The organism is Rhizobium altiplani (assembly GCF_001542405.1).
Classification (GTDB): domain Bacteria; phylum Pseudomonadota; class Alphaproteobacteria; order Rhizobiales; family Rhizobiaceae; genus Rhizobium; species Rhizobium altiplani.
The window spans coordinates 112,554-170,224 of the sequence record NZ_LNCD01000083.1; the positions used below are offsets into that span (position 1 = coordinate 112,554).

The 57,671-nt window shown below is 60.2% G+C and carries 52 protein-coding genes, 1 pseudogene and 1 riboswitch (2 of these 54 cut by a window edge); of the genes and pseudogenes, 18 read left to right on the plus strand and 35 right to left on the minus strand.

Annotated features, from left to right (window positions below):
* Nucleotides 1-260, minus strand: partial view of a cobalamin biosynthesis protein gene (locus AS026_RS19420; protein WP_018854717.1) — the 5' portion only. The gene continues 160 nt to the left of window position 1, outside the view; the window shows 260 of its 420 coding nt (coding positions 1-260); its start codon is at nucleotides 258-260; its stop codon lies off the left edge, out of view.
* A gap of 99 nt (nucleotides 261-359) precedes the next feature.
* Here AS026_RS19420 and AS026_RS19425 point away from each other — a divergent pair, with 99 nt between their 5' ends.
* The 3 genes from AS026_RS19425 to AS026_RS19435 all read left to right on the plus strand — a co-directional run bounded on the left by AS026_RS19425 (nucleotide 360) and on the right by AS026_RS19435 (nucleotide 2,415).
* A complete protein-coding gene (locus AS026_RS19425; protein WP_025660706.1) occupies nucleotides 360-1,145 on the plus strand; it encodes a TSUP family transporter in 786 nt (261 codons plus the stop codon).
* Between the two features lie 98 nt (nucleotides 1,146-1,243).
* On the plus strand, nucleotides 1,244-1,609 hold the full coding sequence (locus AS026_RS19430) for a nuclear transport factor 2 family protein (protein WP_062371159.1): 366 nt from the start codon (nucleotides 1,244-1,246) through the stop codon (nucleotides 1,607-1,609).
* A 2-nt stretch (nucleotides 1,610-1,611) separates the two neighbouring features.
* On the plus strand, nucleotides 1,612-2,415 hold the full coding sequence (locus AS026_RS19435; RefSeq protein WP_205634480.1) for a helix-turn-helix domain-containing protein: 804 nt from the start codon (nucleotides 1,612-1,614) through the stop codon (nucleotides 2,413-2,415).
* Here the strand turns inward: AS026_RS19435 and AS026_RS19440 are convergent.
* The 5 genes from AS026_RS19440 to cobU are packed head-to-tail and all read right to left on the minus strand — an operon-like array spanning nucleotide 2,412 to nucleotide 8,828.
* Complete coding sequence (locus tag AS026_RS19440; protein WP_025660709.1) at nucleotides 2,412-2,837, minus strand: EamA family transporter; 426 nt, start codon at nucleotides 2,835-2,837, stop codon at nucleotides 2,412-2,414. The two genes, AS026_RS19435 and AS026_RS19440, sit on opposite strands and share 4 nt — an antisense overlap.
* Nucleotides 2,837-3,469, minus strand: a complete 633-nt coding sequence (cobO, locus tag AS026_RS19445; RefSeq protein WP_062371161.1) for a cob(I)yrinic acid a,c-diamide adenosyltransferase — start codon at nucleotides 3,467-3,469, stop codon at nucleotides 2,837-2,839. The genes AS026_RS19440 and cobO overlap by 1 nt, the downstream gene beginning before the upstream one ends.
* 1 nt (nucleotide 3,470) lies before the next feature.
* Nucleotides 3,471-7,238 carry a cobaltochelatase subunit CobN gene (cobN, locus tag AS026_RS19450; protein WP_062371163.1) on the minus strand — a complete coding sequence of 1,256 codons (3,768 nt, stop codon included), beginning with the start codon at nucleotides 7,236-7,238 and terminating at the stop codon, nucleotides 3,471-3,473.
* Between the two features lie 10 nt (nucleotides 7,239-7,248).
* On the minus strand, nucleotides 7,249-8,298 hold the full coding sequence (gene cobW / locus AS026_RS19455) for a cobalamin biosynthesis protein CobW (protein ID WP_062371218.1): 1,050 nt from the start codon (nucleotides 8,296-8,298) through the stop codon (nucleotides 7,249-7,251).
* Between the two features lie 5 nt (nucleotides 8,299-8,303).
* Nucleotides 8,304-8,828, minus strand: coding sequence for a bifunctional adenosylcobinamide kinase/adenosylcobinamide-phosphate guanylyltransferase (cobU, locus tag AS026_RS19460; protein ID WP_025660713.1), 525 nt, complete (start codon nucleotides 8,826-8,828; stop codon nucleotides 8,304-8,306).
* Nucleotides 8,829-8,957: 129 nt separating this feature from the next.
* A riboswitch (cobalamin riboswitch) is annotated at nucleotides 8,958-9,354 on the minus strand.
* A 247-nt stretch (nucleotides 9,355-9,601) separates the two neighbouring features.
* Here cobU and AS026_RS19465 point away from each other — a divergent pair.
* A complete protein-coding gene (locus tag AS026_RS19465) occupies nucleotides 9,602-11,392 on the plus strand; it encodes a chloride channel protein (RefSeq protein ID WP_062371165.1) in 1,791 nt (596 codons plus the stop codon).
* Here AS026_RS19465 and AS026_RS19470 read toward each other — a convergent pair.
* Nucleotides 11,389-12,843 (minus strand): cobyric acid synthase, encoded by a 1,455-nt coding sequence (locus AS026_RS19470; protein WP_062371167.1) that lies wholly within the window; start codon nucleotides 12,841-12,843, stop codon nucleotides 11,389-11,391. The genes AS026_RS19465 and AS026_RS19470 overlap by 4 nt on opposite strands.
* Before the next feature lie 520 nt (nucleotides 12,844-13,363).
* Here AS026_RS19470 and AS026_RS19475 point away from each other — a divergent pair.
* Together AS026_RS19475 and AS026_RS19480 are read left to right on the plus strand one after the other, a co-directional pair.
* The gene (locus tag AS026_RS19475) at nucleotides 13,364-14,362 is read left to right on the plus strand and encodes a glycine betaine ABC transporter substrate-binding protein (protein WP_062371170.1); all 999 of its coding nucleotides are present in this window, start codon (nucleotides 13,364-13,366) and stop codon (nucleotides 14,360-14,362) included.
* A gap of 172 nt (nucleotides 14,363-14,534) precedes the next feature.
* Nucleotides 14,535-14,882: a hypothetical protein gene (locus AS026_RS19480; protein ID WP_025660717.1), complete on the plus strand. Its 348-nt coding sequence runs from the start codon at nucleotides 14,535-14,537 to the stop codon at nucleotides 14,880-14,882.
* A gap of 7 nt (nucleotides 14,883-14,889) precedes the next feature.
* Here the strand turns inward: AS026_RS19480 and AS026_RS43470 are convergent, their stop codons facing one another.
* Together AS026_RS43470 and AS026_RS19490 are read right to left on the minus strand one after the other, a co-directional pair.
* A complete protein-coding gene (locus tag AS026_RS43470) occupies nucleotides 14,890-15,045 on the minus strand; it encodes an entericidin domain-containing protein (protein WP_007788385.1) in 156 nt (51 codons plus the stop codon).
* Between the two features lie 88 nt (nucleotides 15,046-15,133).
* Entirely contained in the window at nucleotides 15,134-16,075 is a 942-nt protein-coding gene (locus tag AS026_RS19490; protein WP_025660718.1) for a LysR family transcriptional regulator, read from the minus strand.
* Nucleotides 16,076-16,399: 324 nt separating this feature from the next.
* Between AS026_RS19490 and AS026_RS19495 the strand changes: the two genes are divergently transcribed.
* The 5 genes from AS026_RS19495 to AS026_RS19515 all read left to right on the plus strand — a co-directional run bounded on the left by AS026_RS19495 (nucleotide 16,400) and on the right by AS026_RS19515 (nucleotide 20,956).
* The gene (locus tag AS026_RS19495) at nucleotides 16,400-17,200 is read left to right on the plus strand and encodes a class I SAM-dependent methyltransferase (protein ID WP_062371172.1); all 801 of its coding nucleotides are present in this window, start codon (nucleotides 16,400-16,402) and stop codon (nucleotides 17,198-17,200) included.
* 325 nt (nucleotides 17,201-17,525) lie between these two features.
* Nucleotides 17,526-17,753: a hypothetical protein gene (locus AS026_RS19500; protein ID WP_025660720.1), complete on the plus strand. Its 228-nt coding sequence runs from the start codon at nucleotides 17,526-17,528 to the stop codon at nucleotides 17,751-17,753.
* Between the two features lie 194 nt (nucleotides 17,754-17,947).
* On the plus strand, nucleotides 17,948-19,102 hold the full coding sequence (locus tag AS026_RS19505) for a glycosyltransferase (RefSeq protein WP_062371175.1): 1,155 nt from the start codon (nucleotides 17,948-17,950) through the stop codon (nucleotides 19,100-19,102).
* A 340-nt stretch (nucleotides 19,103-19,442) separates the two neighbouring features.
* Nucleotides 19,443-19,640 (plus strand): hypothetical protein, encoded by a 198-nt coding sequence (locus AS026_RS19510; RefSeq protein WP_025660722.1) that lies wholly within the window; start codon nucleotides 19,443-19,445, stop codon nucleotides 19,638-19,640.
* Between the two features lie 296 nt (nucleotides 19,641-19,936).
* Nucleotides 19,937-20,956 (plus strand): GlxA family transcriptional regulator, encoded by a 1,020-nt coding sequence (locus AS026_RS19515; protein WP_018854697.1) that lies wholly within the window; start codon nucleotides 19,937-19,939, stop codon nucleotides 20,954-20,956.
* A gap of 15 nt (nucleotides 20,957-20,971) precedes the next feature.
* Here the strand turns inward: AS026_RS19515 and AS026_RS19520 are convergent, their stop codons facing one another.
* From AS026_RS19520 to AS026_RS19555, 8 genes are all read right to left on the minus strand, one after another.
* Nucleotides 20,972-22,303: a GGDEF domain-containing response regulator gene (locus tag AS026_RS19520; RefSeq protein ID WP_025660723.1), complete on the minus strand. Its 1,332-nt coding sequence runs from the start codon at nucleotides 22,301-22,303 to the stop codon at nucleotides 20,972-20,974.
* A gap of 184 nt (nucleotides 22,304-22,487) precedes the next feature.
* Nucleotides 22,488-23,318, minus strand: coding sequence for a response regulator (locus AS026_RS19525; RefSeq protein WP_062371177.1), 831 nt, complete (start codon nucleotides 23,316-23,318; stop codon nucleotides 22,488-22,490).
* Between the two features lie 145 nt (nucleotides 23,319-23,463).
* Entirely contained in the window at nucleotides 23,464-25,977 is a 2,514-nt protein-coding gene (locus tag AS026_RS19530; RefSeq protein ID WP_062371180.1) for a GcvT family protein, read from the minus strand.
* 207 nt (nucleotides 25,978-26,184) lie between these two features.
* Nucleotides 26,185-26,448, minus strand: coding sequence for a hypothetical protein (locus AS026_RS19535; protein WP_025660726.1), 264 nt, complete (start codon nucleotides 26,446-26,448; stop codon nucleotides 26,185-26,187).
* 121 nt (nucleotides 26,449-26,569) lie between these two features.
* A complete protein-coding gene (locus tag AS026_RS19540; protein ID WP_425349821.1) occupies nucleotides 26,570-29,167 on the minus strand; it encodes a mechanosensitive ion channel family protein in 2,598 nt (865 codons plus the stop codon).
* Nucleotides 29,168-29,198: 31 nt separating this feature from the next.
* On the minus strand, nucleotides 29,199-29,756 hold the full coding sequence (locus AS026_RS19545) for a DUF924 family protein (protein WP_062371182.1): 558 nt from the start codon (nucleotides 29,754-29,756) through the stop codon (nucleotides 29,199-29,201).
* A 40-nt stretch (nucleotides 29,757-29,796) separates the two neighbouring features.
* Nucleotides 29,797-31,236, minus strand: a complete 1,440-nt coding sequence (locus AS026_RS19550; protein WP_025660729.1) for an MFS transporter — start codon at nucleotides 31,234-31,236, stop codon at nucleotides 29,797-29,799.
* Nucleotides 31,237-31,415: 179 nt separating this feature from the next.
* Nucleotides 31,416-32,360, minus strand: a complete 945-nt coding sequence (locus AS026_RS19555; protein ID WP_245307555.1) for a cysteine hydrolase family protein — start codon at nucleotides 32,358-32,360, stop codon at nucleotides 31,416-31,418.
* 105 nt (nucleotides 32,361-32,465) lie between these two features.
* Between AS026_RS19555 and AS026_RS19560 the strand changes: the two genes are divergently transcribed.
* Nucleotides 32,466-33,578, plus strand: a complete 1,113-nt coding sequence (locus AS026_RS19560) for an acetate/propionate family kinase (RefSeq protein WP_062371185.1) — start codon at nucleotides 32,466-32,468, stop codon at nucleotides 33,576-33,578.
* Nucleotides 33,579-33,588: 10 nt separating this feature from the next.
* Here the strand turns inward: AS026_RS19560 and AS026_RS19565 are convergent, their stop codons facing one another.
* Together AS026_RS19565 and AS026_RS19570 are read right to left on the minus strand one after the other, a co-directional pair.
* On the minus strand, nucleotides 33,589-34,245 hold the full coding sequence (locus AS026_RS19565) for a CBS domain-containing protein (RefSeq protein ID WP_062371187.1): 657 nt from the start codon (nucleotides 34,243-34,245) through the stop codon (nucleotides 33,589-33,591).
* A gap of 241 nt (nucleotides 34,246-34,486) precedes the next feature.
* On the minus strand, nucleotides 34,487-35,641 hold the full coding sequence (locus AS026_RS19570; protein ID WP_025660733.1) for an amidohydrolase: 1,155 nt from the start codon (nucleotides 35,639-35,641) through the stop codon (nucleotides 34,487-34,489).
* Nucleotides 35,642-35,898: 257 nt separating this feature from the next.
* On the opposite strand from AS026_RS19570, the gene AS026_RS19575 reads away from it, so the two are divergent.
* Nucleotides 35,899-36,684 carry an IclR family transcriptional regulator gene (locus AS026_RS19575; RefSeq protein ID WP_062371189.1) on the plus strand — a complete coding sequence of 262 codons (786 nt, stop codon included), beginning with the start codon at nucleotides 35,899-35,901 and terminating at the stop codon, nucleotides 36,682-36,684.
* A gap of 201 nt (nucleotides 36,685-36,885) precedes the next feature.
* Complete coding sequence (locus tag AS026_RS19580; protein WP_062371195.1) at nucleotides 36,886-37,245, plus strand: response regulator; 360 nt, start codon at nucleotides 36,886-36,888, stop codon at nucleotides 37,243-37,245.
* Nucleotides 37,246-37,324: 79 nt separating this feature from the next.
* On the opposite strand, the gene AS026_RS19585 is transcribed toward AS026_RS19580, so the two are convergent.
* The 11 genes from AS026_RS19585 to AS026_RS19635 form a co-directional block, all read right to left on the minus strand.
* Entirely contained in the window at nucleotides 37,325-38,989 is a 1,665-nt protein-coding gene (locus AS026_RS19585; RefSeq protein WP_062371197.1) for a phosphoethanolamine transferase, read from the minus strand.
* 147 nt (nucleotides 38,990-39,136) lie between these two features.
* Entirely contained in the window at nucleotides 39,137-39,715 is a 579-nt protein-coding gene (locus tag AS026_RS19590; RefSeq protein WP_025660736.1) for a dual specificity protein phosphatase family protein, read from the minus strand.
* Between the two features lie 94 nt (nucleotides 39,716-39,809).
* A complete protein-coding gene (glpK, locus tag AS026_RS19595) occupies nucleotides 39,810-41,324 on the minus strand; it encodes a glycerol kinase GlpK (protein WP_062371200.1) in 1,515 nt (504 codons plus the stop codon).
* 138 nt (nucleotides 41,325-41,462) lie between these two features.
* Entirely contained in the window at nucleotides 41,463-43,187 is a 1,725-nt protein-coding gene (locus AS026_RS19600) for an ABC transporter substrate-binding protein (RefSeq protein WP_041912341.1), read from the minus strand.
* A gap of 77 nt (nucleotides 43,188-43,264) precedes the next feature.
* Nucleotides 43,265-43,546, minus strand: a complete 282-nt coding sequence (locus AS026_RS19605) for a DUF2160 domain-containing protein (protein WP_018117058.1) — start codon at nucleotides 43,544-43,546, stop codon at nucleotides 43,265-43,267.
* 16 nt (nucleotides 43,547-43,562) lie between these two features.
* Nucleotides 43,563-44,390: a carbohydrate ABC transporter permease gene (locus AS026_RS19610; protein ID WP_018117059.1), complete on the minus strand. Its 828-nt coding sequence runs from the start codon at nucleotides 44,388-44,390 to the stop codon at nucleotides 43,563-43,565.
* Between the two features lie 14 nt (nucleotides 44,391-44,404).
* Nucleotides 44,405-45,271 carry a carbohydrate ABC transporter permease gene (locus AS026_RS19615; RefSeq protein ID WP_018117060.1) on the minus strand — a complete coding sequence of 289 codons (867 nt, stop codon included), beginning with the start codon at nucleotides 45,269-45,271 and terminating at the stop codon, nucleotides 44,405-44,407.
* Between the two features lie 2 nt (nucleotides 45,272-45,273).
* Complete coding sequence (locus tag AS026_RS19620; RefSeq protein WP_025660740.1) at nucleotides 45,274-46,344, minus strand: ABC transporter ATP-binding protein; 1,071 nt, start codon at nucleotides 46,342-46,344, stop codon at nucleotides 45,274-45,276.
* Nucleotides 46,345-46,355: 11 nt separating this feature from the next.
* A complete protein-coding gene (locus AS026_RS19625; protein ID WP_062371202.1) occupies nucleotides 46,356-47,432 on the minus strand; it encodes an ABC transporter ATP-binding protein in 1,077 nt (358 codons plus the stop codon).
* 41 nt (nucleotides 47,433-47,473) lie between these two features.
* Nucleotides 47,474-48,991, minus strand: coding sequence for a glycerol-3-phosphate dehydrogenase (gene glpD, locus AS026_RS19630; protein WP_062371205.1), 1,518 nt, complete (start codon nucleotides 48,989-48,991; stop codon nucleotides 47,474-47,476).
* Between the two features lie 213 nt (nucleotides 48,992-49,204).
* The gene (locus tag AS026_RS19635; RefSeq protein WP_062371206.1) at nucleotides 49,205-50,023 is read right to left on the minus strand and encodes an AraC family transcriptional regulator; all 819 of its coding nucleotides are present in this window, start codon (nucleotides 50,021-50,023) and stop codon (nucleotides 49,205-49,207) included.
* Between the two features lie 108 nt (nucleotides 50,024-50,131).
* Between AS026_RS19635 and AS026_RS19640 the strand changes: the two genes are divergently transcribed.
* From AS026_RS19640 to AS026_RS19655, 4 genes are all read left to right on the plus strand, one after another.
* Complete coding sequence (locus AS026_RS19640; protein ID WP_018117065.1) at nucleotides 50,132-51,343, plus strand: MFS transporter; 1,212 nt, start codon at nucleotides 50,132-50,134, stop codon at nucleotides 51,341-51,343.
* 422 nt (nucleotides 51,344-51,765) lie between these two features.
* Nucleotides 51,766-52,239: a nuclear transport factor 2 family protein gene (locus tag AS026_RS19645; RefSeq protein WP_062371209.1), complete on the plus strand. Its 474-nt coding sequence runs from the start codon at nucleotides 51,766-51,768 to the stop codon at nucleotides 52,237-52,239.
* A gap of 3 nt (nucleotides 52,240-52,242) precedes the next feature.
* A complete protein-coding gene (locus tag AS026_RS19650) occupies nucleotides 52,243-52,824 on the plus strand; it encodes a TetR/AcrR family transcriptional regulator (protein WP_025660745.1) in 582 nt (193 codons plus the stop codon).
* On the plus strand, nucleotides 52,821-53,174 hold the full coding sequence (locus tag AS026_RS19655) for a helix-turn-helix domain-containing protein (RefSeq protein ID WP_025660746.1): 354 nt from the start codon (nucleotides 52,821-52,823) through the stop codon (nucleotides 53,172-53,174). The genes AS026_RS19650 and AS026_RS19655 overlap by 4 nt, the downstream gene beginning before the upstream one ends.
* Nucleotide 53,175: 1 nt before the next feature.
* Here AS026_RS19655 and AS026_RS19660 read toward each other — a convergent pair whose 3' ends face one another.
* The 5 genes and pseudogenes from AS026_RS19660 to AS026_RS19675 form a co-directional block, all read right to left on the minus strand.
* Nucleotides 53,176-53,943 (minus strand): SDR family NAD(P)-dependent oxidoreductase, encoded by a 768-nt coding sequence (locus AS026_RS19660; protein WP_025660747.1) that lies wholly within the window; start codon nucleotides 53,941-53,943, stop codon nucleotides 53,176-53,178.
* A gap of 403 nt (nucleotides 53,944-54,346) precedes the next feature.
* On the minus strand, nucleotides 54,347-55,606 hold the full coding sequence (locus AS026_RS19665) for a glycerate kinase type-2 family protein (protein ID WP_018117073.1): 1,260 nt from the start codon (nucleotides 55,604-55,606) through the stop codon (nucleotides 54,347-54,349).
* Nucleotides 55,607-55,658: 52 nt separating this feature from the next.
* A pseudogene (locus tag AS026_RS43475) lies at nucleotides 55,659-55,925 on the minus strand (GMC oxidoreductase); the annotation flags it as partial.
* Between the two features lie 38 nt (nucleotides 55,926-55,963).
* Entirely contained in the window at nucleotides 55,964-57,079 is a 1,116-nt protein-coding gene (locus tag AS026_RS19670; protein ID WP_025660749.1) for an ABC transporter ATP-binding protein, read from the minus strand.
* Nucleotides 57,080-57,083: 4 nt separating this feature from the next.
* Nucleotides 57,084-57,671, minus strand: partial view of a carbohydrate ABC transporter permease gene (locus AS026_RS19675; RefSeq protein ID WP_018117075.1) — the 3' portion only. Its footprint extends 357 nt past the window's final position; the window shows 588 of its 945 coding nt (coding positions 358-945); its start codon lies beyond the right edge, outside the window — the gene reads right to left on this strand; the stop codon is at nucleotides 57,084-57,086.

Consider the following 57,671-nt stretch of genomic DNA (forward strand, 5'->3'; position numbering starts at 1 on the left):
TTCAGCCGCGGCGTTTCTTCCTCGAGCCGTGCCGGAGCGAAGAGCAAGAACGGCACGCCAAGGCGGCGCGCTGCTGCAAGGATCGCGGGCTCATTGCATCGCGTATCGATCGACGCAACGGCCGCCAGCTCACCGGGGTCGATACCCGCCGCCGTCAACGCCGCGCTGGCAAGCTCGCTCACCTCGTTTTCAGGCGTTCCGCGCTCGCAGCCGAGACCGAGCACGTACCGGCGCGTCCCATCGAATACAATTTCGGTCACATGCGACAATGAAACCCGCCCCTGTGTTCCTCAAGCCATTGCAGCACGGGGCTGGAAATGCAACATGCGCCGCGTACCACATTCCAGAGTTCTCCCTCCTTGTCTGACCTTGCCCCTCATCTGCTATTCATGCTGGCTGCAGCTGGCTTTTTCGCCGGCTTCGTCGATTCCATCGCGGGCGGCGGTGGCCTGATCACGGTCCCGGCGATGCTGATTGCCGGTATTCCTCCGCTGCAAACGCTGGGCTCCAACAAGGTGCAATCCGTATTCGGGGCAGCTTCCGCCACGATCGCCTATGCCCGAAAGGGACACGTGCATCTGCGCACGCAATTGCCGATGGCCTTGATGGCAGTCCTCGGCGGCTCTCTCGGCGCCGCCTTGGCAACGGTCGTTCCGGGCGAAGTGCTGCGCGCGGTCATGCCGATCCTGCTTGTGGCAATCGCTCTCTATTTTGCCTTGAAGCCGAACCTGAATGATGTCGACAAGCATCGCCGCATGACGCCCTTCGTCTTCGGCCTGACGCTGGTTCCGGCAATCGGATTCTACGATGGCGTCTTTGGTCCTGGTGCCGGCTCCTTCTTCATGCTGTCCTTCGTATCCCTTGCCGGCTTCGGCATGTTGAAGGCAACGGCGCACACCAAGCTTCTGAACCTCGGCTCGAATATCGGCGCGCTCATCGTCTTCATTTCCTTCGGTGCGATCCTTTGGAAGATCGGCTTGATGATGGGCGTCTGCCAATTTCTGGGGGCGCAGCTCGGCTCCCGGCTTGCTATGCGCACCGGCGCCCGCCTGATCAAGCCGCTGCTCGTCATCGTCTGCGTCGCCTTCACGATCAAGCTTCTGGCCGACCCGGCCAATCCCATCCGTATCTGGCTTGAAATCTGACGCCGCGTCCGATTACCTCCGGCGTAATTGATGAGGCGCCGGCGCTTCTCCATGATCGCGATGTCTGGACGAACCAGGCGCCAACAGGAGATGATCTGATGACCGATGCGAACACCGAAGCCCAGCGCTACATCGCGATCTGGAACGAGACGGATGCGACCCGCCGCACCGCCTTGATCGCGGAAAGCTGGCATGAAGCGGCAACCTATATCGATCCCTTGATGCGCGGCGAAGGCCATGAGCAGATCAACGCACTTGTTGAAGCCGTGCATGCGCGCTTCCCGGGTTTCCGGTTCGAACTCGTCGGCACCGCCGATGGCTACGGCGACAACCTGCGCTTCTCGTGGGATCTCGGACCGACGGGCGGGGAACACCTCATCAAGGGCACCGATTTCGCGGTGCTCGAAGGTGGACGACTGAAATCCGTGCACGGCTTCATCGACCAACTCCCGGAAGCCGCATGATGATGACGCCCGCCCGCTCCCTTGGGGACTATCTGCGCGACTGGCGGCAGAAGCGCCGAATGAGCCAGCTCGCCCTCGCCTTGGAGGCCGAAATCTCGCAGAGACATCTGAGTTTCATCGAGAGCGGGCGGTCGATCCCAAGCCGCGACATGCTGCTGCATCTGGTCGAACGGCTCGGCGTGCCGCTCAGGGATCGCAATCCGCTGCTGCTGGCCGCAGGTTTTGCGCCGCTGTTTTCCGAGCGTTCGCTCGACGATCCGACCCTTCGACCGGCGCGGCAGGCAGTCGACATGATCCTCAAGGGACACGAGCCCTACCCCGCCCTTGCGATCGACCGGCACTGGACATTGATTGCCGCCAATGACGCGATCGCCCCGCTTCTTGAGGGCGTCAGGGATCGCGCTTTGCGGAAAGGGCCAATCAACGTTCTCCGCCTCAGCCTGCATCCCGATGGGCTGGCGCCGAAGATTGTCAATCTGCCGGAATGGCGCGCACATCTCCTCGAGCGGCTGCACCAACAGATTTCGGCCACGGGAGATCCGATTCTCGGCGAACTGCTGAAGGAATTGTCCGCCTACCCGCTAAGCGGTGGCCGGCCGGAGACGAGCAGGAAAGCCGACTATGCCGGCATCGCCGTGCCGCTCGAACTGGAAACGGAAGCAGGCCTGCTCTCTTTCCTTTCGACAACCACTGTTTTCGGCACGCCCGTGGACGTCACCCTTTCCGAACTTGCGATCGAATCCTTTTTCCCCGCGAACGAGCAAACGGCAAGACTTCTCGCAACAACGGCACAGGCGAGCGGCTAGAACAAGGCGAGCAAGAGCGCCCCGCCGGCAATCAGGCTTACGCCGAGCCAGTTCATGAGATTGAGCTTTTCACCGAGAAAGACGACGCCGAAAACCGCGACAAGAACGATGGAAAGCTTGTCGATCGGCGCGACGCGTGCGGCATCGCCGATCTTCAGTGCGCGGAAATAGGCAAGCCACGAGGCGCCCGTCGCGGCCCCTGAAAGGCAAAGGAAAAGCCAGGTCTTGCCTGAAATGCTGGAGAAGGGCTGCCATTGCCCGGTTGCCACAACAATGGCGCTGATGATGAAGACGATAACGACAGTGCGGATCAGCGTGGCGAGATCGGAATTGATGCCGACGACGCCGATCTTTGCAAAGATCGCCGTCAACGCAGCAAACGCCGCCGAAAGCACCGCCCAGAAAATCCAACTCTGTGTCATCAGAACTCCACGCCGGGCTGTCCCTTGATGCCGGAACGGAACGGATGCTTGACCAGCTCCATCTCGGTGACGAGATCGGCGATCTCGATCAGCTCATCCTTGGCGTTGCGCCCGGTCAGGACGACGTGGGTCATATACGGCTTCTCGTTCTTCAGGAACTCGACCACTTCGTTGATATCGAGGTAGTCGTAGCGTAACGCTATATTGATCTCGTCGAGGAGCACCATCGAATTCCGTTCGTCGCGGATCAGTTCTTTCGCCTTCTCCCAGGCTGCACCAGCCGCAGCCACATCGCGAGCGCGATCCTGCGTCTCCCAGGTGAAGCCCTCGCCCATGGTGTGGAACTGGCAGATGTCGGAGAAGTGCTTTTCGATCAGGTCGCGCTCGCCGGTCCACATCGCGCCCTTGATGAACTGAACGACGGCAGACGGCTTTCTGTGCGCGATATGCCGGAAAATCATCCCGAACGCGGAGGACGACTTGCCCTTGCCCTTGCCGGTATGGACGATGATGAGGCCCTTTTCGTCCGTCTTCGTCGCCATGATCTTGTCGCGGGCGGCCTTCTTCTTCGCCATCTTCTCGGCGTGGCGCGCGTCGTCGTGGCCAGCGGTTTCGGTATTTTCGGCGGTCATCTCAATTCTCCCCGGATGCAAGCTTGAATGTGTCTGAAAGGTCGAAGCGCGCGGAATTGCTGCGCGGCGTCCAGAGATGGCGATCGATGGCCTCGAGCAGCCGCTCCTTGATATCCTCGAAGGCGGCTGGGTTCTTCTCGATCATGAACTCGCGCACCTTCGGATCAACCACGAAGGCCTGGTAGACGGCTTCGAAATGATGATTGCCCACAGCGCCCGTCGTTGCCGCAAAGGCAAAGAGGTAGTCGACGGTCGCGGCGATCTCGAAAGCGCCCTTGTAGCCATGGCGCATGACGCCGACGATCCACTTCGGATTGACGACACGGCCGCGCACGACACGCCCGATCTCCTCTTCCAAAGACCGGATCACCGGCTTCTCGGGCCTGGAGTGATCGTTATGGTAGATCGCTGGCCGATCACCCGCGAGCATTTCGGCCGCAGCCGCCATACCGCCCTCGAACTGGTAATAATCGTCGCTATCAAGAAGGTCGTGCTCGCGATTGTCCTGGTTCTGCACGACCGCCTGGATCGAGCGCAGGCGCTCTTCGAAGACGCCACGCTCTGCCCGGCCCTCTTCGCCGGCGCCATAAGCGTAGCTTCCCCACACGAGATAGGCTTCAGCGAGATCGGCCCGGCTTTCCCATCCCTTCTCGTCGATCAATGCCTGCAAGCCGGCACCGTAGGCGCCTGGCTTCGAGCCGAAAACGCGATAGCCGGCCCGACGGCTTGCTTGGGCCGGGTCCAGTCCGGCCGCTTCAAGCCGTGCAGCCTCGCCGCGCATGCGCTGCGCAATCGGGTTGTCGGTAGCATCTTCTTCCAGCGCCCCGACGGCACGGATTGCCTTGTCGAACAGTGCAATCTGTTCCGGAAAGGCATCCCGGAAGAAGCCTGAGATACGCAGCGTCACATCGACACGCGGATGCCGTAGCAATGCGGGCGGGATGATTTCATAGCCGGTGACGCGCCGCGAGGTCATGTCCCACACCGGCTTCACGCCGATTAAGGCCAGAGCCTGGGCGATGTCATCGCCGCCCGTGCGCATGTTCGAGGTGCCCCAGGCGGTCAGGCCGAAGGAGACCGGCCATTCGCCGTGATCCTGCACGTAACGGCGGATCACGAGTTCAGCGGACTTCTTCCCGAGCTCGTAGGCCGCCGGCGTCGGCACGGCACGGCTGTCGACCGAGTAGAAATTCCGCCCTGTCGGCAGCACATCGGGACGTCCTCGCGTGGGCGCACCTGACGGACCGGGCGGCACGAAGCGCCCATCGAGCCCGCGGAGTAGACCTTCGATCTCCGCCGTCCCACAGGCGAGAATGGCTGGCCTGAGCCGCATCTCGATCTCCGCGAGAACGGCGCGCGTCGCTGCCCAGTCCTCCGGGCAGGTGAACTCAGCTGCCACCAGCTTTGCGGCAAGAAGTTCGATCCGCTCGACTGTATCGCCGTTCGTTCGCCAGACAGCGTCCGTGATGCCCACGAGAAAATCCGGATGCGGTCCAGCCCAGGCCTCGGCCATATCGCAATCGAGCGGGTCGAACGCCAAGTCGAGATCCGCGGCAATCGCACGCTGAAGGCTACGGTCACCTCCCTGTCCGAGCCCGCGCGGAACCCGGGCCAGCGCGACCGTCAGATCCGTCAGCAACCGTCCCTGCGGCGAGACGCCGAAAACATGCAGGCCGTCGCGGATCTGCATCTCCTTGAGATCGCAGAGATAGGCGTCGAGCTTCTTCAAAGCCTCCGTCTCGCTCTCACCCTTGTCAATGCCGGCATCGCGATCGAGGCCGATGTCGGCCACGAGATCGAGGATCTGCTTGCTGAGAAGCCGGATGCGGCGCGGATCACCGCCCGACGCCTCGTAGTATTCGTCGACCAGCGCTTCCAGATCCTTGAGCGGCCCGTAGCTCTCGGCACGCGTCAGCGGCGGCGTCAGATGATCGATGATCACGGCGCCGGCGCGACGCTTGGCTTGCGTCCCCTCGCCGGGATCGTTGACGATGAAGGGATAAAGATGCGGCATGGGGCCGAGGACAGCTTCGGGGTAGCATTCCACTGACAAAGCCAGCGCCTTGCCCGGCAGCCATTCCAGATTGCCGTGCTTGCCCATGTGAATAACGGCGTGGGCACCGAATTCGTGGCGAAGGAAAGCGTAAAAGGCAAGATAGCCATGCGGTGGCACGAGATCCGGGGAATGGTAGCTTTCCTTTGGATCGACGTTGTAGCCGCGCGCCGGCTGGATGCCGACCAGCAGCTCACCAAGACGCATGAACGGCAGCGCAAAAGCGCCCTCCACGACATAGGGATCGGCCTCGGGTGCGCCCCAACGCCCACAGATTTCATCCTGAATCTTTTTGGGAAGACTTCCGAAGAAAGCCTTGTATCGACTCACTGAAAGCGATTCGCGAACAAGCTTCCCATCCTGTCCTGAACTTGTCGGCCCTTCCATCAGGCGTCGTATCAGCGCATCGCCATCATCGGGAATATCCGCGACTGGATAGCCGGCGCCACCCATTGCCTTCAGCACCTCGACGGTGCCGGCGGGCGTGTCCAACCCGACGCCGTTACCGAGTCTGCCATCGCGGTTCGGATAGTTCGCCATGACAAGAGCGATGTGTCTCTTGCCGACGGGTGTCGTCCGCAGATTGGCCCAGTTGGCTGCAAGCCGCGCTGTATAGCGCATCCGCTCGATATCCGGCTCGCTGCTGACAATATTGGCCTCGACGCGCGCGTCGTAGCGCGATGCCGACTTGAACGAAACCGCTCGGGCAAGCACCCGTCCGTCAACCTCCGGCAGCGCAACATTCATTCCAAGGTCGCGTGCGGAGAGCCCCTGCGAGGACGCGGCCCAAGCTTGGCGCGACGACGCCGAAAAGATCGCCTGAAGCACCACCGCGTCGTTCGCCTCGAGCACGGTCTGCTCGCGATCCGCACCAGGCGCAGACACGGCAAAGCCTGTCGTATTGATCACCACCTCGGGCTTGATGGCGTTAAAAACACTTTCGAGAATGCCCTTCGAGACAGGATCCTTGAGGCTGTAAGCAAACACCGGCAGCGGCCGGATGCCTTCAGCCAGCAGCGTATCGATCAAGGCTTCGACAGGCTTGGTCTCTCCGCTTTGCACGAGCGCGCGATAGAAGCTGACCGCGACCACAGGCGTTTGTGACACTCCCTGTACGAAGCGCACCCGTTCGTCGCACGCCGACCTCCACTCTTCGACGCCGACGACGCCCTTGCCCGGCCACCAGATCCCAGCCTTCATCAGCGGCGATGCCGCCTCCGGCTTTTCAGTTCCCGAGAGCATCGCACCGGCATAGTCCAGAAACGCCCGCGAATTGGCATCGCCGCCTTCGATGAGATAGGCCCAAAGGGCGTTCAGGTCTTCAAGCGGTACATTCGAAAATGGTGTCAACCCCGCATCGGACTTCGAATCTCCGGGCAGCACGGCGATGAACGCGCCAGATCGAGCTGCCGCCGTATGGAGGGCCTCCAGCGCATAGTGGAAGTAGCTGGCGCCACCCAGCGCCCTCACGACGATCAGCTTGGAGTGGCGGGCCGTCCGCTCGATATAGGCATCGACCGACATTGGATGCTTCAGGCTCATCAGGCTTGCCAGCCGCAGCGAGAAGCCGGCCGACGGTTCGTCATAAGCGGCGGCTATCGCGGCAAGCTCGGTATCGGCAGCCGACAGGAACAGGACATCGCCGGGCGATTGACCGAGATCGATCGCCTCCTCGGCGTCACTGATTGTTCCCTGCTGTGCCAGAAGCAGATGCATCGGTCTTGCCTTATGCCAGCGCTTCGATCGCCTTGCGCACCGCCGCTTCGTCCATCTCGTGCAAGCCGATGACGACAAGACGGGTGCCGCGTGCTTCGCCCGGCGCCCAGGCGCGATCGAAATAGTGGTCGATCCGGCTGCCGACCGCCTGCAACTGCAGGCGCATCGGCTTGCCGGGAACATCGACGAAGCCCTTGAGCCGCAGCACGTCATGTTCGCCGATGATGCCCCTCAGCGCATCCACGAAGGCTGCCGGATCGGCAACAGGACCAAGCTCGACCACGAAGCTGTCGAACTCGTCATGATCGTGCGGCACGCCGTCCTCGTGTTCGAGTTCATGGTGGGACTTGCGATTGACCACATCGTCTTCCGTACCGACGCCGAGCCCGAGCAGCACGCTTGCCGGAACCTCGCCATTGCGCGCCTCGATCATGACAGGCTTGCGAGCGATACGGGAAGCAACCTCATCGCGCACGCGACCAAGGCCGGCGGTGTCGAGAAGGTCGGTCTTGTTGAGTACGATCAGATCGGCGCAGGTCAGCTGGTCCTCGAAAAGCTCCTCGATCGGGCTCTCATGGTCGAGCGACTCGTCTTCGACCCGACGAGCCTCGACGGCATCGTGATCGTCCGCGAAGCGGCCTGCGGCAACGGCGGCGCTGTCGACAACGGTAACGACGCCATCGACGGTGACCTGCGTGCGGATATCAGGCCAGTTGAACGCCGCAACGAGCGGCTGCGGCAGCGCGAGACCGGATGTTTCAATAACGATATGGTCGGGGCGCTGTTCGCGCTCCAGAAGCTTGGTCATCGTCGGAATGAAGTCGTCGGCAACCGTGCAGCAGATGCAGCCATTGGTGAGCTCGATGATGTCATCCTCGGTGCAGTTCTCTGCGCCGCAGCCCTTGAGCACGTCGCCGTCGACGCCGAGATCGCCGAATTCGTTGATGATAAGCGCGATCTTCTTACCGTTGGCATTGGAGAGCAGATTGCGGATCATCGTCGTCTTGCCGGCGCCGAGGAAACCCGTGATCACGGTCGCCGGAATTTTCTGCTGGTTCATGAAATTCAACCCTTCATCTTCAACGGCAGTCCAGCCGCGATAAAATACACATCCACGGCCTCGGCCGCGATCATTTGATGCAGACGGCCGGCATGGTCCCGAAACTCCCGCGCCATGCGGTTTTCCGGCACGATACCGAGACCGACCTCATTGGAAACGATGACGAGACGGGCTTGTGCCGTCGGCAGATACGCCACAAGCGAGGCAAATTCCGCCCCTATGTCGCGGTCTTCCATCATCAGATTGGTGATCCAAAGCGTCAGGCAATCCACCAAAACTGCCCGCTTCTCGCCATCGATCGCCCGCAGGCAGCCGACAAGATCCAGCGGCTCTTCATGGGTATGCCAGAGATCGCCGCGATCGGCTTTGTGCTTGTCGATCCGGGCGCGCATCTCGTCGTCCCAAGCCCGACCCGTCGCCACGTAATGGTGCTCCAGGCCGCTCGAGACGACCAGTTGCTCGGCAAAACGCGATTTGCCCGAGCGCGCGCCGCCCAGGATGAAAGTCGCGCCTGATGATATCGGGCTCATGGAAAACGCTGACCGATCTTCGGAAGCCTTCCGCGAGAGACCGGAACGACTGCGGAGCGCAGCCGGCAAATCTGTCTTTCAGCCATGACAACCTCCGTGCTGGCAGCGGGCATCACCCAGGAATGGGCTTTTCGCCCGGCACAGTTGGCAGGTCTCCTGGCTCGCGGGTCTTGGCCGCGATCGGGGCAAACCGGAAACCGGTCGCCCCAGATCGTGCCAGCGGATCTTCCTCGCCTTCCCGGCTGCATTTCATGAAAAGGCGGACGATTCGTAGACGTAAGAGGCGTCCTGCCCCGGTTGATCATGATGCACTGCCAGTGACTTTTCCGTCGCCACTTTCGCACAGCCCGCCTGCACCCTTGCAGGCTGTCAGCCACGCGAAACCAACGCCGGACGGAAAACCCTGACCGCTCTACAGTCGCGGGGTCGACTATGATGACGGTGCCCGAATTGGGTCCACCGCTTCACATTCCCTTTTCATCCGCACCGATTCAACCGGTCCGGAACCATCCGTTATGGCGTCATCGTTAGGCAAGGCCACTCCTGAAGTCAATCAAAAGCCGTCGCTCCTAAGATTGCCGTCATCGCCGCGAAACGCTGTCAAGTCGACCTACTCTACAAGATTTATCGTCTTTTATCAGTGGCTTACGTCATAAATAATTATTGTCCGCGCCGGTCTTTTGCCGCAATTGCATCGCAAGCGGGTCGCGCCACTGATTTGCCCCTCCCTTCCTCGCACTTGAACGCGCCTGCGCCCGCCTAGTTTTCCTGCCATGCTCCTCAAAATCGATATTCGCCGCTTCGGTCCGTTTCATACCCTTCTCGATATCGGGCGGATGCGCGCCCTGCTGCGCCGCAGCGAGATGGGGATGGTCATCGCCGGCGCGATCGTCGGTGTCATATCGGGTTTGGCGGTGACCGGTATGGGTCTCATTTCCCGCGAAATGCACAGCCTGATCTTCGGAATCAGCGACGTCGAGAGACTGAGTTCGTCGCAGATCGACAACAAGCTGCTGTTGCTGACGGCGCCGGTCTGCGGCGGCATTCTCCTGGGTCTGTTGCTGTTCGTGCTTGCCAAGACCCGCAAGAAGCCGATGGTGGACCCGATCGAGGCGAACGCACTGCATGGCGGTCGGCTATCTCTCACCGATAGCATTCTGGTCGCAGTCCAAAATCTTATTTCTAATGGTTTCGGGGCCTCCGTCGGCCTGGAAGCCGGCTACACGCAACTGGCGGCCGGACTGGCCTCGAAGCTCGGGCTGAAGCTGCAGCTTCGCCGCTCGGACCTGCGCGTTCTCGTTGGGTGCGGCGCAGCGGGTGCGATTGCCGCTGCCTTCAATGCCCCGCTGACCGGCGCATTCTACGCCTTCGAGCTCATCATCGGCTCGTACACCATCGTCTCGCTAACGCCGGTTGTGGTTTCTGCGCTGGTTTCGACGCTGGTGGCTCGGCTGCTCGGTGGCAGCGATTTCCTGATCGACGTTGGCGAATTCGGTACGGTCATGCCGGCTGATTACGTCCCGGCTCTCCTGCTCGGCGCATTCTGTGCGGGTGTCGGTATCATGATCATGCAGGGCGTTGCCTGGATCGAGGAATTGGCTCGCCGGAGTTCGATCGCGACGCCGCTGCGCCCTGCCCTTGGCGGCATCGTCGTTGGCCTCCTCGCGCTGATCACACCGCAGGTGCTGTCGGCAGGACATGGCGCGCTCCACCTCAACCTCGGGCGCGACGTCGCGATTCCGGTGCTCGTGGGCCTGTTCCTCCTGAAAGCCTTCGCCTCCGCGATCTCGATCGGTTCGGGCTTCAGAGGCGGTCTGTTCTTCGCGTCGCTGTTCATGGGCGCGCTGGTAGGCAAGTTCTTCGCCTATTCCGCCCCCTACTTCGCTCACGCTACGCTGACACCGGTCATCTACGCGGTCGTCGGCATGAGTTCGCTTGCGGTCGCCGTCATCGGCGGGCCGCTGACGATGACGTTCCTTGCTCTCGAAATTACCGGCGACTTTCCGATCACGGCGCTTGTGCTGGCGTCGGTCATCACCTCCTCGCTCGTCGTCCGCAGCACCTTCGGCTACTCCTTCGCAACATGGCGCTTCCACCTGCGCGGCGAGAGCATTCGCAGCGCGCACGATGTCGGCTGGATCCGCAACCTAACGGTTGACCGGCTGATGCGCGCCGATGTGAAGACCGCCAATGCCGCTCTCTCGATCGATGAGTTCAAGGAACGCTTCCCCATCGGCTCGGCGCAGCGGGTCGTCCTGGTCGATGGTACCGGCAAGTACAGCGGCCTCGTGCTCGTTCCGGAGATTTACGCGAACCTGACCGATACCGACGAAACCGGCAAGGATCTCAGCGAATTCATCCGCTACAAGAACGATTTCCTGCAGCCGCAGATGAACGCCAAGCAGGCAGCCGCCATCTTCGACAAGACCGAAAGCGAAGCGCTCGCCGTCGTCAACAATCTGATTGAGCGCAAGGTTGTCGGCCAGTTGAGCGAGGCGCATACGCTGCGCCGTTACAGCGAAGAACTCGATCGCCGCCGCCGCGAAATATCCGGCGAGATCTAGCCGAGAAGTTCGTCCAGCCAGCGCCGGTCAAGACAGGCTTCCAGCTCGGCCGCAACGTCGTCCAGGGCTTTCTCGACGCCGGCACGATAGTCATTCGTGTCGCCCGAAAGGCCAAAGCTGCGCAGCAAGCGAGAACGGTAGATGTCGCTGGCGAACAGCCCATGCAGATAGGTTCCCGCAATTCGGCCGTCTGCCGATACCGCGCCATCCGGCCTGCCATCGACGATCGCGAACGGCCGGCCACAGTCTTCGCCGGAGGTGATACCGAGATGGATCTGGTAGCCGGAAAGCGGGGACCCGTCCTCCACTGCTGTCGCAACACTGTTGCGGACGGTCTTTTCAGGCGCCATCTCCGTCTCGACGTCAAGCAGCCCGAGGCCCGCCATATCCACCGCATGTCCCTCGATGCCCAGGGGATCATGGACCTTGCGCCCGAGCATCTGATAGCCGCCGCAAATCCCGATCACCCGACCACCCCGCTTCACATGGGCCAGTATGTCGGCATCCCAACCCTGCGCACGCATATCAGCCAGGTCTGATATCGTTGATTTCGAACCGGGCAAGATCACCAGCCGCGCGTCCGCAGGCAGCCGCTCGCCCGCGCGGACGAAAACCAAATCGACATCCGGCTCCGCCTTCAAGGGGTCGAGATCGTCGAAATTTGCGATGCGGGTAAAGACCGGCACGGCGACCTTGAGTGCCCCCGTGCCGCCGCGTGCGAGGCGTTCCAACGCCACCGAGTCCTCGGCCGGCAGACGCGAAGCGTGCTTGAGCCACGGCACGACACCGAAGCATGGCCATCCGGTGAAGCGGCGCACCGCATCGATACCCGTATCAAAGAGCGAGACGTCGCCACGGAACTTGTTGATGAGGTAGCCGGATATCATTGCCCGGTCGCCCTCGGAGAGGATCGTATGCGTCCCAACCAGCGAGGCGATCACGCCCCCGCGGTCAATATCGCCGACAAGCACGACAGGCACACCGGCACGGGTGGCAAATCCCATATTGGCGATATCGCCGGCCCTGAGATTTATTTCGGCGGGCGAACCTGCGCCTTCCACGATCACAAGATCCGCTCCGGCCGAAACGGCCGAAAAGCTCTGCATCACGTAGTCGAGGAGCGCTGGCTTGAGTTTCTGATAGTCCCGTCCCTTGGCCTGCCCCCAGACCTTGCCCTGAACGATGATCTGGCTGCCGTATTCGGATTGCGGTTTGAGCAATACAGGATTCATGTGCACCGAGGACGGCACACGCGCGGCAAGCGACTGCAGCCATTGCGCCCGGCCGATCTCGCCGCCGTCGTCGGCGACCGCGGCATTGTTCGACATGTTCTGCGGTTTGAAGGGACGGACCGAAAGGCCACGATTGGCAGCAAGACGGCAAAGCCCCGCGACAAGAACGGTCTTGCCGACATCGGAGCCGGTCCCTTGCAGCATGATGGCCTTGGTCATTGTCACGGAACTCCGGAGAACCCGACCCCGGCCTACAACGGCCTCTCTGCCGTGGTCAATCGCAAGCGCCGAAAATGCGAAGGCCACGTCACCCGCTTAGGGTAGCGCGGCCTGCCGAAATACGCTGGCGCATTCGCCCATACACGGCGAAGCTCACGTTCTCCGGGACGCATTACCTGATCCGGAGAAGCGGCGGTGTCCCCCGCCACGGAAGAACAGATAGCGCCACATTGTTACCGGACGGTTAGCAACTCCCTAAGCAAAGATGAATTTCGGCATTTTCCGGCTTTGGGACGCTCGTGGTAACCTTTTGGTGGGGCTGGCAATACGTTTTCAAATCAGACGCTTAGACTTCACGCCTCATGCACAGAAGAACGATTGATTTCCACAGCCGAACGCGTAGGCTGCCATTCCAAGGCATCAAGACGAGCGCCACAGCAATAGCCGGACAAACAGGATAAAGATCTCCGCAAGACGCGGAACGCCTAGTTGTGGCGGGGCAGCAAGAATGGGAAGGCAAATGAGATCTCTCTGCACGTCGATCCTGCTCGCCGCAGGAATCTGTGCGGCCGCTACGACTGCGCAGGCTGCCGAATGCGGCAACGTCACCATCGCTGAAATGAAGTGGGCTTCGGCGGGTATTGCGGCCAACTTCGACAGGTTCATTCTTGAGAAGGGTTATGGCTGCTCTGTCAAAATCGTCCCGGGCGACACGATGCCGACCTTCCTGTCGATGAACGAGAACGGTGAGCCGGATATCGCTTCGGAGTTCTGGATCAATTCCGTCCGCACAGAACTCGACGGTGCGGTCAAGGAGGGCAGGCTGATCCTGGCGGCGGAAATCCTTTCGGAGGGAGCTGTCGAAGGCTGGTGGATACCCAAATTCGTCGCCGACGCTAACCCCAATATCCGCAGCGTACAGGATGCGCTCAAGCATCCGGAACTCTTCCCCGCGCCGGGAAATGCATCGCAGGGCGCCGTCTTTAGTTGCCCCGTCGGCTGGAGCTGTCAGATTTCGACATCCAACCTGTTCCGCGCGCTGGACGCCGAGAAGAGCGGGTTTCAGTTGATCGAAACCGGCAGCCCACAGGACCTTGATGATTCTATCGCAAACGCCTTCCAGAAAAAGGAGGGCTGGCTTGGCTATTACTGGGCACCCACGGCCGTCCTCGGCAAATACGACATGACGCGCCTGAGCTTCGGCGTGGGTCATGACAAGGCAGAATGGGATAAGTGCACATCTGTCCCCGGCTGCGCGCGGCCGCAGGTGAATTCCTATCCCGTCTCACGGGCCTTTACGATTGTCACCAAAGCCTTCGCCGACCGTGCCGGACCGGCCATGGATTACCTGAAGCTCCGCTCGTGGGACAATACGACAATCAACGAAGTGCTCGCCTGGCAGGATGACAACCACAAGAGCAACGAGGAAGCCACCGTCTACTTCCTCCAGAACTACGCCGCGCTATGGACCAAATGGGTTCCTGCCGATGTCGCGCAAAAGGTCAAGGCCGGGCTCTAGGAAGAGCAAAGCAATCGCTCACCAGACGGTGCAATATTCTTCGATTGGTCAGCGCAGGATTCGCGCAAGAGTGAGCGGGCAAAAGGAGCAGCCGTCTTCTGACGGTATCGGTTTCCTGTAAGCGGCGGCACACAATCGTGCCAAGCTGCTTGCCCAGACGAAGAGAAAAAAGATGACATCCGCCCCGTTTCCCGACCGCGACACAATCGCCTCGAAGCTTGCCAGCCTGGAGGAGCAGGAAAAATCCTACGTCTCCCTGCTGATGGAAAATGCGGCACAGGACGAGAACGTCATCAATGGTCTTCACCGTCACCTGAACAATGCCGCGAGCGCGCCATTCCTGAATACGCTGAAACTCGAGAGCCTTGGGAAATGGATTGGCGGCGCAGCGCCGGCCCGCCTGCAGATACGCCTCATGGAGGCTGCGAAATCAAGCCAGCACCCGGCCTATGCGGCGTTCCGGAGTGGGCTTTCGCGTTCCGGCGGGCTGGAAAGGGCCTACCCGCCGGCGGTGATCTGACGCCGTCTTACCTGGTGGCCGCGCGACCGACCGAACGACCTGCATCCTGAGTCGCGTTTACGGCATTTGCCGTGTCGCGACCGATGCCGCGGATTGTGTTTCCACACGAAGAAAGCACGAGCAGAATTGCGAGGGCGGAGCCGATCTTGGCCATTGTCGTCATTGCGAAATCCTTCTTTTCAATCGTCCACGCGCGGGTGACTCCGCGCGCATTAAACCCCAGAGGAAGAAAAGAGGTCCGTACTAAGTTGTCAAGCCGCTACGGCCTTGGCTTTTTCCGCAAAGGCAAAGCGGATGCTATCGGCTACCGCCCGCATCGGGTTGTTCATCTGTGACGCAGTGAGCAGCCTGATGTCGAAGGAACCGAGTTCGGGTAGCCCCTCCTGCACGCCGAGAATTGTCATCTCATCAGTGACATAGGAGCGCGGCAGGGGCGCGATCGCGAGGTCGGAAACGACGGCCGCTCGCTGGGCCATGGTGTGACCGCTAAGAAAAGCGACACGATAGCCGCGCTTCATTCGCTCAAGCTGAGACAGTGCCTCAGAGCGCCAAATGCAGCCATCCTCCCAGATCGAGATCGGCAGCGGATCGCGGCGGTGCGCCGTACCACATTTGGCACCGGCCCATACAAGCCTCTCGCGGAAGACGATCTCCCCATCCGTCGGCAGCGGACGCGTCGCGCAATTGATCAGTGCCAGGTCCAGGCGCTGCTCTTCCATGCGCTTCTTGAGGCCGATGCTCATGTCAATGGTGACATCGACCATGATGCTCGGGAAACTCTCTGCGAAGCTTTTCAGGATATTCGGCAGCAGCCGTTCGCCGATATCTTCAGGCGCGCCGAGCCGCACCACGCCGCTCAGCTCGGGCATGATGAACCGCGAGACGGCCTCGTTCGACAGAGCGAGGATGTTGCGCGCGTAGGAGAGCAGCACTTCGCCATGCTGGGTCAGACTGACCGATCGCGCATCACGCAGAAACAGCGTGGCGCCGAGTTGCTCTTCCAGCTTCTTGATCTGCATGGATACCGCCGACGGCGTCCGATAGACGGCTTCCGCGGCCGTGGAAAAATTGCCGGTCTCTGCAATGGCAACGAAGGTGCGCAGCACGTCGTTGTCAAGCAAAGGAATGGGACGGCGAAAGGGAATGCTCATCGTCACATCTTTCAATTTTTCTGAATTTGACTTCCATATCATTTTGTTTGATTGAAAGTCAACCCGACAATACCCTTGGTGCATAGCGGCTAGTACTGATGAAAGGAGGCCGCGATGAACACGCTCATTGTAATCTTCGACATCTTCTACGCATTCAGATCTCGTCAGATCTCACGTCAGACACGCAATCGCACACGAGATCAGTTGGCTCGGCTGCCGAGGCATCTCGCTGATGACCTCGACCTACAGGCACTAGGTATGACCGTCCCTCGCTGAAGATGCGAGCGCCGCCACCGGCTTCAAAGACGCATCGAAAGGTTCTAATATACGCTCCGGGCGCGGCGACGGAGCGTAAGGACGATCGCGATGAACGATGCGTGTTTCCAAGGCGATATCCCTGCAGCATACGATCGGTATCTGGTGCCGATCCTGTTTGACCCTTATGCCGCCGATCTGGCGCAGCGCCTGGCATCGGTTCATCCGCACCGCGTTCTCGAAGTCGCAGCAGGGTCCGGGGCCCTCACGCGCGCGATATCGTCGGCGCTTCCGGACGCCCAAATCATCGCCACCGATTTGAACCAGGCGATGCTGGATGTCGCCGCATTGAGACATTCTGGCGGGCATATCGCATGGCGACAGGCTGACGCGTTGAGCCTGCCCTTTCCCGATCAGATCTTTGACACCGTCACATGCCAGTTCGGTGTCATGTTCTTTCCCGATAAGCAACGCGCCTACCGCGAAATCCTCCGCGTGCTCAAGCCGCAAGGGACCTTTCTCTTCAGCACCTGGGACTCCCTCGAGAGCAACGCCTTCGCAAAGGTCATGATGACTGAGACGGATGCATTGTTTCCAGAAGATCCGCTGGACTTCTTCCGGCGAACGCCGCACAGCTATTTTGATGCCGAGGCGATCCTCTCGGAACTCAAACGGGCCGGATTCGAGTCGGCCGCTTTCACCAAGGTCGAAAAAACTGCCCATGCGTCCTCGGCAAGGGACGCCGCAACCGCCTTCTGCAAGGGCAGTCCGCTCCGCATGGAAATCGAAGCCCGCAACCCGAAATTCGACGTCGTGGCACGAGTCACGGCGGCTCTCGAGCAGGCTTTCGGCAATGGTCCGATCGAAGGGCCGATGTCAGCGCTGGTGTTCACCGCCGAGGCGCCACGGTAGATATCACGCGCACGGCAGCCGCTCGTTGTGCCGACGCGCGAAGGCGCGCACCAAAACACGGCTCGTCCGACAATGCCTCGAATTGTCGGAACATCCGATGCAAGGAGGCGTTCCTTCTGGGCAACGCACGCTTTGCTTTGTCGTTGCGCTGACTGCGTTTCCCTCAACTGCAGTCGCAGAGGCCCGGCGCTGTCCGAAGCAGCACCGGGCTTTGTCCGCTCATCTCGACGATCTCCCCTCCATCTATTTCAGTAATGACTAAAATAAAACTTGAAATCGCCGCGTCGGAAACGATGATGCTTGCTGTCAGCTAGGAGGGGCGTTGATGTCACAGTATCAGGAGACGCGGCGGTTCAAATGCACGGGCGGCGCAGGAAATCCCTGCATTGTCATCGAACAGATCAGGGTTGCCGATGAAGCCATCCCTAGGCCCAGAACCGATTACATGACAATGGATGGCGACGTCGCCAATCGCCTCGACAAGAAGCACTTCCTGATCTTGATGAAGGGTGAGGTTGTGAAGATCCAGAGGGCGTTGAGGAAGAAACACTGAGCCGGGGCCTGTCGGCATCGGCGTCGCGGCGGGCAAGCCGGCCCTCGTCGGCAGACAGATCCTGTGGATCTTCGCATGACTGAGGCGTCACCGTTGGGTAGATGTCATCATCGCGTCATCTGACGGTGATGTTTTGACTCACCGAGCGCTGAGACTCGTTTTCATTCCGGCGCTGTTCACCGCTGGAATGACTGATGCTGTATATCATTGCCGTCGCCGGTGCCCTGCTGGCAGCCAATACCCTCAGCCTTATGATCGCGGGATGGCGAATTCGGTCCCGCCAAGACAAGACGCCAAGTGTCGCTGTGCGTCCGCCTGTCTCGATCGTGATACCCCTTTGCGGCATAGAACAGTTCTCGCGGGAAACACTCGAAAGCGCGCTGATCCTGGATTGGCCCGACTACGAAGTCATTTTTTGCGTTGCAGACAAGGCCGATCCGATCATTGGTCTGGCGGAGAACACCCTCCGAGCAAGGCCGCTGGCAAATGCAAGGATTTTGATCGGGGATGACCGCATCAGCGCAAATCCGAAACTCAACAACTGCGTCAAGGGCTGGAGCGCGGCGGCGCATGAATGGGTCGTCCTTGCCGATTCCAATGTCCTGATGCCGGCGAGCTATCTCGCACGCCTTATGGCCGCATGGCGACCCGACAGCGGCCTCGTTTGCTCGACGCCACTTGGCTCCCGTCCGAGCGGATTTTGGGCGGAGGTCGAATGTGCTTTTCTCAACACCCACCAAGCCCGTTGGCAATATGCCGGGGAAGCGCTTGGATTCGGCTTCGCGCAAGGCAAGAGCATGCTCTGGCAAAAGACGATCCTCGACGCCCACGGTGGCATCCAAGCCCTTGCGGCCGAGATCGCAGAAGACGCCGCCGCCACAAAGCTGGTCAACAGCATGGGCCTCAAGGTGCATCTCGTCGCCGGACCATTCGAGCAGCCCCTAGGCAGAAGGACCTTCCGCGAGCTCTGGGCCAGGCAGTCTCGTTGGGCGCGGCTGAGACGCGTCACTTTCCCGCACTTCTTCGCGCCGGAGATCCTGCTTGGCGTAGTTCCTCCCCTATTGCTGGGCCTGAGCGCTGCCGTCGTTTCCGGCACCAGTCTCGTTACTACAACCCTGGCAGTCTTATGCACCGCCTACGCGCCGGAACTTATTCTTGCAGCCCGCAAGCATTGGCACCTATCCCTGCTGTCACTCCTCGCAATGGTTACCCGCGATGTCTTGCAGCCAGCGATCTGGACACGGAGTTGGTTGAGAGGCAGTTTCGATTGGCGCGGAAACATTATGGTGATCAGATCGCAGGAATCGCGCCTGGAGGGTGGAGTAGCCGAACCGATTGCAGGCCCCTAAACTAGGGCAATCGACATACCGCGGCGGCCGCCAGCCGCCCAAGTTGCCCTCGGGACATATGAATCCGCCCCGCCAGATCGGCCACTGTTCCGCCGGCAGCGCTGTGCCCGCATCTCCCTTTAGATCAACACCATGCCTGGCGGCTCCTCCCGCGCCGCCGGTAGGCACGACGCCCCTCGAATTGAATTGGCCGTGTCGGCGGATATCCAATCCGCCGCGCGTCGCCATCGTTCAAAATCACTGATGATATCCATAAATGCTATTCGTTTGATTGATGGGACGAAAACACCCATATTTTACTCATCAAACAAGGCGTCATCCGACGAAGAAAGGAACGGCTATGACGACGATTACCTTCAGGCACACCAAGGCGTCCTCAAGCGAAGTTCATGCGCATATTGTCGACTATGCCCGCAAGCTGGTTCATGCTTGGCACCAGTGGCAGGCCGCCCGCGAAATCGAATCCATGCCCTTCGACATGCGTAAGGACATTGGCTGGCCGTCGGCGGATGGCGCGGATGAACGCAAGGTTATGTAATGAATCCGACATTCCTCCCCGCGTGAGAGCGGCGCCCGCCTTCGTGCAGCGCCGCTTTCTCCGTCTTTAGGGGCTCCTAATTAAATCTTGAATTTCAGACACATATATTTTCTTCGAGCACCTTTTTCGAACTTTTGAAGAACGCAAACGTCATTTGACCATCGTCAATTTCAGCAATGTCGCAAATTTGCTCTTTGCGGCCGCATTTATCCATGAGAATGTCGCTTTCAGGATATCGAAACGACGTATTCCAAGCAACGAATAGTGCATTCGCACCTCCAGCACGGATTTGTCTCATGAACAAGATGTCGCACAAGCAACGCTCTCTCGTCTTCTTCATGGTTCCGCAGTTTACGATGCTGCCCTTTTCAGCGGCGATCGATACCCTGCGCATAGCCAACCGCATGCTCGGCTACCAGGCCTACACGTGGCGGCTGACCTCGGTTGACGGGCAGAAGGTCTATTCTTCCTGCGGCATCGGCGTCGAGGCAAATACGTCGCTGGCCGATGAGCGCCGCAATCTCGGCGGCGAATATCGCCCGAGCATGGTGCTGGTCTGTTCCGGCATCGATGTCGAAGACTTCAACAACAAGTCCGTCAGTGCTTGGTTGCGCGAATCCTACAACCGCGGCGTCGCCGTCGGCAGCCTTTGTACCGGCGCGCACATCCTCGCACAGGCGGGGCTTCTGAACGGCAAGCGCTGTGCTATCCACTGGGAAAACCTGCCGGGCTTTTCGGAAGCCTTTCCGCAGGCCGAGGTCTATGCCGATCTCTATGAAGTGGACAGTAATCTCTACACCTGCGCCGGCGGCACGGCGTCGCTGGACATGATGCTGAATCTGATCGGCCAGGATTTCGGCGAAACGCTGGTGAACCGGGTCTGCGAGCAGCATCTGACGGATCGCGTCCGCAGCCCGAACGATCGCCAGCGCCTGCCGCTGCGCGCGCGCCTCGGCGTCCAGAATGCCAAGGTTCTCTCCATCATCGAACTGATGGAAGGCAACCTCTCCGAACCGCTGTCGCTGCTTGAGATCGCGGACGGCGTCGACCTGTCACGCCGCCAGATCGAGCGGTTGTTCCGTCAGGAAATGGGGCGCTCGCCGGCGCGGTATTATCTGGAAATACGGCTGGATCGCGCCCGCCACCTGCTGGTGCAGTCCTCCATGCCGGTCGTCGAAGTCGCCGTCGCCTGTGGCTTCGTTTCGGCCTCACACTTCTCCAAGTGTTATCGCGAACTCTATCATCGCTCGCCGCAACAGGAGCGCGCAGAACGCAAGATGACGATGGCAACCGCACGCCAGGCCATCGCCGCGTGATCTCAGCCCGGGCGGCTATTGAGCCGCCTCCGCCGTCATCCGCGCGTCGGAATAGACCTGATTGCGCCCTTTGTGCTTGGCCATATAGAGAAACTGGTCGGCGGCATTGAGATAGTTGTCGAAGGTTTCATAGTCGGAAATCTCGGCAACGCCGATCGACACGGTGACGGAAAGCTCCTCGTCATCGGCCATCACCTTCATGCGTGAGATATCCGACCGTATCTCATCACACAGCTTGCTCGCGGCCATTGAATCCATCATCGGGAACAAGATCGCAAACTCCTCACCACCGAGGCGCGAAAGAAGGTTGTCGCTTCCCTCGAAGATCGTTGCAAGCCGGTCTGCGACCGCCTTCAGCACCTCGTCTCCGATCTCGTGCCCGTATGTATCGTTCAACCGCTTGAAATGATCGATGTCGAGGATCGCGACAGCGGCCGCGGTCTTCTGGCGCAGGCAGTCATTCACCAGCTTCGGCCCGAGATCGTAGAAGTAGCGGCGATTGTAGAGGCCAGTGAGGTAGTCGCAGGCCGCAGCCGCCCGAAGCTGCTTCAGCTGCGCCAAAGTCTCGACGTTGTTGGCGACCCGGCACTGCAGTTCCTCAGCCACGAACGGCCTATAGAGAAAATCCGAAGCGCCGGCCTTCAGGAAGCTCGCAGAGAGCAGGCGATCGCTCGAAGATGAAACCCCGATGATCCGCAGCCGGTCAGAGCAGAAGTGCCGCCGTATCCGCCGCGTCAGCTCGCAACCGCTCATGTCGGGCATATGATGATCAGTGATGACGACCTCGATATCGTCGTAGGTCTCAAGCGCGGCGAAGGCCTCGAGGCCGGAAGCGGCTTCCACAACCATATACTGTTGCGCTTCGAGCAACCCGACCAGGAGTTCGCGCGCGGAAGGGACATCGTCGACCACGAGCACCCGTATCTTCCTGTTCGATAATGCCCGCCTGACGCTGGCAACAACGCTATCGAGCGCGAACTCGTTGTCTTTCAGCACATAGTCGATGACATTGCGCTCCATGATGCGATTGCGCGTATCGAGGTCGAAAGTGGCGGTGAAGACAATGGTCGGGATACTGGCCTGTATGGTGCAGTCGAGCGCCTCGCCATAGGGTGCGTCCGGCAAATTGAGGTCGACAATCGACATTGTGTAATCGTTTGGCGACTGGGCGATCGTCTCTTCGAGGATTTTCAGGGAGGCGCACGGTTTGACGTTCAGGCCGAGTTCTGCATGAAGCCGGTGGCACAGAACCGCTGAAAACATCCGGGAATCTTCAACCAGGAGTACCCGCTGGCCACCAAAACGTGGCCCGAATCCATCCCGATGGAGATCCTCCTGGAACGCCATTCACTCCTATCCCCCAGAAAGCCGCCGCAGTCCGAATCGACCGTCTTCTCGACTTTTATGAAGATAACTCACAGAAACACGCCTGAGAAGATATCGAGACTTGGCAACACCGGAAATTGCATAAATCTCCGTTTCCGGGGGCGTGAATGCGTCCCACCTACAATCCTCGAGCGCAGGAAGTGCGTCAGGCAACGGCCCGCTCCCTGCGCATCGACTGGATCTGCAGCAGCGTGTCGAGGTTCTGGTTGACGCGGCAGTAGAACTCTTCGTCGATGAATGGGCGCAGCATGAAGTCGTTACCGCCGGCTTTGAGGAACCGCGCCGACAGAAGCCGGTTGGACGATGACGACACGCCGATGATGCGCAACTCGTGCGAGCCGATGTTGGCGCGTATGCGTCGCGTCAGCTCGAAGCCATCGATATCGGGCATGTTGTAGTCGGTGATCATCAAGCCGATGTCGCGATTCGCCTTGAGGATTTCGAGCGCCTTGGCGCCGCTCTCCGCGGTGTTGACCCGGAAATTGTAGCGCTTGAGGCGGCTCGAGAGCAGCGCGCGGGCCGTAGCGCTGTCATCGACAATCAGAACATGATGACGATGATTGGTAAGGAAGCGGCAGATCGATTCGGCAAGAAGATCAACCGCGAAGACATTGTCCTTGAGGATGTAATCGACGATGTCCTTGGCGATCAGCTTGTCGCGCATACCTTCTTGGAACGTGCCGGTGAAGACGATGGTCGGGATGCTGAGATCGACCAGATATTCCAATGCTTCGCCATTTTCGGCACCGGGCAGATTGATGTTGGAAATGGCAAGCGTGATCGGGTCGGTGGACTTGTCATATGACAGCTGCAGCTCTTCAAAACTCCGGCAGATCTCCACGTCGATATCGAAAAGCTCCTTCAGCCGCCTGCCGATCATCGATGTGAAGACATTGGAATCCTCGGCGAGAATAATGCGCGCACCGGCAAACATGCCTCCGGAATATTGCATTCCTGAAATACCCAAAAACGCCATTTCGAAACCTTTTGATAAAATAGTATCCCCGCTTCAAAGCGGTACAGTAGCCGGTTTGAATAAGTATTAATCGGCTGCGGTCACTGACCAACAAAAAGGCGGCCACGAGGGCCGCCCTGACTTTCTTCGAAACATGCTTAAAGGACTATGCCCTCAGCGCGGCGTTGTCCGGATCGAAGGGGCTCTCGCCGACGACGGTGGCGTTGTACGTCGTGCCGAGGATCTTGATCTTCAGCTTCGTGCCTTCCTTGGCGTAGTCGGGACGCAGCATCGCCAGCGCCAGCGACCGATTGATGCGGAAGCCGAAGGTGCCGTTTGTCGCACGTCCGACGAGCTCGCCGGCCTCGTTGTAGATGGCTTCGGAACCGCGGGCATCGACATCGTTGCCGGTCTCGACGACGAGGGTCGCGAAGTTCCACTTCAGCCCCTTGTCCTTGTAGGCCAACAGCCCCTCACGACCGAGGAACTCCTTCTCCGGCTTGATGAAGCGATCAAGCGCCGATTCATAGGCGTTGTACTCGATCGACATCTCGCGGGGGATGAGACGGTAGGACTTCTCGATCGACATCGACAGCATCGCGCGAATACCGAACGGCTTGATGCCGAATTCGGCCCCGGCTTCCATCAGCTTGTCGAAGATGTAGTTCTGCATCTCGATCGGATGATGCAATTCCCAGCCAAGCTCGCCGACGAAATTGACGCGCAGCGCATGTGCGCTCGCAACGCCGATCGAGATCTCCTTGCCCGACAACCACGGGAAGTCCTTGTTCTCAAGGCTCGTCCGCGTGAGCTTCTTGAGCAGGTCACGCGACTTGGGACCGGCAAGCACCAGCACACCGAGTCGCGGCGTGATCTGCTGCAGCCGAACGGAACCATCGGTCGGCGCGAGCCGGCGCAAATAGTCATGGTCGTGCGCCTCGTAGGCGCCGGCTGACACAAGGTAGAAGCGGTTCGGAGCCCATTCGTAGACCGTGAACTCGGCGCGAACGCCACCGTGAACCGTCAGCATGTGGCAGAGCGCGATGCGACCGCGCTTCTTCGGGATGGCGTTGGCAAAGATCGATTCCAACCAGGCGCGTGCGCCGGGGCCGGAGACTTCCATCTTGGCGAAGGCGGACATGTCGAGCACACCGACATTCTTGTGCACATTCATGACTTCGTTGCCGACATGCTCGAAGTAGTTCGAGCGCCGGAACGACCAGCGTTCAAGGATGCGACCATCCTCTTCAGGATCGGAGTGATTATGGTTGGTGAGGACATCCTCGCCAACGCCAATCTGATCCTTCGGCAGGTCGTAGCCTTCAGGTGCAAACCAGTTGGCGCGCTCCCAGCCATAGACGGAGCCGAAAACAGCACCCAGCTTCTTCAGGCGATCGTAGACCGGCGTCGTCTTCAGCGGACGAGCGGCACCGCGCTCTTCATCAGGATAATGCATGGTGAAGACGTTGGCGTAGGCCTCTTCGTTCTTGGCGATGAGGTAGCCTTCGGTCGCATAGGGACCGAAACGACGCGGATCGACGCCCATCATGTCAACGGTCGGCTCGCCATCCACGATCCATTCCGCCAACTGCCAACCGGCGCCACCGGCTGCGGTGATCCCGAAGGAGTGCCCCTCGTTGAGCCAGAAATTGCGGAGGCCCGGTGCGGGACCAACAATCGGGTTGCCATCGGGCGTATAGGCGATCGCGCCGTTATAGACCTTCTTGATGCCGACTTCACCAAAAGCGGGGACGCGGGCAATCGCGGTCTCGATATGCGGCATCAGGCGATCGAGCTCTTCCTGGAAGAGTTCGTACTCGCTCTCATCCGACGGACCGTTGACATAACAGACTGGCGCGCCGTGCTCGTACGGCCCGAGAATGAGGCCGCCATTCTCTTCGCGCATGTACCAGGCGCTGTCGGATTCGCGGAGCACGCCCATCTCCGGCAGGCCCTTGGCCTTGCGCTCGAGGATCGCCGGATGCGGCTCGGTGACGATGTACTGGTGCTCTACCGGGATAACCGGAATGTTGATCCCGACCATCTCTCCGGTCTTGCGGGCAAAGTTGCCGGTACAGGAGATGATGTGCTCTGCCGTGATCTCGCCCTTGTCCGTCGTCACCTTCCAGAGACCATCATGCTGCTGCTCGATCGCGGTGACTGTGGTGTTGCGATAGATCGTGGCACCGCGGTCGCGCGCACCCTTGGCGAGCGCCTGGGTCAGATCTGCAGGCTGGATGTAGCCGTCATCGGGATGCTGGATCGCGCCGAGAAGACCATCCGTCTCGCAGAGCGGCCAAATCTCCTTGACCTGCTCCGGCGTCAGTACGTTGACCTTGACGCCAATCGTCTCCGCGATGCCGGCATAGTACATGTACTCGTCCCAGCGATCCTTGGTGCGCGCCAGACGAATGTTGGAAACCTGGCTGAAACCGACATTCATGCCGGTTTCCTTTTGAAGCTCCTGATAGAACCGAACCGAGTACTTGTGGATCTGACCGACCGAGTAGCTCATGTTGAACAAAGGCAGCAGACCCGCGGCATGCCATGTCGAACCGGAGGTCAGTTCCTTGCGTTCGATCAGGACGACATCGTCCCAGCCCTTCTTGGCGAGGTGATAAAGCGTCGAAACGCCAACGACGCCGCCGCCGATGACCACTGCGCGCGCATGTGTCTTCATGGAGAATTACCCTCTGTTCTACTAACCTGTCCGACGAATGCCGCCGACGCAAATCGCCTTAGCGAACTATGCAGCGAGGCCGGGCTTGCCAAATGCCTGTTTACGACATGCGAAAAGCTTGCCGCGACTGCATGCAAATAGGCAAGCCGCAAAAGGCCTTTGGTCGAAAATCCGTGGACAAAAATTGTGATCAGAGCGCGCCGTCGTTCACTTTACGACGGCCGATCCCTTGATGATGTCGATCGTTTCGCCGCCATCGAGCCCGATGCGATCACCGTCAGGCGCTGTGATGAAGCAGCCCGACTGGCAGAACGTCTCGGATGCACCAGCATCGAGCACGAGCTGCATCTTGTGACCGCCCTCGGAAAGGACGATCACAACAGCGGCGCTATCGGTATTGGTGATGGAAGCTGCGTGAGTTTGGCCTACGGCCATGAGCGAAAAAAGCAGTACGACGGCAAATCTTGCCATGCAGTGCGGCGCGGATGTTGCGCCCTCCCTCGGAGCGTCTCGGCGCTGCTGCCCCCAGCAGCGAAAACCCGATTGCAGGCGTTATACGGCGACCGCTATGAACGATCGCTGAACAACGCCTTTACCCCTTGAGATTGCCATCAGCCGACTTACCGCGCAACCGGCGCACAGTGCCGGCCTCGTCGTCCATTTCGCTCGTCTCGGAGACATCTTCGATCTTCGCCGGCGCCTTGCTTGCGGGAGTTGCCCCTCCGACTTGGTCCGGCTGGCGATGGAATACGACATCGCTTTGCGGAAGCGGGATTTGGACGCCCTCCTCCCTGAATCTCTTAAGGATCGCGATCCGGAGATCGTTCCGGACCTTCAGGCCGTCCCCCATGTCAGCAAGCATGAAGCGAAGCTCGAAATCCAGCGAATACGGCCCGAAGCGAAGGAACTCGACATGCGGCTCAGGATTGCGCAGGACGACAGGCACGGCATTCACCAGCTCCAGCAGGATGTCCATCACCTTCTGCGGATCGGAATCGTAGCTCACCGAAACCGGAATTTCGGAGCGCCCCATCTTGTTGCGATGGGTCCAGTTACCGACCGATGCGTTGATCAGCTCGGAATTCGGCACGATGATCGACTGCTTGCGGAATGTCTCGATCTCGGTTGCGCGCACGGAGATGCGCTTCACGATGCCCTCAGCGGTACCGGAAACCACGTGGTCGCCGACCTTGAACGGCCGTTCTACGAGCAAAATCAGACCGGAAACGAAGTTCGACACGATGTTCTGGAGGCCGAAACCGATGCCGACCGAAAGCGCCGAGGCAACGAGCGCGAGGTTTGAGAGGTCGATGCCCGCAGCGGAAACGCCGACAATCGCCGCAAGCCCAACGCCAAGGTAGCCGATTCCTGTCTTGACCGAATTTCGAACGCCGAGGTCGACGTGGCTCCGCGCCATGACGTTGCTGTCGAGCCAGCGCTGGATCCAGCGCGTCAGCAGGTAGCCGCCTGCAAAGAGAAGGACACCAGTCATTATCCCGACCAGCGAAATGCTGATCCCACCCAGCCTGACCTCCGTGAGAAGGCGATAGGCGATAAGTTCAAGATCCTGGATGTGGAAGCCCCACAGGAGCAGCACCAGCGGAATCCCAACTATCAGCGCGACGGCCGAGATGCACATGCCAACCAACAGGCCCGCTTGGTCGATGGCAACAGGGCCGAGTTTGAAACGCTTTTGGAGGAAACGACCAAGCGATGTCTCGCCAAAAGTCTCGCTGCGTGAAATCGCTTTGCCCGACAGGAGACCGATATAGGTCGTGACGATGATCGCGCCGGTGATGATCAACTGGGTCGCAACAAAGCGCGCAAGCCCGACATAACCAGTCAGCGCGGTTATGATCAGCCCCGCACCCAGGACGCGCAGAATGATCGCCATGCCCCGCGGCCAATGGCGTCCCGGCGCGTCAGGATCGCCATTTCGCGCCAGCATCGGCCTGCCAAACGAGGCAGCGATCAGGATGAAGCCGATGATCAATGCCGCAATCAAACTTTTGACCACGGTCAGGACGAGTGGGGACCCCATCGCCTCGCTGATGCTGCCGAAGAGGTAATCAAGCGCATTGACGATGGCCATCGCGAGCAAGCAGGCTCCGATGGAGCTCGCACCGCGGTTGGAAAGCTTGACGAGACGCCATTGCGGCTCCTTCGGTGCGAACACCGCATTGGTGAAACGCCTGACGAAATAGATCAACCCGATCGCACCGAAGAGCGCCCCGATGATCGGCGCGATATCCGGTCTCAGAACGTTGAAACTGTTGAGGAAGAAATAGGAGGTCACCAGGAGCGTAGTAAGCGCGAACGTCCGGATCAGCGTCGACCAGAAAGCAATCGAGAGACGATTGATATAGGAGGGCTGCTCGTCCGTTTCCTTACGCTGCAGGTAGCGACCGAAGATGCGGTAACCGCCGGACAACAGCACCAACGCCGTCACAAGCGACATGAAGATGGCAGCGAAGAACGCGAAAGCCTTGAACTTCAGTACAAATCCCAGCCAGCTTCCAAGGGCTTGGACAAACTCCGACCCCTCCTGGACGAAGGCGCGCGCCGCATCGTCAATAACGGAAACCGAGACATCGGTGCGTCGCAGCAAGGTCGCGGCGAAAAGCTGTCGGCGTGTTTCAGCGATAACGTTACCAAGCTTACTGATGGAAGCAGACAGGGTCTCGGCATCACCGGTAACGGCGTTAATCTGGGCGCGCTCGGCCGTCAGGGCGTTGCGTTCGGTCGTAACGATCTCCGCTTCGGCCGGCTGCCCTTCCTTTGGTGGATCGCCTAGCTCGCCAAGGCGGTTCTTGATCTGGTCGAGCCGCGGCCGGAGGCCGACGGATATGTTGAGAACCGAGCGCCCAAGTTCGTCGGTCTTTCCGGCGAGAGCCACCAGCGCGTCGTCATCGTCGCCTTTCTGCCTTACGCCGTCCTCGAGCGCGACGAGGTCCTGCTTCGCCTTCTCCAGCGCCTTAGCGGCCTGCTCGATCGGACCGTCAGCAACTGAAGCCTGCTCGGTCGCCTGGGGCTGTTTCTCGACCTGCGGTTGAGGCGCCTGCGCGCTTGCAAGGCTCGCGCCAGCGGTCGCCAGCGCAGCGACTAGGAAAATGCGAAGCAAGAGTTGGGTCGGCCGCAAAATATCCCCGCTCGGAAGGTTCTGGATCAAAATTGGAGTCCAGTTTTTCATAAGAAAGAAAGGCAACAGAAAGGCGACGCGCTCAGAAGCCTGCGCCCGGCTGTGCCAGATATTCTAGTTCTGCCGCGGTCGATTGTCGTCCGACGATGGCGTTTCGATGCGGAAATCGACCGTAGGCGGCAATCACCTTATGGTGGCGAAGCGCATAGTCGATATATTCCTCATCGCCAAGCGCCCTGAATAGTGCCACGGCACGATCCTGCTCGGCCAGATCTTCGCAGTGCTCGAAGGGCATGTAAAAAAACGTCCGGCATTCCGGGCTGACCTGCTGGTCGGCGCCAGCTTCCACGGCAAGCTTTGCTTCGTGCAAAGCAAGCCCATCGGTAGCAAAAGCGAGCGGTGTCGCGCGGTAGATGTTGCGAGAAAACTGGTCCAGCACGATTACCGCGGCAAGCCTGCTGTGGGGCGTCGCACGCCACTCCTCCGACACGTCGCGCGAGAGCGCAAGATGCGTGTCGCGGAAGCGCTTGCGAATATCCCGATCAAGCGCCGTCGTCGCTTTGAACCATTGATCGCGGCCGCACTCCTCGAACCAGAAGTCGAAGACCTCCTCTGGCGTGCAGACATATCCGAGTTCCATATTTCCTCCCGCAAGAGCCGCCCGACTGCACGGCGGCCAACTATTTCGTGCCGATCTTGTGACCCGAAACCTCGGCGCCTGCATCCGGCACCAGCCGCAGGAAGCTCACTGACGATATGATGCCGATTGCGCCGACGACAAGAAACGCCCATCGGAAATCGACGAGCCCCGGCCCCTCGACACCGCGCAAGGCGACGGAGATGTTGAGCACCGCCGCCGCGATCGCCACGCCGAGCAACATCGAAATCTGCTGCAGCATGCTCGACAGAGTGGAAGCCGAACTGCGTTGTGCAGAACTGATATCGGCAAAGGCCAGTGTATTCAGTGCCGTGAATTCCATTGAGCGCGAGAGACCCGCGGTCATCAACAGCACGTAGATAACAATACGCGGCGTCTCGGGTACGAGAAAGCCGCAGGCGGCAATCGCCGATGCAGCAATCAACCCGTTGAAGAAGAGCACCACGCGAAATCCAAACCTGGCGAGCAGCGGTGTCGTGACGACCTTCATGCCGAGGTTTCCGAGAAAGTAGACCAGCAGATAGGCACCCGCTTCGATCGAGCTCAATCCGAATCCGAGTTGGAAGAGGAGCGGCAAGAGGAAGGGCGTCGCGTTGATCGCGAGACGGCTCGCCGTCCCGCCTGAAAGGGTCGCGATCGCAAAGGTTTGCACTTTGAAGGCAGACAGATCGAGCAATGGATTGCTGACTCGCCGGAAATGCCGGGTCGCCATGACCGAGAGCACGAGCCCTGCCACCAGCATAAGCAAAATTGGTACCAGCCCGCCATGCCATTTCACCGAGAACTCAAGTGCTGCCAGCAGGAAGGTCAATCCGCCGCCGCTGAGAACGAAGCCAAGTAAATCCAGCCGCCCGGCATCTTCCTCGCGCTGTTCCGGCACGAAACGAAGAACCAGCGCCATGCCGAGCACCCCGATCGGCACATTGATGAGGAAGTTCCAATGCCAACTTGCGTAGGTGGTGATGAAGCTTCCGAGCAGCGGACCGACAACGGGAGCCGTCAGCGCCGGCCAGGTTATCAGCGCGATCGCCTGGACGAGCTCCGATTTGCGGGCATTCTTGAGGACAATGATCCGGCCGACCGGCGTCATCAGCGCACTGCTCGCGCCCTGCACCGCGCGGGCGATGACAAACTCCGCAAGCCCATCGGAGAGCCCACAGAAGAGCGAGGCGATCGTAAAGACGGCGATCGAGGCCATGAAGACGCGCCGTGCGCCGTATCGATCCCCAAGCCATCCCGAAAGCGGAATGAAGGCCGCCATCGTCAGCATATAGACCGTGATGCCGATGCTCATGGATATCGGTTGAACGCCAAAACTCGCCGCCATCTGCGGCAATGAAGTGGTGACGATGGTGCCGTCGAGAATCTGCATGAAAAACGAAACGGCAACGACCAGCGCGACGATCTTTGCCCTGCGGATGCTCTCCACATCGTCTTTCTCAGTCGTCTGCATAGCTGTCATTGATCTGCCGATGTGGAATTGGATGCATCCGGAATGGACACAGAAGCGGGATCCGAGGCGTGCCGAACAGCACTACCGCTTGATAGGCCGATCGGCGCAACCCGAAAAGAGAAAAGTCCTGAGATCTCAGAGGATTTTGTGAGTAGGGGCACCGATCAGCGGCGGTTGCGGCTTGCCCCCTACCCGGCTTTTGCACTTCTGGATAAGGCGTCAATCACCGCCTCGGACTCCGCTGTCCAACCGAAGAGCAGCTCGATTGCGAGCAGCGACGCTTCATGGTTGCTGCGCATTGTGTCAGCCGCGATTAGTTCTGCCGTACAGTCCCTAAGCACGATGCAACGATAGTCGCGAAAAGTCGCGTCACGGACTGTGGACTCAACGCAGATGCTGGTCGTGGCACCGGTGAAGATGAGCGTGTTGATCCTCCTGGCGCGAAGGAGGGTATCGAGCGACGTTTCGAAAAATGCACTGTAGCGATGCTTGGAGATCACGGCGTCGCCTGGCTGGGGCTCGAGTTCCGGGATAATTGCAGTGTTCCAGGTATCGCGCACCAGGATTTGGCTTTGGATGCCGTTTGGGGCTACCACGGCTGCCCCGATATTCAGGCGCTTGTGCTTGATGCGATGCGGAGCATCTTCGTTACCGGCATCGGAAAGGTCCGCATTATGCTCTTGCCTGGTGTAGACGATGAGCAATGCGTTACGCCGCGCCGCTTCGAGCAACCGCGAAATCGGCTGAACGAGATGCGCGATGGGCACGACGTCAAGGCCGGCGCGATCAAACATTCCACCACGGCAGCCGAAGTCGTTCTGCATATCGATGACCATGACGGCAGTCCGGCTAGGATCGAAGCTGACCGCTTCAGGGCGAGCAGGAATGGATAGCTGCATTTCCATTCCCATCCCTCCCAAATCGAGTAGCGTGGTGCTCGAGCGGCCCACAACAATAACACGCTGGAGTCTGCCTGCATCGACTACGGCAAGTCCAAACCCTCGGGAATAGAGCCGGCGACCATAACCGCATAAAGGCAGGCTTTGATCCACCGCAACGCCACCTGACAAAGAACTCGTTATACGCGAATCCTGAAACAGAAACAATTTGACACTTGCATCTTCTGCGGCCACCCTGCCGCAGCAGAGGGGTACTCAGTGCCGGCGCAGGGCAATTGCGACGCCCTGACACACCGTCCCGCTTTTGTACTCTCTTGATCGGCCTCGGAGCACAATTCGATGATCGACACGCTGCTTGTTCTCAACACCGGTTCATCGAGCCTGAAGTTTCAGATCTTCGCGGAACGGGACCTAAACGTGCTGATGAGCGGCAAGGTCACCGGTATTGGTGACACGCCTGAGATGCGTGCGAAGCTTCCCAATGGTGAGGAGACGCGAAGTACCCTGCCCGCGAGCACTGATCACAATCTAGCACTCCGCGCGGTGACCGAGCTCATAGGCGGGCATGATCACGGCTGGCGCACAACAGCCGTTGCCCATCGCGTCGTCCATGGTGGACAGACCTTCCGAGAGCCCGTCATTGTCACGCCGGATGTGATGCGCCGCCTCGAGGCGCTGATCCCGTTAGCGCCGCTTCACCAACCCCACAATCTCGCCGGTATCACCGCTTCGGCGAGAATCGCGAGCGGAGCGCCCGATATTGCCTGCTTCGACACAGCCTTTCACGCAGGCCACGACGAGTTGACCAGCAGCTTCGCACTACCGCAGGAGATGCGCGACAAAGGCATGCGCCGCTATGGCTTCCATGGGCTTTCCTATGATTGGATTTCTCAGGTGCTGTCCAAGGACTATCCGGACCTCCGTGCCGGCCGTGTCGTTGTTGGCCACCTCGGCAATGGCGCCAGCCTCTGTGCGTTGAAGAACGGCGTCAGCGTCGATACGACGATGAGCATGACCGCGCTCGACGGCATTCCTATGGGAACCCGCAGCGGCTCAATCGATCCGGGCGCCATTCTCTACATGATCCACGACCTGGAGCTTGGCGTCGAAGCGGTCCAGGATATCCTCTATGAGTGTTCGGGCCTGAAAGGCTTGTCCGGCATCAGCAACGACGTCGAGGCATTGCTTCAAAGCGACGATCCCAAAGCCGCCTTTGCGCTCGAGTATTTTGCCCGCAAAACGGCTCAGCATATCGCGATGATGGCCGTCTCCCTAGGCGGCATCGATGCGCTTGTCTTTACGGGCGGGATTGGCGAGCACGCCGCCCCTGTCCGCGAGGCAATCCTGCGAAGGCTGCGCTTCCTGGGTGATTTCAAAACGCTAGTGATCCCGACCAACGAAGAACGACTGATGGCAACACAAGCGAAAAAGCTTCTCCGTACGGTAGCCTGAGGATCTCCGATCAGGCAACACCGAGCTTGTCGATGAAGCCGCGGACGCCTTTGACGTTCTCTACCAGGACACGGATGGCGCGCCGCTCCAGTTCGCTCGATACGGTCCCTTCAAGCACCGCTCTGGAATCCTGAACCGATACCTTGATCGCATCGGTGTCGAGACCAAGGTCACCCTGCAGTCGCGCGCGGATGGCGCGGGCGAGAGCATCGTCACCACTTGCCGTTCTCTCGGCCGGCGCCGCAACGATTGCTTTGAGGAGATCGATACGGCTGACGATACCGAGAAGGCGCTTGTCGCTGACGACGGGCACCCGCTTGATCTTGTGCTGGAACATCGCCTCGGCGATCGCCGCAACCGGCGTATCCGGCGTCACGCTGATCACGCTTGCGGACATGACATCCGATACCCGCCAGCTGCGGCTTCGGATATAGTCGTCGAGGTCGACGAGTGACGTCTCATCCGGCTTGCCGGCCGATCTGCCGCCACCGAACTCGATGCGCCGGAGGAGGTCTCCTTCTGTCAGCAGGCCACAAACATTGCCATCGTTGTCGATAACAGGCAGGCCGCTGATATTCTTGGCAACCATCAGGTCTATTGCCTGATGGATGCTGCTATCGGCGCTGATCGTTGTGATGTCGGTGTTCATGATGTCTTGAGCAAACATGCTAATCCCATTGCACTCTTGAGGAAGTCAAATGGTTCCGACGTGACGCTGCGCGAACCGCGCATGCATCCGATGCTGAAAATATTGCGCAAATCCACTCCCAAGTCGATCAGGGATTGCGATCTAATTTGACCGGATATGCGAAGGCACCGCGCCGACGGAACGGAAGCAGGGTCCTCGCCATCGGCCAATCACCGGCGGGAATGTCCGGCACCTACTACAGGGGCCGCCAGAGGGTAGCTCAGCCGAGAATGTTCCTGATGGCGCGCATGAAGACCCGCGATCCGGTCGCGATCAGCTCATCGGGAAAATCGTAGTCGGGGTTGTGCAGTCGCGGATGATCTTCACCCGCCCCGAGAAAGAACATCGCTGCGGGCGCCACAGTCCGGAACAGACCGAAGTCTTCAGAAGCTTTCATTGGCAGCAGGCTACTGGCATCGTCATGGCTGACGCCCTCGTCATCCAGGGCACGCCGCAGCTCCTTGACCGCTTCGGCGGAATTGTAGCACTGGCGGAACACGTCCTCGTAGCTAATCTCCACTTGCAATTGCCCGGCCTTCGCCTGGGTCTGCACCAGTTCCTCGGCGCGGGAAACCAACGCGGCCATCGCTTCATCGGTCAGCGTCCGCAGGGTCGCCCAGATCTGCGCTTCGCCGGGACTGATCCCAAACGCCGGCTCCCCGAGCCGCGCATGTGTGACCGTAACCAGCGAGTAGTCCGGCCCAAGCGGCCCATTGTTGCCCAACGCCGTCAGATCACCGAGCAACCGCGCCAGCACGAAAGTCGGCGCAATGCCCTGCTCCGGATAAGAGGCGTGCGATGTCTTACCCTTTAGAATGATCTTCATTCCGCGCGATGCGCAATTGACCGGCCCCTCCTTGAGAAGGACGTGTCCGAGCCGGATACCCGGGAAGTTATGAAGCGAGAGCGATAGATCCTGCGTCAGCGTCGCAAACTTCGGATCGGCAAGCACGGCCGCTGCCCCTGCACCGTTCTCCTCGGCCGGCTGGAACATCAGGATAACCCGCCCCTTCGCAGGCCGCTCGTGCCCAAGACCCTTCGCGAGTGCCATCAGGATCGCCATGTGACCGTCATGGCCGCAAAGGTGGCCCTTGCCCGGCACCGTCGAACGGTGCGCGACATCGGAGATTTCCTCGATCGGCAGGCCATCCAGTTCCGCACGGATCATGATCGTCGGACCTGATGCCACTCCTTCATAGACGGCCGCGAGGCCATGGCCGCCGATGCCGGCAACGATGCGATCTGGCCTCGTCCGGCCGAGTTCCTCTGTAACGCGGGATGCGGTTTCCGCCTCCTCACCCGAGACTTCCGGATTGCGATGAAGTTCCCGTCGAAACGCTTTGATTTCGCTTAGTTCTCCATCAGTCAAAAACATCACCAGAATCCTCGGAACACGAACAGCCTCACCCCAAGAGCGCAAGCCTAACCTGCCTGTTTTCCATAGTCGATGAAGAAGTTCACTACTAAGGTCCGCCACGCGCTGCGGATCGGCAGTTCGCGCCGGCAGCACCTACCCATATATGAGGTTCCTTTTCATATACAGCCGACGCTACCGACCGAACCGAGCCGCACGCTGCGCTTTTCGGCAGCTACGCATTTGTATATGTAAGGTGGCATTCACAGGAGAAATTGATGGAAGCAGATGACGCTGATCGGTACCGCGCTCCGGCGCTGGACAAGGGGCTCGATATCCTCGAGCTTTTGGCCAGCGTCGAGGAAGGGCTGACCCAGGCGGAGATCGCCAAGCGTCTCGATCGTAGCCCCAACGAATTCTATCGCATGCTCGATCGCCTCGTCCGCCGCGGCTACGTGACGAAGCTGGAGGGTGACCGGTTTACACTGACACTCAAGCTATTCGGGCTGGCCCAGTTGCACGCGCCAACACGCCGGCTGGCGTCTTTCGCCATGCCATTGATGCGTGAACTAGCGCAGAAGACCAAACAGGCGAACCACCTGGTCGTCTTTGACCGCGGTTCGGCGGTGGTGATCGCGCAGCACGAGGCGCCGGATTACTGGGGTCTCTCGATCCGCATCGGGTCGCACATCAGTCTCTTCGACACCGGCTCCGGCCACGTGCTTCTTGCGTTCCGAAGCGATGAAGAGCGGCAGATGATGATCGCGGAACACGTGCGCAGCCGCGCGGAAGTGAATCTCGGACCGGAATTTTACGAGCGCCTCGCCCAGATCCGCGAACGCGGTTACGAAATGATGGCGAGCGCCCAGACGGCAGGCGTCAATAACCTTTCCGCTCCTATCCTTGGGCCGGACGGACGCTGCATTGCGGCCCTCACCTGCCCCTATATCGCGCTGGTCAATGCCTCGGCAGCGCCCGATATCAGCCAGACGATCATCATGGTGATGAAGACCGCCAACGAGCTTTCGCTGCTCGCCGGTTCTGACGTCGGAATGCCGACATGACCTGGCAGCACGCCGACACATATTCTCACCTGCGGGCCAGTGCCGAGGAAGCCGGGATCACAACCGCGTTTAATGCCGATCCCCGCAAAGCCTTAAGGTCATTGTCAGCTAGCGATCTCATTAGAAATCCTGGCGACGGATAGACGCCGTCATGGCCATGGAGGATGCCGCCGGAAGGCAGGCATTCAAGGGAGATAGCGTGTGAACGTATTGCTGGTCGAGGACAACGTCCTTTTGGGAGACGCCGTGCGCGATCACATCGCGGCCGACGGTCATTCGGTCGATTGGTGCCTCAATCTCGCGGAAGCAACCCAAGCGGCCGAAACCGGCAAATACGGCGTCATCCTGCTCGACCTGCGCTTGCCCGATGGTAATGGCTTAACCCTATTGAAGGCGCTTAGACGACAAGCGAACTCCGTCCCCGTCATCATTCTGACGGCGCACGACCAGACTTCGGATCAGATCGAGGGCCTGCGAAGCGGCGCGGACGATTTCCTGGTGAAGCCCTTCGGGCTCTCCGAGCTTTCAGAGCTGATGAAAGCGGCAAACCACAAGCACTGAGACCTGGATTGGCATCCCGAGGCAATCGATACAACGATAGAGCCTAATCCGGCTGTTGCGTTGCAGCAGCCTCGCTGTCTCATCGCTGAAGGCTTGCGAGTTTATCCGCCTGTCGGCGGCATCCGGCGAAAACATCCAGATTCGGATCGTAGGCCTTGGTCGCCACGTCCATGAGCCCGAGCACACTGTGGAAGAAGTTGTCGTGCGAACGGTCCCTGTCTGCCTGCTTAGCCATGCAACTCATATCGAAGCCGGCCCCCTTCGCGAGATCGTCACTGACCCACGCCAGGAACGGCACGTGCGTCTGCTGCGACGGCGCTACGATATAGGGCGCGCCATGCAGGTAGATTCCGTTTTCGCCAAGCGATTCACCGTGATCCGACACGTAGATCGCTGCACCGGCAACCTTGTCGGAATGCTGCTTGAGCTTATCGATGACCGTCGAGACAATGTGGTCCGTGTAGAGGATCGTATTGTCATAGGCGTTGGTAATCTCTTCGGCCGTGCAGCTGCCGAAATCATTCGCCCGGCAATCAGGAACGAAACGTCGGTATTCATCGGGATAACGAGCGAAGTAGGCTGGCCCATGGCTTCCGAGCTGGTGCAAGACCAGCACGCTGTCACCCTTTACGTGGTCGAGCCAATCGTCGACCTTGTCGAGAAGGATAGCGTCGAGGCACTCACCATCCTTGCAAAAACGTGGATCGGCCGACTCCGGCAAGAACGTGAACGGGACCCGGTCGGTGACATGATAGCTGCCGGTGTCATTATCCAGCCAGGATACGTCCACCTTGGCATGGCTCAGCACATCGAGGAGGTTCTCGGTCGCAAGGCCCTTCCGATGCGTATAGGCTGTTCGCGGATAGACCGAAAACATGCACGGGATAGAAATTGCCGTCGCTGTGCCGCAGCTGGTCGTTTTCGGAAAATAGACAACGTTCCGCTTTTCGAGCTCCGGATTGGTTTTCCGCGCATAACCGCCAAGCGAGAAGTCATCGGCACGCGCTGTCTCGCCCGCAACGATGATCGTTACGCGCGGCTTGTTAAGGCCGGCAGTGTTCACCCGATGCGCATCCGTACCGAGCGGCTCGGCGACGACATGCGCATCCTGCTCGGACGAAACCGCAAAGCGAATGGTGCTGGTGATCGGTACGAATGGGTTCAGCCGGTCGAGGATGTCTCTGTGGGCGCGCCCGACGCCCGCAAAGGCACGGTAGTCGCCGAATCCGACCAAGACGAAGACAGCCAGGCAAGCCACGATCACGCCGGTATTATGAGCAAGTTTGGACAGCACCGGGCGATGCCGGATGCGTACCCAGAGGATGACGAGTGACGGAAGTATACCAGTGAGCATCAAATAAAGGGCAAAACGCGTCGTTATCAGATGCCCTGCCTCCGCGCCCGTCGACACCGCCGCGTTGCGGATCATTTCCTTGTCCACGACCACGCCGAACTGATCGGTAAACCAGGAGCCGGCGGCTGCCGCGAGAACGAAGAAGATCAAAAAAGGCTTGGTGACATATTTGGCGGAGAAGGCCGTGATGATTGCCATGCTCACAGCCGAAATGCCGACGACAAAGAGCACGAACGAGAGATGATCGGCCGCAAAATAGCTATAGGCCGTGCTCCAGAACGATCTGTTTGTCACAAGAAGCAGGTAGAGAGTCGTAGCAAGGCAAAGCGTCACGCTACCGATTGCGGGCCGCCGCTCGATCAGGCGGACCTTGGTGGCATTATCTTCCAATTGGTCGTCTCCGCGTCCAGATTTTGGCGTCGACGGAACCAGGATCGAATCATCTGTAGTTGATGGCCGTCGAAGAATATTCGCCAGCCATGACCGGGTTTTCTGACAGTCACCTGAATAACCTTGGGAAGCGCTTCGGCCGTTCGGCTACCCCTGGATGCCAAAATACCTTTCGAGGCCCTTCCAGCTCTTGTCCATCGCGTAGGTTCCCGACAGGTAAGGAATGGCAATATGGCCGTAGTAGACCGAGAGCTGACGCTCGGCGACGTCCTCATTGATACCGGCCACTTGTTGGCTGTAGAGGACCGACACGAGCCCTGTCCTATCGGCGCCAGATTGGCAGTGGAGAAGGATGGGCTTTGGTGCCGCTCTCATGATCGCCAGCAGCTGCTCGGCGCGCTCGGGCGACAAGACCTTGGACGGCGACATTTCGAAGTCGATATGCTGAACGCCGAGACCGCGTGCAGTTGCAATCTCGTCGGCATACCATTTCTTGCCAACGTGCATCCCGCGCAGGTTTATGACCGTCTCGATGCCATGACTACGCACGTAAGATGCCAGCTGCTCAGGCGAGGGTTGCGCCGAACGGTAGAGTTGATCCGCGATGACGGCGTGAAAATTCCCGCTCGCTTGGAGATAAACAATATAGCCCCCGAACATCGCGCCAATCGTAACGGTGCCGATGAGGGATGCCTTCCACCACCGAAAATTCCACAGGCGTTTCATGCCAACCTCGTCGCAACTTTTGCAGCGAGCTAGCATTGCCGGTTTGGCCTGACAACCACCTGAAAACGGCGTCCTGATGGTGGCGTGACGACGGTCAGGCCAACTGATTGCTGAATTGCGCGCCCGTCAAGGTGCGTGAGACCGCATTGCGCCAGCCAGCGATCTTCCTTTGTCGCTCTGCCTCCTCCATGGAGGGTTGGAACCGCCGGCTGCACGCCCATGCTTTTCCGAAATTCTCCTTGTCGGGCCAAACCCCTGCTCGCGAACCGGCGAGCCAGGCCGCGCCGAGCGCCGTCGTCTCGACGACAGCCGACCGATCCACCGGGTTTCCGACAACGTCGGCAAGACGCTGCATCGTCCAGTCGGAATTTGCCATGCCGCCATCGACGCGCAGGACCGTCTCAATGTGATGGCCGCCCCAATCCTTCCGCATCGCGATGAGGAGATCGAGCGTCTGGTAGGCGACAGACTCGAGCACGGCGCGCGCCAATTCCGCCGGCCCGCTGTTCCTGGTCAAACCGAAGATCGCACCCCTCGCCTCCGGGTCCCAATAGGGAGCACCGAGGCCGGTAAAGGCCGGCACCACATAGACCTGCTGATTGGGATCGGCCCTCATCGCCAGCGTGCCGCTCTCCGATGCGTTTGAAATCAAGCCGAGGCCGTCGCGTAGCCATTGCACCGCCGCACCGGCGATGAAGATCGACCCTTCCAGCGCATAGGTGGTTTCGCCGCCGAGCCGATAGGCGATCGTCGTGATCATCCGGTTGCTGGATGTTACGCAATCCCGCCCCGTATTCAGCAAGGCAAAGCAGCCCGTCCCATAGGTCGATTTCATCATGCCCGCTTCGAAGCAGGCACTACCGATAGTTGCTGCCTGTTGGTCGCCCGCAACACCGAGGATCGGTATCGGCGCACCGAAGATATCCGGATCAGTGACGCCGAAATCGTCCGCGCAGTCCTTGACCTCCGGAAGCATGGATGCCGGGATCCTGAGCAGGCCGAGAAGCTCCTCGTCCCACCTGCCCTCGGTAATGTTGAAAAGCAGCGTTCGCGACGCGTTGGTGGCATCAGTCGCATGAACGCGTCCGCCAGTCAGATTGAAGATCAGCCAGCTGTCGACCGTGCCGAAACAGACCTCGCCTGCCTCGGCGCGCTCCCGCAATCCGTCGACGTTGTCGAGCAGCCAGCGCAGCTTGGTCCCGGAGAAATAAGGATCGAGCAGCAGACCCGTCTTCGCGCTGAACAGTTTCTCATATCCATCCGCCTTGAGACTATCGCAGACTTCAGCCGTCCGCCTGTCCTGCCAGACGATCGCCTTGTTAAGCGCCCTGCCCGACTTGCGTTCCCAGACGACCGTTGTCTCGCGCTGGTTGGTGATGCCAATCGCGGCGATATCGGTGAGTGGAATGTTGGCATTCGCCAGCGCTTGCCGCGCCGTGCTAACCACGCTCGTCCAGATCTCATTCGGATCATGCTCGACCCAGCCTGGCTGCGGATAGGATTGTTTGATCTCCTCCTGTGCTGACGAGATCATCTTCATCCCGGCGTCGAAGACGATCGCACGCGAGGACGTCGTGCCCTGGTCGATCGCGAGAATATGGCCGCTCATTGTCTTCTCCGGCGCAATAGCTCACCTCGCCGGCGCGAACGCGCCAGCGGAAGCGATAGGTCATTCATAGGAGGGTGTAATGCCGACGTTATGCGGTCGGCGGTTGGCCGGGGCACACACCCCGGCCAACCTTGCTGATCAGTTCGACTGCCAGCTCTTGACCAGTTCGTCGTAGTTGACGGTAACCGGCTTTTCCTTCTCGTTCTCGATCTTCAGCTGCGGCGCGAGGTTGCCCTTGGCGACCGCATCCTTGTTCCAGAACTCGAGATCATGCTCTTCGGCGAGCTTCGGACCGATATCGCCCTGCACTCCGGCGCGTTCCAGTCGCTGCATCACCTTTTCCTGTTCGGAGCAAAGCGAGTCCATCGCTTCCTGCGCGGTCTTCGCACCGGACGACGCATCCCCGACCGCCTGCCACCAAAGCTGAGCGAGCTTCGGATAGTCAGGAACGTTCGTACCGGTCGGCGACCACTGGACGCGGGCGGGCGAGCGGTAGAACTCGACCAGACCGCCAAGCTTCGGAGCGCGCTCCGTGAAGCTCTTGTCGCGAATGGTGGACTCGCGGATGAAGGTCAGACCGACGTGGCTCTTCTTCACGTCGACCGTCTTCGAGGTCACGAACTGCGCATAGAGCCAAGCGGCCTTGGCGCGATCGTCAGGCGTCGACTTCATCAGCGTCCAGGAACCGACGTCCTGGTAGCCGAGCTTCATGCCGTCCTTCCAGTAGACGCCGTGCGGGCTTGGCGCCATGCGCCACTTCGGCGTACCGTCCTCGTTGACGACTGGCAGACCGGGCTTGACGGCATCGGCCGTGAAGGCGGTGTACCAGAAGATCTGCTGGGCGACTTCGCCCTGCGCCGGCACAGGACCGGATTCGGAGAAGTTCATGCCCTGCGCTGCCGGCGGTGCATAGGCCTTCAACCAATCCAGATACTTCTGGATCGAGTAGACGGCAGCCGGGCCGTTCGTATCGCCGCCACGCGCAACGCACGAACCAACCGGACGCGAGTTCTCGTCGACCTTGATGCCCCACTCGTCGACCGGAAGGCCGTTCGGAAGTCCCTTGTCGCCGTTGCCGGCCATCGATAGCCAGGCATCGGTGAAGCGCCATCCGAGTGATGGGTCCTTCTTGCCGTAGTCCATGTGGCCGAAGACCTTCTTGCCGTTGATCTCACGGCCGGTGAAGAATTCGGCGATGTCCTCATAGGCAGACCAGTTGACCGGAACGCCGAGATCGTAACCATACTTCGCCTTGAAGTCGGCCTTGTTCTTCTCGTCGTTGAACCAGTCGTAGCGGAACCAGTAGAGGTTCGCGAACTGCTGGTCGGGAAGCTGGTAAAGCTTCTTGTCCGGTGCAGTCGTGAACTTGGTGCCGACGAAGTCGTTGATATCGAGGCCCGGGTTGGTGACATCCTTGCCTTCGTTCGCCATCCAGTCGGTCAGCGAGCGGGCCTGCTGGTAGCGCCAATGCGTACCGATGAGGTCCGAGTCATTGACATAGGCGTCATAGATGTTTTCGCCCGACTGCATCTGCGTCTGCAGCTTTTCGACAACGTCGCCTTCGCCGATGAGATCGTGCGTGATCTTGATACCGGTGATCGCGGTGAAGGCCGGCGCCAGAACCTTCGATTCATATTCGTGCGTCGTCAGGGTTTCGGAAACGACCTTGATGTCCATGCCGGCGAAAGGCTTCGCCGCATCCATGAACCACTGCATTTCCTTTTCCTGGTCCGCGCGGGAAAGCGTCGAAAGATCGCCGATTTCCTTGTCCAGGAAAGTTTTCGCTTCATCCATGCCGGCATAGGCGGCGCCCGCCATGGTCAGCAACATGCCTGCTGTTGTCGCTAGTAAATGCCTTCGCATAATATCCTCCCAGGGTTGCGATTGCAGTCTTCACGTTCAGGCGGCCAGTACCCCCGGCCATCTGTATTTCCCTGCCGTCACACGTAGCGGAAGACGCCGATGGCGTAGACTACGGAGAGGGCAAGAGCCCACCACAGGTTGGGTCCGACAAGACCCAGCCATGCGAGATGTATGTATGCTGCGCCAAGCAGCGACACGAAGAGGCGATCCCCTCGCGTGGTTTCGAACCTGAGGATTCCGACGCGCGGCGAGCCGCCAGGCACGAAATACTCCCAGATGCTCATGCCAACGAGCAGCATGAAAATCGCCAGGAAAAACAATGCAGTCGGCAGCGTCCACGCCATCCAGGAAAAGTTCATGAGTGGTCCTCCCTTGTCAGACGCGGCCGAGCGCGAAGCCCTTGGCGATGTAATTGCGTACGAAGTAGATGACGAGCGCGCCGGGGATGATGGTCAGCACACCGGCAGCCGCCAGCACACCCCAATCCATCCCTGCGGCGGAGACGGTGCGCGTCATGATCGCCGAAATCGGCTTTGCGGCAGTCGTCGTCAGCGTGCGGGCCAGCAGCAGTTCCACCCACGAGAACATGAAGCAGAAGAAGGCGGCGACACCGATCCCTGACGCGATCAGCGGCATGAAGATCCTCACGAAGAACCGCGGGAAGGAATAGCCGTCGATATAGGCCGTTTCGTCGATCTCCTTCGGCACGCCGGACATGAAGCCTTCCAGGATCCAGACTGCCAGCGGCACGTTGAACAGGCAGTGGGCGAGCGCCACGGCGATGTGCGTATCGATCAGCCCGAAAGCCGAATAGAGCTGGAAGAACGGCAGCGCGAAGACGGCCGGCGGTGCCATGCGGTTCGTCAGCAGCCAGAAGAACAGATGCTTGTCGCCCAGGAACCGGTAGCGCGAGAAGGCATAGGCCGCAGGCAGCGCCGCCAGCACCGAGATCACCGTATTCATGACCACGTAGATGATCGAGTTGATGTAGCCGTTGTACCAGGAGGGATCGGTGAAGATCACCATGTAGTTCCCGAGCGTCGGGTTCTGCGGCCACAGCGAGAAGGCGCCGGTGATCTCGGCATTCTCCTTGAAGCTCATGTTCATCAGCCAGTAGATCGGCAGCAGCAGAAAGATGATGTAGACCGTCGAAACGACCCAGGAGAAGTTGCCCGCAGGCTTGTATTTCATTGTTTGAGCCATGGTCCTCTCCTTTCTCAGGCGTTCGCGTCGCTGCTGGTCATGACGGTGTAGAAGACCCATGACAGAAGCAGGATGATAAGGAAGTAGATGATCGACATTGCCGCTGCCGGACCGAGGTCAAACTGGCCAACGGCCATCTTCACAAGGTCAATCGACAGGAAGGTGGTCGAGTTGCCGGGACCGCCGCCGGTGACGACGAAAGGTTCGGTGTAGATCATGAAGCTGTCCATGAAACGCAGCAGGACGGCGATGAGCAGCACGCGCTTCATCTTCGGCAGCTGGATGTAGCGGAAGACGGACCAGCGCGACGCGCCGTCGATCTTCGCTGCCTGATAATACGCATCCGGGATCGAAACGAGGCCGGCATAGCAGAGCAGCACCACAAGGCTCGTCCAGTGCCAGACGTCCATCAGGATGATGGTGATCCACGCATCGAGGGGGTCGCGGACATAGTTGTAGTCAAACCCCATTGCCTCAAGCGTATGACCGAGCAGGCCGATGTCGACACGACCGAAAACCTGCCAGATGGTGCCGACCACGTTCCACGGAATGAGCAGCGGCAGCGCCATCAGCACGAGGCAGATCGGTACGCCGATCCCCTTCTTCGGCATGTTGAGGGCAATGAAGATGCCAAGCGGGATCTGCAGCGCCAGAACGATCAGCGAGAAGACGAGATTGCGCTGCAACGCCGCCCAGAAGCGGTCGGAATGAAGCGTCTGCACGAACCAGTCAGTCCCCGCCCAGAAGAACTCGTTGTTCCCGAACGTATCTTGGACCGAGTAGTTCACAACGGTCATCAGCGGAATGACGGCCGAGAAGGCGACCAGCACAAGGACCGGCAGAACCAGAAACCAGGCTTTGTTGTTCCAGGTCTTTTCCATGCTCAGCCCTCCCTGCCGACGCGCCAGGAATTGGCGTAAATATTGATGGCAGCCGGATCGAAGGTCACCCGCGCATCAGCCGGGATTTCGGAGTCCTCCGTCACGACGATGGCGATCGGCTGGCCGGCAAAGGTGGCGCGCACGATCTTCTGCCGTCCAATGTCCTCGACCCTGTTGACGGTGACCGGCATTCCTTCGCGACCGATATTGACGAACTCCGGGCGTATGCCGAGCTCGGTCTTGGCGCCGGCAGCCGCTTGCGGCGCGTAGTCCAATGACAGCGTCTCGCTGCCGATACGCACCGCATTGCCCTGCAGTTGCACCGGCAGGACGTTCATGCCCGGCGACCCGATGAAGTAACCGACGAAGGTATGGCTCGGCCGCTCGAAAAGCTCTGCCGGCGTGCCGATCTGGACGATTTGTCCTTCGTACATGACGACAACCTTGTCGGCGAAGGTCAGCGCTTCCGTCTGGTCGTGCGTCACATAAACCATGGTGAAGCCGAACTGCTTGTGCAGGCGCTTCAACTGCGAACGCAGTACCCACTTCATGTGCGGGTCGATCACGGTCAAAGGCTCGTCGAACAGGATCGCGTTGACGTCGTTGCGCACTAGTCCGCGGCCGAGCGAGATCTTCTGCTTCTGGTCGGCCGTCAGGCCCTGTGCCTTGCGCTTGGCCATACCGCCGAGATCGATCATCTCGAGAATGTCGCGAACGCGCCGATCGACTTCCGGCTCGGGGACCCTGCGATTGCGCAGCGGGAAAGCCAGGTTGTCGTAGACAGTCATGGTGTCGTAGATGACCGGGAACTGGAACACCTGCGCAATGTTTCGCGCCTGCGTGGAAAGGTTCGTCACATCCTGGCCATCGAAGAGGATACGGCCGTGCGACGGCTGCAGCAGGCCGGAAATGATGTTGAGTAGCGTCGTCTTTCCGCAGCCGGATGGTCCGAGAAGCGCGTAGGCGCCGCCGTCCCGCCATTCGTGATCGACTTCACGAAGCGCATAGTCTGCGTCGGACTTCGGGTTCGGTCCGTAGGCGTGGCGGATGTGGTCGAGCGTGATACGTGCCATGTCCTTCTCCCTTACGCCTTTGCGCCAGTTGCGATTGCCCGGCCATCGGTGCCGAACGCCATGACGTGACGGGTGTCGAGGTAGATGTCGACCTCGGTATCCGGATCGATGTTGTGAATGCCGTGGGCAAGCATGACCCAACGGACACCGTCGAAATCCATATGCACAAAGCTTTCGGAGCCTGTGATCTCGGAAACCTGCGTGCGTGCCTGCAGTTTTGCTGCCGTCTGAGTCTGCGGCGAAAGAGCGAGGTGGTGCGGATGGAAGGCGATCGTGACCGGACCATCGGCCATGGCGTCCAAATGCGCGGGCACCGGCAGGATATCAGCTCCTTGCCTCTGGAACGAACCGCCGGCCTTTATCACATCCATGAAATTGAGCGGCGGATCGGCAAAGGTCTTTGCAGTTACGAGGTCGAGCGGATTTCGGTAGACGGCGATCGTCGGCCCGAACTGCGTCACGTGGCCTTCCGAAAGGGTGGCCGTGTTGCCGCCGAGCAGAAGCGCTTCGGAAGGCTCCGTTGTGGCGTAGACGAAGATGGCGCCGGACTGCGCAAAGATCCGCGGCAGTTCGGCACGCAGTTCCTCGCGCAGCTTGTAGTCGAGGTTCGCGAGCGGCTCGTCCATCAGCACAAGGCTGGCATTCTTCACAAGGGCACGCGCAAGCGCCGTGCGCTGCTGCTGGCCGCCGGAGAGATTGAGCGGGGTGCGATCCAGATAGGGCGTAAGGCGCAAGAGTTCGGCGGCCTTGCGCACCTCACGATCGATCGTCGCGGTGTCCTTGCCTGAAATCCGCATTGGCGAGGCGATGTTTTCGTACACCGTCAGCGCCGGATAGTTGATGAACTGTTGGTAAACCATCGCGACGTTGCGCTTCTGCACCGGCATGCCGGTCACGTCTACGCCGTCGAAATGGACGGAACCGCTCGTCGGTCGATCGAGCCCGGCCATCAGTCGCATCAGCGATGTCTTGCCGGACAGCGTCGGCCCCAGCAGCACATTCAATGTGCCTTTTTCAAATGCAAGATTGGTTGCGTGGATGTGATACTCCCCGCCCACCATCTTTGCAGCGTTCCGCAATTCAAGCATTCCGGTTCCCGTGCCTCCTCAACAGCGGGGACATTACCGCTTCAACCAGCCATCTGCGCCGGTCGCGCGGCCATGTACTCCTCCAATAGCGCAGCCTGTTCCTTGGTCAGGCGCAGGCCGACTTTCGTTCTTCGCCAAAGCACATCCTCTGCGCGTCTGGCCCATTCGTGATCGATGAGATAGCGAACCTCTGCCTCGAAGAGATCGCCTCCGAAACAGTGTCCCAGGTCCTCCGCGCTGGCGGCCCGCCCGAGCAGGACCGACGCCTTGGTGCCGTAGCGGCGCACCAGTTGGCGCGCATGCCGGTCCGCCAGGAACGGATAACCGCCCTTCAGCTTAGCAACCTCCGCCTCGTAGCCGGTCGCGGCGAAATCCCCGCCCGGCAGATGGCTCTTCGCTGTCCAGGACGCGCCTTTGGCGCCGATCGCCTCGGCGATCCTTTCCAGTGCGTGTTCGGATAGGCGCCGATAGGTCGTGAGCTTGCCGCCGAAGACATTGAGCAGCGGTGCGCTTTCACCCTCGCCTTCGATCTTCAGCACGTAGTCGCGGGTCGCCTCCTGCGCCTTGGAAGCGCCGTCGTCAAATAGAGGCCGCACAGCCGAATAGGTCCAGACGATGTCTTCCGGCCGTACCGGCTCCTTGAAATACTCGCTCGCCGCGTTGCAGAGATAGATCGTCTCTTCCTCGGATATTTTCACATCCTTCGGATCGGCCGAGTAGTCGCGGTCGGTGGTACCGATCAACGTGAAGTCCTGCTCGTACGGGATCGCGAAGATGATGCGGTTGTCCGGGTTCTGGAAGAAATAGGCCCGCGGATCGTCGAACTTCTTCTTTACGACGATGTGGCTGCCCTGCACGAGCCGCACGTGGCGGGCCTCGTTCTGCCCGAAGGCCGTGCGAATGACCTGATCGACCCATGGCCCGGCAGCATTCACCAGCATCCGCGCCTGAAAACTGTTGCCCTGCCCGCTGACGGTGTCGTCCGTCTCGATCGACCACAATCCGTTCTCGCGCCGCGCCGAAACGACTCTCGTTCTCGGCATGATCAGCGCGCCGCGGTCGGCCGCGTCCCGCGCATTGAGCACTACCATACGCGCATCGTCGACCCAACCATCCGAATACTCGAACGCCTTCGTGAAGAGTGCCTTCAATGGCTCGGAGGCCGGGTCGCGGCGCATGTCGAGAACCGCGGTCGGCGGCAACAACTTTCGTCCGCCGAGGTGATCGTAGAGAAACAACCCGAGACGGATCAGCCATGCCGGGCGGATGCCACCCTTGTGATAGGGCAGCACGAAGCGCATCGGCCAGATGATGTGCGGCGCCATCGCCCAGAGCACTTCGCGCTCCATCAGAGATTCGCGCACCAGACGAAACTCGTAGTGCTCGAGATAGCGCAAGCCGCCATGGATGAGCTTGGTCGCGCCGGAAGACGTGCCCGAAGCGAAATCGTTCATTTCCGCAAGCGCGACCGAATAGCCCCGCCCGATCGCATCCCGCGCGATCCCGCAGCCATTGATGCCGCCGCCGATAATGAAAAGATCGTGAATCTGACGGCTCACGTTCCCCCTCCGAGCCAGAATATACCGCAACGCAACATGCTCGCGCATTTGCGAAAGTCAGAGCAATTAAAGCGAAGATTATTCGAATGTCAAACGAATGTTTTTCGAATTCTTAAAACTCACAGATTTGCCGTGAACGTAAATGTTAAATCGAGGACGCAGCGCGTCATCGCCCGGTCCTGCGAGACGGCGGATCCATGCTTGGGCAGAGGCTCAATATTGTTCGGGTGCCCTGAAATACGCGCGGGGAGCGGCTCCCATCGTCCGCCTGAACATCGTGGTGAAGGCGGCGACGCTGTCGTAGCCAAGGTCGAGGGCAACGGCTGTAACCGCCTCCCCGGCTGCGAGGCGGGGCAAGGCGGTGAACACCGCCGCCTGCTGCCGCCAGGTTGAGAGACTGATACCCGTTTCCTTGCGAAAGAACCGAGTAAAGGCGCGCCGGCTCATGGCAAGCCGCTCCGCCCAATCGTCGATGACCAGCCTTGCACTCGGACTTTCCATGAAGCCGCGGCAGAGCGTCGCCAGGCGCGTATCTGAGGGGAACGGCAATCCCAACGGCCGGTCGGGAAGCCGCAAGACCTCCTCGAGCAGCAGCGCCATGATGAGATCCCGTCTGCCGCTCTTGGCCTCGGGCGGCGCAACAGCCTCGGTAATCAACGCTCTGGCAAGATCAGTCAGCGCCACGACGCGGATGGCCGTCGGTGGATCGGCCAAGGCCTGGGGCGAGACATAGGCCGAAAGCATCGCAACATCGCCGAGCATGTCGACGGTGTGGACAAGTCCTGCCGGTATCCACAACGCATGCTGCGGCGGCACCATCCAGCGCCCCAGTATCGACGACACCATAAGCACGCCGGACCGAGCATAGACGAACTGTGCACGGCTGTGACTATGGGGTTCCACATGGTAGCCGGCCGGATATTCCGAGGGGATGGCATAGACCGGCTCTGAGGCTGCCTCGATGGCAGCAAGACGCTCCACATGGAGCTTGGCCAACTCACTCGTCGCCAGGCTTTGCTTGGATTTCATCAATTTTGGCCCACTTGCGAAATAGCAAGACCAAAACACGAAAGCGGGACGACCACAAGTCGGTTATTCCAAAGCCTCGTAGGACGGAGCAGAATCGTGACAGACAGCGCAATGACGGCAGAGAGGCACTCTGCGGAACAGACGGTTTTCGGCATTATCATGGCGGTAAGCTTCTGCCATCTTCTCAACGATACCATGCAGTCGCTGATCCCCGCGCTCTATCCGATGATCAAGGACGGCTACGGCCTCGACTTCACGCAGATCGGCTTCCTCGGCCTCGTGTTCCAGGTCACCGCGTCGCTCCTGCAGCCGCTGATCGGCATTTACACCGACAAACGCCCGTTGCCTTACTCATTGTCTGTCGGCATGGGCTTCACGCTGATCGGCCTGGTGCTGCTCGCATATGCGCACGCCTATTGGGTCTTGCTCATCGGCGCGGGTGTCGTCGGCCTCGGCTCCGCCGTGTTCCATCCGGAATCCTCGCGCGTTGCCCGGCTGGCATCAGGCGGACGCCATGGCCTTGCCCAGTCACTGTTCCAGGTTGGCGGCAACTTCGGCTCGGCGATAGGTCCGCTTCTGGCCGCCTTCATCGTACTACCGCGGGGCCAGCATAGCGTTGCATGGTTCTCGCTCGCAGCTCTGACCGGCATGATCGTCCTGTGGCGCGTCGGCGTCTGGTACGCCGATCACCGCAAGAATAACGCCGGTCGCAAGGCGGCAGCACCCGCCGTCCATCTCCCACGCAACAAGGTCATTGCGGCGATCGGTGTCCTGGCACTGCTAGTGTTCTCGAAATACGTCTACATGACGAGCCTTTCTAGCTACTACACTTTCTATATGATCGAACGCTTCGGAGTGTCGGTGCAGCACGCGCAGATTCTGCTGTTCGTATTCCTCGGCGCCGTGGCCATCGGCACCGTCGCCGGCGGCCCTGTCGTCGACTGGTTCGGCACCAAGTTCGTCATTTGGTTCTCGATCCTCGGCGCCCTGCCCTTCACCCTTGCCCTGCCTTATGCCGACTACAACTGGACGGTCTTCCTGACCTTCCTGATCGGCATCATCCTGGCCTCTGCCTTCTCGGCCATCGTCGTCTTTGCGCAGGAGCTGGTTCCGGGTCGTGTCGGCATGATTGCCGGCCTGTTCTTCGGCTTTGCCTTCGGTATCGGCGGCATTGGCGCAGCAGGCCTCGGCATGGTGGCCGACCACATGGGCATCGAGTTCGTCTACAAAATCTGCTCGTATTTACCGCTGCTCGGCCTGTTGACCATCTTCCTGCCGGACATCGGCAAGGGCCGCCGCCACACCACGAAAGCGGGCAAGTAAGCGAACACCCGCAGGATTACCAATCGGCATAGGGGGCGATCGATGTGATCGCACCCCTGCCACACCACCCGGCATGCGGGTCCGCACCGGGCGGTTCGAGAGATTGAGGTTAGGCGAGCCTGGGCATTCCAAGTTGGTCAGCCCATCATGCGCCCATGCTGGGCGCACAACGACAAGGGCCGAGATCACCATCTCGGCCCTTTTCAGCCTTCGGCAGCTGGCGTGTACCTAAACCCTGTCGCACTCAGTCTGCAGTGGTTGGCACTTGCTGGATTGCGTGCTTTCCAACCCGAAAACTTTCGATTCGCACGGCAAAAAGATGCAGTGCCTGGCGATTGCGTTGACTCTGCGCACCCTCGATTGTACCGATTGACATACTGTTTACCGATCGGTACAGCAACGAACACTAGGAGATCGAAACCATGCCTGAACACCGCCCACCACTCCCTCCCTTCACCCGCGAAACCGCGGCTGCCAAAGTCCGAGGCGCAGAGGATGGATGGAACAGTTGCGATCCCGGCAGGGTGTCACTCGCCTATACCGTTGACAGTTACTGGCGCAATCGCGCGGAATTTGTCCAAGGGCGGGAAAAGATCGTCGAGTTCCTGACCAGGAAATGGCGCAAGGAACTCGAGTATCGGCTGATCAAGGAACTGTGGGCCCACGACGGCGACCGCATCGCGGTTCGCTTCGCCTACGAATACCGCGACGACTCCGGGAACTGGTATCGGGCATACGGCAACGAGAACTGGGAGTTCGACGCGAGCGGCCTGATGCACCACCGCTATGCTTGCATCAACGATATGCCCATCAAGGAATCCGAACGCAAGTTTTTCTGGGATCGGTCCGGCCCCAGGCCTGCTGACCACCCAAGCCTTTCTGAATTGGGACTGTAACACATGCCAAAGATCGTCGCCGAGCGCACCGACGCAATCCCATCCCTGGCCGAAGTCTTTCGGGAGTATGGCTTCGAGGGCGCAAGTCTTTCAACCATCACGGAAAAAACAGGACTCGGAAAGGGAAGCCTCTATCACTTCTTTCCCGGCGGAAAGGAAGAGATGGCCATAGCCGTGCTCGGCGAGATCGACGAATGGTTCGTGACACAGGTTTTCGAACCGTTACGGAACGCGGATGATCCGCGCTCCGCTATCTCCGACATGTTTCGCTCTGTTTCCCGGTATTTTCGCTCCGGCAGCCGAGTGTGCCTCGTTGGTGCGTTCGCACTCGATAATGTCCGCAACCGGTTCAGCGCTCAGGTCAGGGACTACTTCGCCGAATGGCATAGCGCGCTTGCCTCAGCTCTCACGCGAGCCGGATGCCTCGAGCCGGATGCCGCCGCGCTGGCCGAGGAGACCGTCGTTGCCGTTCAGGGAGCCCTCGTGGTCGCCAGAGCACTCGACGAGCCTGAGGTTTTCGAACGGACCCTTCAGCGGGTCCAGTCCCGACTTTTTGCCGCGACCAGTGGAGAGAAGCAGAGATGAAGAAGCACCGGAATAATTCCGTCATCCTCGCACCCTGGCGGGTTAAGCGCGCCGTGGATTTCATCGAACTCAACCTGGCGACCTCGCTTCGGCTCGCGGACATCGCGCACGCAGCGGGGCTCAGTCCAATGCACTTCGCAGCAGGGTTCCGGTCGGCGACGGGCTTCAGTCCACACGCCTATCTGCAGGAACGTCGGATAGAACGCGCGAAAGCGAAGCTGATCAGCGATGGCCTGAGCATCGATGAAATCGCGATCGACGTCGGATTTCGATCGCGGACCCATTTCATCACAGTGTTCCGACGCCAAACGGGGCATCCTCCGGCACGCTGGCGGCGTTGCAGCGTTTAATTTAGATAGCGGTGAAGCCGTTGTCGACGAAGAGATGCGCGCCATTGACGAACATCGACTCGTCGCTAGCGAGATAGAGCGCGGCGCGTGCCACGTCCTCGGGTTCGCCGATCCGTCCCTGCTGGGCGGCAATAGCCGCGTCCGACACATCGACGCCGAGTGCCTGCAATTCGCTGACCTCGCGCAATCCGTGCGGCGTGCGGATGAAGCCGGGGCAGACGGCGTTGCAGCGGATGTTGCGATCCCTGAATTCGACCCCGATCGCACGAGCAAACATATGCACCGCGCCCTTCGTCGTGTCGTAGAGCACTTCCATCGGCGTTGCGGCCACGGCCGAGATTGATGACGTGCAGACGATGGAACCACCGCCCGCGGCGATCATCCCCGGCAGGACCGCCCGCGTCATCAGGAACATCGATCGCACGTTGACCGCGTGCAGCCACTCCCACTCCTCGAGCGTGGTCTCCAGGAACGGCTTGATGACGATAGTGCCGGCGTGATTGAAGAGCACGGTGACGGCGCCGAACCTATCCTCCACACCCCTGACGGCCGCGACGACGGCGGCCTCCTCCGACACGTCGGCGACCCAGTAGTCGGCGACATGACCCGCGGAACAAATCTCCTCCGCCGTTTGCCGTGCTGCCGCTTCATTCCGGTCAACGATCGCTACCCTGGCGCCCTCGGCAGCAAAGAGGCGCGAGGCCGCTCCGCCCATGCCCGTCGCGCCGCCTGAAATAATTGCAATCTTCCCCTTCAGCCGGTCGACCATGACCCCAATCCCCTTGCTCCCGTTGTTCGCCGTCACTCACTCATCGTCGAGTGGGCGTCTGCCGATGCAGTGTTGAAGAGAGTCCCGGTCAATGTCCAGACGCACCTGCGTCGCCCGGTAACCTTACCAAATAACCAACAAAACAGCTTTCGGTTGTCTCAACACGCAACACCGGGCATGTGTGTTTCCAGCGGCTCACCATCAGCCGCGGTCCGGAAGGGGTCCGGATCGATAGAGCCCGCCCCCGAGGGGCCTGGGGCGGGCTTCCCAACTCTTACAAAGACACACGTGTCTGTGACAACCTACTAGGCGGGCTTGCGCCTTACTGATTTGGCGCCGCCGACGCTCCACGCAGGACGTCGGCAGCTTGGCACACGCTAAAGCTGCTCGGCCTTGTGGCCCGCTATTCTACAAGAAAAGCGCGGAAATCATTCACGTTGGTACCTGTCGGTCCCGGAACAAACAGATCGCCCGCGAGGTTGAAGGCCGACCACGCATCATGGCCCGCCAGGAACGCGCGCGCATCGCCGCCGGCGCTCCTGATCCGCGCCACCGTCCCGCCGTCACAGAAGGCGCCAGCATTGTCTTCGGAGCCGTCGATACCGTCGGTATCAGCGGCCATCGCTACAACGCCATCGACTCCTTGTAGATCGATCGCCGCCGAGAGGAGAAGCTCGGAATTTCGCCCGCCCTTGCCATATGTTCCGGTTCCGATGCTGACCGTAGTCTCCCCGCCCGAAAGCAGCACGAGAGGCTTTGGAGCCGGCGGTCTCGTCAAAAACTCCCGAGCAAGCGCCGCATGCATCCGGCCGATATCCTTCGCCTCCCCCTCGATCGAATCCGAAAGGATGAGGGGTTGCACGCAGAGAGATCTTGCCCGATCGGCAGCCGCCTCCAGGGACACCCGCGCCGAGGCGATCACATGCACTTCGTTGTTGGCGAAGACGCGGTCACCGGCACTTGGCGCTCTGGTATTGCGGATACAATCGATCACGCGCGCCGGGAGATCGATCCGGTAGTCCCGGATCACTCGCAGCGCCTCCTCCGCATCGCTGCTGTCGGGAACCGTCGGCCCCGACGCAACGAAGGCCGGATTGTCGCCCGGAACATCGGAGACGACGAGGCTGACGACCTTTGCCGGATGGGCAAGTGCGGCAAGCCGTCCCCCCTTGATGCGGGAGAAATGCTTCCGCACCACATTCATCCCGGAGATCGGCGCGCCCGACGCCAGCAGCGCTTCGTTCAACGCGCTCTCGTCGGTGAGGGTGAAACCGGTCGGCGGGGCCGGCAGCAAGGCCGAGCCGCCGCCGGATATCAGTGCGATCACCAGATCATCACACGTCAGCCCATGCAGATGGTTCATCAGCGCCTCGGCGGCGATAAGACCGGCTCTGTCTGGGACCGGATGAGCCGCCTGGAGAATCTTCGTCGATCGGCACTCTGCGATTGGCCCATGCCTGGCAACAACGAGACCTTCGAAGGGATGAGACCAAGCGCGTTCGAACGCGGCCGCCATCTGGCTTGCGGCCTTCCCTGCCCCAACAACGATTGTCCTGCCTTTCGGCGGATCCGGAAGATGGCGAACCAGGGCCTCGTAAGGATCGGCGGCCTTGACGGCTTCGTGAAACAGGGTTTGCAGGAAAGCTCGTGGATCGGAAATCAAACCCTACTCCATTTTCAAAGTTCGCAGTCCGAACACTGGCGGGCGATTGCCATGCCCTCGGGCGCGTTTCATTTGCGCTCGTGAGCGAGGATCGCGGCAGGCAACGGCGGAAGTCTCCGGATAAGGTCGGAGCCTCGTTCGCCAACCATGATGGTCGGTGCGTTGTTGTACGATGGAATTCGCGGCATGACCAACGAATCACGCACGCGAAGCCTCTAGACCATGGACCCTGGAATCGAGACCGACAACAGCTTCCGGTCCGATCCCTTCTCACGCGTACCGACGGATGCTGGTCTGTCTTGGCACTCGCGCAGCCCCACATCCGAGCTGTTCATGTTTGGAATCCTGGCTCCTGGTTTAAGCGATGCGGGTTTGGCTTTGCGGATCGAAGAACACGGCCTTGTCGAGGTTGAAGGCGAGGCGGGCGTGCTGGCCGGCCTGGATGCGGGCGTCGGCCCTGAGCCGCGCCACGACCTCCTTGCCGCCGAGCTTGGTGACCGCGAAGGTGTCGGATCCGGCCGGTTCCACCACCTCGATCAGGCAGTCGCTTTCGGCCAGCGCCTTGGCGTTGCGGTCCGCACCGTCAGGATCGGTCAGCGCCTCGGGGCGGATGCCGAAGACGATCTCGCGGCCGGTATGCGCTTCGAGCGCGCCGTTGCCCGCCGTGACAGGCAGCCGGATCGGCTCGCCCTGCGGACGTGAAAGCGACACGGTCAGGCCGGACGCCCCCTTCTCGATCGTCCCCGCGAGGAGGTTCATCGCCGGCGAGCCCATGAAGTCGGCGACGAACATGTTGGCCGGGTTGTTGTAGATCTCGGCCGGCGTGCCGAACTGCTGCACCTCGCCGTCGCGCATGACGGCGATCTTGGTGGCCAGCGTCATCGCCTCGATCTGGTCGTGGGTCACATAGACGATCGTCGTGCCGGTCGCCTGGTGCAGCCGCTTGATCTCGATGCGCATGTCGACGCGCAGCTTGGCGTCGAGGTTGGAGAGCGGTTCGTCGAACAGGAACAGCTTCGGGTCGCGCACCAGGGCGCGGCCCATGGCGACGCGCTGGCGCTGGCCGCCCGACAGCTGGCTCGGCTTGCGATTGAGCAGGTGGCCGATCTGCAGCACCTTGGCGACCTTGTCGATCGCCTTGTTGCGCTCCTCGACCGGCACGCCGCGCATCTCCATGCCGAAGGCGATGTTTCCGGCCACCGTCATGTTCGGGTAGAGCGCGTAGCTCTGGAACACCATGGCGATGTCGCGCTTCGACGGATGCAGGTCGGCAATGCTGCGGCCATCGACGCGAATGTCGCCCTCGGTGATCGATTCCAGGCCGGCAATGGTGTTGAGCAAGGTCGACTTGCCGCAGCCGGACGGGCCGACGAGCACGAGGAAGCCGCCCTTTTCCAGGTCAAGGTTGATGCCCTTGAGGATCTCCAGCGAGCCGAAGCGCTTCTTGAGACCTGAGATTTCGAGGAAAGCCATTGGATTATCCTTTGACAGCGCCCGCCATCAGGCCACGCACGAAGTAGCGGCCGGCGAGAATGTAGACGAGGAGGGTCGGAAGCGCTGCGATCATCGCCGCCGCCATGTTGACGTTGTATTCGACGACACCGGTGGAGGTGTTGACGACGTTGTTCAGCGCCACCGTCATCGGCATGGAATCGCCCGTGCCGGCATAGGCCGAGGCAAACAGGAAGTCGTTCCAGATGTTGGTGAACTGGTAGATGACGGTGACGACGATGATCGGCAGCGAGTTCGGCAGCATGATGCGGCGGAAGATCTGGAAGAAGCTGGCACCGTCGACCTGCGCCGCCTTCACCAGTTCGGTCGGAAAGGCCTCGTAATAGTTGCGAAAGAACAGCGTCGTGAAGCCGAGGCCGTAGACGACGTGAACGGTGACGAGGTTGACGGTCGGATTGCCGAAGCCGAGCGACATGCCGATCTGGTCGCGCAGCGTCGCCCCGAAGCGGCCGAGGCTGCCAAGGATGGTCGCCATCGGCAAGAGCACCGACTGGAACGGGATGAAGCAGGCAAACAGCATCAGGCCGAACACCAGCGTGTGGCCGGGGAAGCG

Bases quoted from the DNA above. Each gene is read 5' to 3' on its own strand.
- AS026_RS19525 (WP_062371177.1), bottom strand. From the start codon at position 23,318: ATGGCGTTTTTGGGTATTTCAGGAATGCAATATTCCGGAGGCATGTTT.
- AS026_RS19670 (WP_025660749.1), bottom strand. From the start codon at position 57,079: ATGGCTTTCCTCGAAATCTCAGGTCTCAAGAAGCGCTTCGGCTCGCTG.
- AS026_RS19535 (WP_025660726.1), bottom strand. From the start codon at position 26,448: ATGGCAAGATTTGCCGTCGTACTGCTTTTTTCGCTCATGGCCGTAGGC.
- AS026_RS19620 (WP_025660740.1), bottom strand. From the start codon at position 46,344: ATGGCACGTATCACGCTCGACCACATCCGCCACGCCTACGGACCGAAC.
- AS026_RS19530 (WP_062371180.1), bottom strand. From the start codon at position 25,977: ATGAAGACACATGCGCGCGCAGTGGTCATCGGCGGCGGCGTCGTTGGC.
- cobO (WP_062371161.1), bottom strand. From the start codon at position 3,469: ATGACCGCCGAAAATACCGAAACCGCTGGCCACGACGACGCGCGCCAC.
- AS026_RS19605 (WP_018117058.1), bottom strand. From the start codon at position 43,546: ATGAACTTTTCCTGGATGGCGTGGACGCTGCCGACTGCATTGTTTTTC.
- AS026_RS19500 (WP_025660720.1), top strand. From the start codon at position 17,526: ATGTCACAGTATCAGGAGACGCGGCGGTTCAAATGCACGGGCGGCGCA.
- AS026_RS19430 (WP_062371159.1), top strand. From the start codon at position 1,244: ATGACCGATGCGAACACCGAAGCCCAGCGCTACATCGCGATCTGGAAC.
- AS026_RS19615 (WP_018117060.1), bottom strand. From the start codon at position 45,271: ATGGAAAAGACCTGGAACAACAAAGCCTGGTTTCTGGTTCTGCCGGTC.
- AS026_RS19640 (WP_018117065.1), top strand. From the start codon at position 50,132: ATGACGGCAGAGAGGCACTCTGCGGAACAGACGGTTTTCGGCATTATC.
- AS026_RS19480 (WP_025660717.1), top strand. From the start codon at position 14,535: ATGACATCCGCCCCGTTTCCCGACCGCGACACAATCGCCTCGAAGCTT.
- AS026_RS19650 (WP_025660745.1), top strand. From the start codon at position 52,243: ATGCCAAAGATCGTCGCCGAGCGCACCGACGCAATCCCATCCCTGGCC.
- AS026_RS19510 (WP_025660722.1), top strand. From the start codon at position 19,443: ATGACGACGATTACCTTCAGGCACACCAAGGCGTCCTCAAGCGAAGTT.
- AS026_RS19565 (WP_062371187.1), bottom strand. From the start codon at position 34,245: ATGTTTGCTCAAGACATCATGAACACCGACATCACAACGATCAGCGCC.
- AS026_RS19505 (WP_062371175.1), top strand. From the start codon at position 17,948: ATGCTGTATATCATTGCCGTCGCCGGTGCCCTGCTGGCAGCCAATACC.
- AS026_RS19475 (WP_062371170.1), top strand. From the start codon at position 13,364: ATGAGATCTCTCTGCACGTCGATCCTGCTCGCCGCAGGAATCTGTGCG.
- AS026_RS19645 (WP_062371209.1), top strand. From the start codon at position 51,766: ATGCCTGAACACCGCCCACCACTCCCTCCCTTCACCCGCGAAACCGCG.
- AS026_RS19550 (WP_025660729.1), bottom strand. From the start codon at position 31,236: ATGACAGCTATGCAGACGACTGAGAAAGACGATGTGGAGAGCATCCGC.
- AS026_RS19520 (WP_025660723.1), bottom strand. From the start codon at position 22,303: ATGGCGTTCCAGGAGGATCTCCATCGGGATGGATTCGGGCCACGTTTT.
- AS026_RS19435 (WP_205634480.1), top strand. From the start codon at position 1,612: ATGACGCCCGCCCGCTCCCTTGGGGACTATCTGCGCGACTGGCGGCAG.
- AS026_RS19560 (WP_062371185.1), top strand. From the start codon at position 32,466: ATGATCGACACGCTGCTTGTTCTCAACACCGGTTCATCGAGCCTGAAG.
- AS026_RS19575 (WP_062371189.1), top strand. From the start codon at position 35,899: ATGGAAGCAGATGACGCTGATCGGTACCGCGCTCCGGCGCTGGACAAG.
- AS026_RS19590 (WP_025660736.1), bottom strand. From the start codon at position 39,715: ATGAAACGCCTGTGGAATTTTCGGTGGTGGAAGGCATCCCTCATCGGC.
- AS026_RS19470 (WP_062371167.1), bottom strand. From the start codon at position 12,843: ATGACCAAGGCCATCATGCTGCAAGGGACCGGCTCCGATGTCGGCAAG.
- cobW (WP_062371218.1), bottom strand. From the start codon at position 8,298: ATGAACCAGCAGAAAATTCCGGCGACCGTGATCACGGGTTTCCTCGGC.
- AS026_RS19495 (WP_062371172.1), top strand. From the start codon at position 16,400: ATGAACGATGCGTGTTTCCAAGGCGATATCCCTGCAGCATACGATCGG.
- AS026_RS19490 (WP_025660718.1), bottom strand. From the start codon at position 16,075: ATGATATGGAAGTCAAATTCAGAAAAATTGAAAGATGTGACGATGAGC.
- AS026_RS43470 (WP_007788385.1), bottom strand. From the start codon at position 15,045: ATGACGACAATGGCCAAGATCGGCTCCGCCCTCGCAATTCTGCTCGTG.
- cobU (WP_025660713.1), bottom strand. From the start codon at position 8,828: ATGAGCCCGATATCATCAGGCGCGACTTTCATCCTGGGCGGCGCGCGC.
- AS026_RS19440 (WP_025660709.1), bottom strand. From the start codon at position 2,837: ATGACACAGAGTTGGATTTTCTGGGCGGTGCTTTCGGCGGCGTTTGCT.
- AS026_RS19625 (WP_062371202.1), bottom strand. From the start codon at position 47,432: ATGCTTGAATTGCGGAACGCTGCAAAGATGGTGGGCGGGGAGTATCAC.
- AS026_RS19545 (WP_062371182.1), bottom strand. From the start codon at position 29,756: ATGGAACTCGGATATGTCTGCACGCCAGAGGAGGTCTTCGACTTCTGG.
- AS026_RS19655 (WP_025660746.1), top strand. From the start codon at position 52,821: ATGAAGAAGCACCGGAATAATTCCGTCATCCTCGCACCCTGGCGGGTT.
- AS026_RS19465 (WP_062371165.1), top strand. From the start codon at position 9,602: ATGCTCCTCAAAATCGATATTCGCCGCTTCGGTCCGTTTCATACCCTT.
- AS026_RS19515 (WP_018854697.1), top strand. From the start codon at position 19,937: ATGAACAAGATGTCGCACAAGCAACGCTCTCTCGTCTTCTTCATGGTT.
- AS026_RS19540 (WP_425349821.1), bottom strand. From the start codon at position 29,167: ATGAAAAACTGGACTCCAATTTTGATCCAGAACCTTCCGAGCGGGGAT.
- AS026_RS19600 (WP_041912341.1), bottom strand. From the start codon at position 43,187: ATGCGAAGGCATTTACTAGCGACAACAGCAGGCATGTTGCTGACCATG.
- AS026_RS19610 (WP_018117059.1), bottom strand. From the start codon at position 44,390: ATGGCTCAAACAATGAAATACAAGCCTGCGGGCAACTTCTCCTGGGTC.
- cobN (WP_062371163.1), bottom strand. From the start codon at position 7,238: ATGCATCTGCTTCTGGCACAGCAGGGAACAATCAGTGACGCCGAGGAG.
- AS026_RS19570 (WP_025660733.1), bottom strand. From the start codon at position 35,641: ATGTTTTTGACTGATGGAGAACTAAGCGAAATCAAAGCGTTTCGACGG.
- glpK (WP_062371200.1), bottom strand. From the start codon at position 41,324: ATGAGCGGCCATATTCTCGCGATCGACCAGGGCACGACGTCCTCGCGT.
- AS026_RS19660 (WP_025660747.1), bottom strand. From the start codon at position 53,943: ATGGTCGACCGGCTGAAGGGGAAGATTGCAATTATTTCAGGCGGCGCG.